Source organism: Phocaeicola sp. HCN-40430 (assembly GCF_037890285.1).
GTDB classification, from domain to species: Bacteria; Bacteroidota; Bacteroidia; order Bacteroidales; family Bacteroidaceae; genus Phocaeicola; species Phocaeicola acetigenes.
Map to the genome: position 1 here is coordinate 1 of NZ_JBBKBS010000004.1, position 57,671 is coordinate 57,671.

The following is a 57,671-nucleotide window of genomic DNA, read 5'->3' on the forward strand; positions in this document are numbered from 1 at the left end:
GCCTTCTGGCGATGCCTTTGCCGCTGCCCCGTAGCAGGCCTTTCTCCGGCCCGGTGCTCCCCGTTCTTCTTCCTCATTTGTTATGTCTGACAGCTGAAGGATAATCCTCCCCTTTATGTAAAGAGGAAAATCCTGACTACGTCCTGCTTTATTCTTAAATCCCGTCTGATGCATGGTTCCCGGCAGCTGTATTGGCGGAATCGTGTAAGACCTGTGGAAATCTTCTGTGTGTTAGAATCATGACGTGTCTGGACGTGGTGGCTATGTATATGCATCCTCTGCTTCTGAAGACTTATTCCCTGCTTGACACGATTCTTTTTTGGAGCTTTTATTTCTGTCCCTGATCTTTTGGATATGTTGCATTGTGGATGTACTGTTTTTATTCCTGTATCGAATGGCTGCTTCTGTACCCTTATCTGTAAACGTTATGCGGTAATGGAGGAACGTTTGATAAAGAGAATTGCTCTGTCAATAGAAGAAAAGACTTGACAACAGAGAATGATTACATGTGATAGGGAATATATATTTTTTTGTTTGTGAACTATTTTTGTTTTCCTTGTGATAAGTAATATTCTCTTATTATTAGGCCTACCTTACATAATTATGTTTCAAATTGAAATAAGAAAGAAATATGCTATAGATATAGTTCGTTTTTTCTGCTGTATAACATGAAATATAGCATATTGTTTATATCGTGATAAATTTTAAAAATAAAATAGGATTTATTTTTCTCGAATTTATTATATTTGGCTTCCGTAATAATAGAGTTATGGTAGTAAGGTAATTATAATTCTTAAAATATAGTAATCATGGAAAATAAAATTCAGGAGCTTACTGATAAGATTTATCGCGAAGGTGTGGAAAAAGGAAATGAAGAAGCACGGCGTCTTATTAGTAATGCCCAGAAAGAAGCTCAAAAATTAATAGAAGACGCACAGAAAGAGGCTGAATCCATTATAACAGGAGCTCGTAAATCTGCTGATGAGTTATCAGAAAATACAAAAGCTGAGTTGAAACTATTTGCAGGACAAGCTGTGAATGCACTGAAAACTGAAATTGTTAATTTGCTAACCGAACAAACAATTACAGAAGCTGTTAAGGGTGCTACTTCTGATAAATCTTTTTTGAATAATTTTATTGTTGCTTTAGCTGAAAAGTGGTCTTCCAATGAGGATATTGTAATTTCAGTGAATGACGCAGAAGCTTTGAAGAAATATTTTGCTTCTAATGCAAAGCAGTTATTGGATAAAGGCGTTAAAATAGAACAAGTAAATGGTAGAAAAACTCTATTCTCTATTTCACCGGCTGATGGCTCTTATAAGGTGAATTTTGGGGAAGAGGAGTTTGAAAATTACTTTAAAGAGTTCTTACGTCCTCAGCTGGTAGAAATGTTGTTTTAACAAAAGCGTATGAGTAATTACTATTGCTTGGTAGCCGGTTTGCCAGATATTTCTTTAGAGGATGGTAAACTAAATTATAATGTTGCTAACTTTAAATCTGAATTGTATCCTGAATTATCCGATAAGGATAAGAAGTTGATAGATTTATTTTATCTGCAATACGACAATAAAGATTTATTGAAGCTGCTGAAGAATAAGGATGCAAAGGTGGAGGAAAGGGGAATTTTTCCTTCTGTAGAATTACTTCAATTGATTGACGCAGTTCGTGATGACGAGTCTCAGGATAGAAAATATCCTTTTTATTTCTATGATTTTATTTCTCAATATTTGGCATTACCAACTGAAAATTTGTATTATGCAGAAGACCTGATGGCTTCTATGTACTATGAATACGCAATGTCATGTAAGAATAAATTTATTTCTGCTTGGTTTGAATTTAATTTGAATCTGAATAATATTTTAGCTGCTTTTGCGGCCAGAAAATACAAGCAGGATGTTTCCAATGTGATTGTTGGACATACAGAAGTATGTGAACAACTTCGAACATCGAATGCCCGAGACTTTGGATTAAGCGAGAAACTGGATTATTTTGAATCGTTGTTACATATTGCAGAAATTGAAGACTTGGTAGAACGTGAAAAAAAGATAGATCAACTTAAGTGGAATTGGTTGGAAACAGAATCATTTTTCCATTATTTCACAATAGAACGTGTATTTGTCTTTTTACTACAACTGGAGATGATAGAGCGTTGGATTTCTTTAGATAAAGAGAAAGGCAATGAGCTATTCAGACAGATGATAGAAAAATTGAAGAGTGAGGTTCAGATACCGGAAGAATTTAGAAAATAGTAAAATCAATATAGAATGGCAACAAAAGGAACTGTTTTAGGCGTTATCGCCAATATGGTAACATTGACAGTTGACGGTCCGGTTGCACAGAATGAAATCTGTTATATTACAACTGGAGGAGACCGTTTAATGGCCGAAGTAATTAAGGTGGTTGGAAAGAACGTGTATGTGCAGGTTTTCGAAAGTACACGTGGCTTGAAGGTCGGTGCCGAGGCTGAGTTTACTGGTCATATGTTGGAAGTTACATTGGGTCCAGGTATGCTTTCGAAGAATTATGACGGATTGCAGAATGACTTGGATAAAATGGAAGGAGTCTTCTTGAAAAGAGGACAATATACATATCCTTTGGATAAAGAGAAAAAATGGCATTTTAAACCTATAGTAGAAGTTGGAACAGAGGTGGGACCTTCAGCTTGGTTAGGTGAAGTAGAAGAAAATCACCAACCATTGAAGATTATGGTACCTTTCCAATTATCTGATACCTATAAAGTAAAATCCATTGTGCCGGAAGGTGAATATACAATCGAAGATACGGTCGTTGTATTGACTGACAAAGATGGCAAAGATATTTCTGTAAATATGATTCAGAAATGGCCTGTCAAGAAAGCGATGACCAATTACAAGGAAAAACCGCGTCCATATAAACTTCTGGAAACAGGTGTACGTGTCATTGATACTGTTAATCCAATAGTAGAAGGAGGTACAGGTTTTATCCCTGGTCCTTTTGGTACAGGAAAAACCGTTTTGCAGCACGCTATTTCAAAACAGGCCGAGGCCGACATTGTAATTATTGCAGCTTGCGGTGAACGTGCAAACGAAGTTGTAGAAATCTTTACCGAGTTCCCTGAATTGGTCGATCCACATACAGGACGTAAGTTGATGGAGCGTACAATTATTGTAGCCAATACATCAAACATGCCTGTGGCAGCTCGTGAAGCTTCTGTGTATACAGCCATGACTATGGCAGAGTTTTACCGTGCGATGGGGTTAAAAGTTTTGTTGATGGCCGATTCAACTTCTCGTTGGGCACAGGCGTTGCGTGAAATGTCGAACCGTATGGAAGAACTTCCTGGTCCGGATGCATTCCCGATGGATATTTCAGCCATTATTTCCAACTTCTATGGCCGTGCAGGTTTCGTACATTTGAATAATGGGGCAACAGGTTCTATTACATTTATCGGTACTGTATCACCGGCAGGTGGTAACTTGAAAGAGCCTGTGACAGAAAATACAAAGAAAGTTGCTCGTTGTTTCTATGCTTTGGAGCAGGAACGTGCAGACCGTAAACGTTATCCAGCCGTAAATCCAATTGATTCTTATTCTAAGTATTTGGAATATCCGGAATTTGAAGAGTATATCACAAAACGAATCAATGATAAATGGATTGGTAAAGTAAATGAGTTAAAGACTCGTTTGTTGCGCGGTAAGGAAATTGCAGAGCAGATTAACATTTTGGGTGATGATGGTGTGCCAGTAGAATATCATGTCATCTTTTGGAAGTCAGAATTGATTGACTTTGTGATTTTACAGCAGGATGCTTTTGATGAAGTAGATGCTGTTACTCCAATGGAAAGACAAGAAGAACTGGTAAATATGATTATAGATATTTGCCACACAGAATTTGCCTTTGATAATTTCGTGGAAGTAATGGATTACTTTAAAAAGATGATTAACATCTGTAAGCAGATGAACTATGCTCGCTTCCGTTCGGAACAATATGTGGCATTCCAACAGCAATTGCAGGAATTGGTTGCCGAAAGAAGTGTGAAATAAGTGGTGATTCATTAATAAACTATTTAAAAGATGGCAACAAAAGCTTTTCAAAAGATATATACAAAGATTAGCCAGATTACAAAAGCAACTTGTTCCTTGAAAGCAACGGGAGTAGGTTATGATGAATTGGCTATGGTAAATGGAAAACTTGCACAGGTCGTAAAAATTGCAGGTGATGAAGTTACTTTGCAGGTATTTGAAGGAACAGAAGGTATTCCTACCGATGCTGAAGTAGTATTTTTAGGTAAATCTCCTACATTGAAAGTAAGTGAGCAATTGGCAGGACGTTTCTTTAATGCTTTTGGTGAACCGATTGACGGAGGACCTGAAATAGAAGGAACAGAAGTTGAAATTGGTGGTCCCTCTGTAAATCCGGTACGTAGAAAGCAGCCTTCTGAGTTGATTGCAACTGGTATTGCTGGTATCGACTTGAATAATACATTGGTATCAGGACAGAAAATTCCGTTTTTTGCTGACCCTGACCAACCTTTCAATCAAGTGATGGCCAATGTGGCTCTTCGTGCAGAAACAGATAAGATTATTCTAGGAGGTATGGGTATGACTAATGATGACTACCTGTACTTTAAGAATGTCTTTTCAAATGCCGGAGCTTTGGACCGTATTATCAGTTTTGTGAATACAACAGAAAATCCTCCGGTTGAACGTTTGCTGATTCCGGATATGGCATTGACTGCTGCAGAATATTTTGCAGTAGAGCATAACCAAAAAGTATTGGTGCTGCTGACAGATATGACTTCTTATGCGGATGCATTGGCTATCGTATCTAACCGTATGGATCAAATTCCTTCTAAGGACTCTATGCCGGGTTCATTGTATTCAGACTTAGCTAAGATTTATGAAAAGGCAGTACAGTTCCCTAGTGGAGGTTCTATTACAATTATTGCCGTTACCACATTGTCGGGAGGAGATATTACACATGCCGTACCTGATAACACCGGTTATATTACAGAAGGTCAGTTGTTCTTGCGCCGTGATAGTGATATCGGTAAGGTTATTGTGGATCCGTTCCGTTCATTGTCACGTTTGAAACAATTGGTGAGTGGTAAGAAAACTCGTAAAGATCATCCGCAGGTAATGAATGCCGCTGTTCGTTTGTACGCTGATGCGGCCAATGCGAAAACAAAAATGGAAAATGGTTTCGATTTGACCAATTATGACGAACGTGCTTTGGCCTTTGCTAAAGATTATGCTAATCAATTGTTGGCTATTGACGTAAACCTGAATACAACAGAAATGTTGGATGTAACTTGGGGATTGTTTAGCAAATACTTTAAGCCGGAGGAAGTTAACATCAAGAAAGAATTTGTCGATCAGTATTGGCAAAAGTGATCCATTAAATTAACAGAGAGATGGCTATAAAATTTCAATATAACAAGACTTCATTGCAACAGCTTGAGAAGCAGCTCAAAGTTCGTGTGCGTACACTTCCTATTATAAAGAATAAGGAAAGTGCATTGCGCCTCGAAGTAAAGCGCTGCAAAACAGAAGCTTTGGAACTGGAGAAACGTCTGGAAGCTCATATTCAGACATATGAAGCCATGTTCGCACTCTGGAATGAATTTGATGCATCATTAATTAAAGTAAAGGATGTACGTTTAGGAGTTCGTAAGATTGCCGGTGTTCGTGTCCCTTTACTGGAAGATGTTGATTTTGAAATTCGTCCGTTTAGTTTGTTTTGCAGTCCAAAATGGTATGCAGATGGAATTCATTTACTGAAAGGATTGGCACAAACAGCGGTAGAGCGCGAATTTACGCTAGCTAAATTGAGCTTGTTGGAACATGCGCGTAAAAAGACTACTCAGAAAGTGAATCTTTTTGAAAAAGTCCAGATTCCCGGTTATCAAGATGCCTTGAGAAAGATTAAGCGGTTTATGGAAGATGAGGAAAATTTGTCTAAATCTTCACAGAAGATTCTGAAGTCTATTCAAGAGAAAAGAAAGGAGGCTGAAGTATGATTGCAAAAATGAAGAAACTCACTTTCTTGGTCTACCATAAAGAATACGATGCTTTTTTGAAAAGTATTCGTGAGTTAGGAGTCGTACATATCGCAGAAAGAGCTCAGGGAGGTGCTGAAAATACTTCTTTACAAGATAGTATTCGTTTGTCTGGTCGGTATTCTGCAGCTATTAAATTGATGCAGACTCAAGGAGTAGAAGCAGAAAAGCATGTAGGTGATGCGTTGCGAGGCGAACAGGCCTTGAAGGAGATTGAATCTTTGTTGCAGGCACGCCAGCAAGTTGCTCATCGTTTGCAGACTGCAGAAAAAGAAGTTTCTGCATTAGAAGCATGGGGTAATTTTAATCCCGAGGATATACATCGTTTGCATGATGCCGGTTATCAAATTAATTTCTTTGTTTGCGCAGAGAAACAGTTCGATCCGAATTGGGTTGATTGCTATAATGCTACGGAAATTAATCGGGTTGGTTCAAAAATATATTTTGTAACCATTACATCAGTAGATCAATGTGTAGAACTTGATGTAGAAGCTATTAAATTACCGGAGCAAAGTCTGAATGTATTACAGGCACAAGTAGAAGGCTTACATAAAGAGGATGAGGAATTAGCCTCTCAATTGAAAAAAATGGCAGAGACAGTAATTCCAGATTTGCAGGCTGCACAGGCTGCTATACATTCTCAAATGGAATTCTCTAAAGTTGTTTTGAATACAGATTCCTTAGCTGATAACAAGTTGATGTTGTTGGAAGGATGGGCTCCTGCACAACGTATAGAAGAAATCAGACAATTTTTAAGTACGCAGGATGCTTATTATGAGATTGCAGATCCTACTCCGGAAGACAATGTGCCTATTTTGTTGAATAATAAAGGGTTCTTCCGCTTGTTTGAGCCTATTATGAAGCTATATATGTTGCCGAAATACAATGAGCTTGATCTGACTCCATTCTTTGCCCCATTCTTTATGCTCTTTTTTGGGCTTTGTTTGGGAGACAGTGGATACGGATTGTTCATGGTGCTTGCTGTAACAATATATAGAATCGTGGCAAAACAACTTAGCAGTTCTATGAAATCCATACTGACGTTGGTACAGTTATTGGGAGCTTCCACAATGGTTTGCGGATTATTGACTGGTACTTGTTTTGGTTTCAACTTGTATGATATCAATATTCCATTTTTCCAAAGTATGAAGGAAACCATTTCGCTGGATAATCAGCAAATGTTTAATCTTTCTTTAATCTTGGGAGGAGTGCAGATTATTTTTGGTATGATTCTGAAAGCTGTCAATCAGACGATTCAGTTTGGTGTAAAATATGCAATTGCTACTATTGGCTGGATTCTTATTCTGGTAAGTACAGCTATTGCATTTGCTGCACCGGCTGTCATGCCGATGGGAGGAACCGTACATGCAGTTATGTTAATAATTGGAGCATTGATGGCTTATTTGTATAACAGTCCGGGCAAGAATATTTTTGTCAACATAGGCTTAGGCTTATGGGATAGTTACAATATGGCTACAGGTTTGTTAGGTGATATCCTTTCATACGTTCGTCTGTTTGCTTTAGGACTATCCGGTGGTATTTTGGCAAGCGTATTTAACAGTTTGGCTGTTGGAATGAGTCCTGACAATGCAGTAGCAGGACCTATTATAATGGTCTTGATCTTTGTAATAGGACATGCCATCAATATATTTATGAATGTATTGGGAGCTATGGTACACCCTATGCGTCTTACTTTTGTAGAGTTTTTCAAAAATGCCGGTTACGAAGGAGGAGGCAAGGAGTACAAACCTTTTAAAAACTAAAGTGTTACAACTTTTAAAAGAAAGATAATAATAAAAACAAAAATTAAAATTATAGAGTTATGGAAATGAATCTTTTGATTGCCTATATTGGCATTGCTATTATGGTTGGTTTATCTGGTATCGGTAGTGCTTATGGTGTAACCATCGCCGGAAATGCTTCAATTGGAGCGTTGAAGAAAAACGATAGTGCTTTTGGTAACTTCTTGGTATTGACTGCACTTCCAGGTACACAGGGTTTGTATGGTTTTGCCGGATATTTTATGTTCCAGAGTATTTTTGGAGTATTGACTCCTGAAATTACAGGAATTCAGGCTTGTGCTGTGTTAGGCTCTGGCATTGGTCTGGGATTGGTTGCTTTGTTCTCAGCTATTCGTCAGGGACAGGTATGTGCTAATGGTATTGCTGCTATCGGTCAAGGCCACAATGTATTTGGAAATACTTTGATTTTGGCAGTATTCCCGGAATTGTATGCAATCGTTGCATTGGCTGCAACCTTCTTGATGGGATCTGCATTGGCTTAAATATAATAAAAAAGTAATATGTAGATATCCGGTATGAGTTTATCTCGTACCGGATATTTTTTTGTACATGATAAAGTATATAGACTGTGTATCTTTAGTATGGTTTGATTATTCTATAGGTTGTAATGTCATGTAATTTGTGAAATCAATACCTTTTTAGATGTCTGATATCCAGTTAAAGACCGATTATCCTCTGTTAGAATAATATTATGCGTGAATTTGTTCGTTATATTCATCCTTTTTTATAAATTCGCGCTTGACTTAGAAAATACTATAAAAGATGACAATGCAACTTTTGACTCCTGATTATATATTTGAATCAAGTTGGGAAGTATGTAATAAGGTTGGAGGAATTTACACAGTTCTTTCCACAAGAGCAAAAACTTTGCAAGATGCTTTTCCTGATAAGATTTATTTTATAGGTCCGGATGTATGGATAGGAAAAGAAAATCCTTTATTTATTGAGGATAATGAATGCCTGAAAGAATGGCGTGAACACGCAATAGAGAGTGATCATTTAAAGATTCGTATTGGAAGATGGAATATTCCAGGGAATCCTATCGCTATTTTAGTTGATTTTACTCCTTTCTTTTCGGAAAAGAATGAGATCTACACAAAAATGTGGGAAGACTTTCAAGTTGATTCTTTGCATGCTTATGGAGATTATGATGAAGCATCCATGTTTTCATATGCTGCAGGAAAGGTTGTAGAAAGTTTTTATCGTTATAATTTGACTCTGCAAGATAAGGTCGTATATCAGGCACATGAGTGGATGACAGGAATGGGAGCCCTTTATGTGCAGAAAGCAGTTCCGCAGATTGCTACTATTTTTACTACACATGCGACTTCCATTGGCCGTTCGATAGCTGGAAATAATAAGCCTCTTTATGATTATCTGTTTGCTTATAATGGAGATCAGATGGCCCAGGAACTCAATATGCAATCTAAGCATTCTATTGAAAAACAAACAGCTCATCATGTAGACTGCTTTACGACAGTGAGTGAAATTACCAATAACGAATGTAAGGAATTACTTGAAAAACCTGCTGATGTGATTCTGATGAATGGCTTTGAGGATGACTTTGTGCCCAAAGGAACAAAGTTTGCCAATAAGCGGAAAAAGGCACGGAAAACTTTGCTTACCATGGCTAATGCTTTGTTAGGCACTCAGTTGGGGGATGATACGATGATTATTGGTACCAGTGGACGCTATGAGTTCAAGAACAAAGGTATTAATGTATATCTGGAAGCATTGAACCGATTGACACGAGATAAAAATCTGAAAAAAGAAGTTCTGGCATTTATCAATGTACCAGGATGGGTAGGGGAGCCTCGTGAAGATTTGCGTAAGCGTTTGGATAGCAAGGAAACATTCAATACTCCATTGGAGTGTCCGTTTATTACACACTGGCTGCATAATATGAATCACGATCAGGTACTTGATATGTTGAAGTATCTGGATATGTCGAATGCTGCAGATTCAAGAGTAAAGGTAATTTTTGTGCCATGTTATCTGGATGGAAAGGATGGTATTTTAAATGAATTGTACTACGATTTGATAATAGGAACAGATTTGAGTGTATATCCTTCCTATTACGAGCCATGGGGATATACTCCTCTTGAAAGTATTGCATTTAAAGTTCCTACTATTACTACAGACCTCGCAGGATTTGGTCTATGGGTGAATTCGTTGAAAGGCCGTCCGGGAGTATTACAGGATGGAGTAAAGGTAATTCATCGTACCGATTATAACTATTCGGAAGTAGCTGATACTATCAAAGATACAATATCCGAGTTCTCTTCTCTGTCAGAAACAGAAATTAATAAAATACGTAATAATGCGGCTAAAATAGCCGAGAAAGCACTTTGGAAACACTTTATAGAAGCTTATTATAGAGCATATGATATTGCTTTACGTAATGCTTCCAAACGCCTTTCTTTTAAAGTTGAGAAATCCTTAAATTAAATTTAAAGATATGAAAGTTAAAACTAATTATGCTAATGCTCCGGTTTGGAGAGAGATTAATGTAAAATCTCGTATTCCGGAATCTCTGAAGATGTTGGAAGAAATGGCTCGCAATATCTGGTGGGCTTGGAATGATGAGGCAACTGAAATGTTTAAAGAGTTGGATCCAGAGCTGTGGCAGATTGTTGCTCAGAATCCGGTTGCATTATTGGAACGTCTAAGCTATGAAAAATTAGAGGCTTTGTCTGAAAATAAAGGGGTTTTGAAAAAAATCGAAGACATTTACGCTAAATTCAAAGCGTATATAGATGAAAAGCCTGATTCAAAACGTCCGTCAGTAGCATATTTCTGTATGGAATATGGTTTGACTCATGTATTGAAAATCTACTCTGGAGGTCTGGGTGTATTGGCTGGCGACTATTTGAAAGAAGCTTCAGACAGCAATGTAGATATGTGTGCTATCGGATTCTTGTACCGTTATGGTTATTTCAGCCAGAGCCTTTCTATGGACGGTCAGCAGATAGCAAATTACGAAGCACAAAACTTTGGCAGTCTGCCTCTTGAACGTGTAGACGATGAAAACGGAAATCCTTTGGTACTCGATGTTCCTTATCTGGACTACTATGTACATGCATATGTATGGAGAGTAAATGTAGGTCGTGTACCTTTGTATTTGCTTGATACTGATAATGAAATGAATAGCGAGTTCGACCGTCCGATTACACATCAGTTGTATGGTGGTGACTGGGAAAACCGCTTGAAACAGGAAATTCTGTTGGGTATCGGTGGTGTATTGCTGCTGAAGAAATTAGGTATTAAGAAAGACATTTACCATTGCAATGAGGGACATGCTGCATTGTGTAATGTACAGCGCTTGTGCGATTACGTAGAAGGTGGAATGTCATTCGATGAAGCTTTGGAAGTAGTTCGCGCTTCTTCACTTTATACAGTTCATACTCCAGTTCCGGCAGGTCACGACTACTTCGATGAAGGCTTGTTCGGTAAATACATGGGAGGATATCCTCAGCGTATGGGCATTTCATGGGATGATTTGATGAATTTGGGACGTATTAATCCAGGCGATTCTAACGAACGTTTCTGTATGTCTACTTTTGCATGCAACACATGTCAGGAAGTAAACGGTGTAAGCTGGTTACACGGAAAAGTTTCTCAGGAAATGTTTGCCGGTATTTGGAAGGGTTACTTCCCGGAAGAAAATCATGTAGGTTATGTGACTAATGGTGTGCATTTCCCTACATGGTGTGCATCTGAATGGAAGAAATTGTATAACAAATATTTCGACAAGAACTTCTTGAAAGACCAGTCTAATCCGAAAATCTGGGAAGCTATCTACAATGTACCTGATGAAGAAATCTGGAATACTCGCGTAGCATTGAAGAATAAATTGACTGATTATATCCGTAATCAGTTCCGCGATACTTGGTTGAAGAATCAGGGAGACCCTTCTCGTGTTGTTTCTTTGATGGATAAAATCAATCCGAATGCATTGCTGATTGGTTTTGCCCGTCGTTTTGCAACATACAAACGTGCACATTTGCTGTTTACCGATTTGGATCGTTTGGCAAAGATTGTAAATAATCCTGATTATCCGGTACAGTTCCTGTTTGCGGGAAAAGCACATCCACACGATGGAGCTGGACAAGGATTAATCAAGAAGATTGTAGAAATCTCTAAACGTCCGGAATTCTTGGGTAAGATTATCTTCCTTGAAAATTACGACATGAAACTGGCTCGTCGTCTTGTTTCTGGAGTAGATATCTGGATGAACACTCCGACACGTCCACTCGAAGCATCAGGTACATCTGGTGAAAAAGCGTTGATGAACGGTGTGGTAAACTTCTCTGTACTCGACGGATGGTGGTTGGAAGGCTATCGTGAAGGTGCAGGATGGGCTTTGACTGAAAAACGTACTTATCAGAATCAGGAACACCAAGACCAGCTGGATGCAGCTACTATTTATAGTATTTTGGAAACAGAAATTCTTCCGTTGTATTACGCACGTAATAAGAAGGGTTATTCTGAAGGATGGATTAAGACCATTAAGAACTCTATCGCACAGGTAGCTCCTCATTATACAATGAAGCGTCAGCTTGATGATTACTATGCTAAGTTCTATGAAAAAGAAGCTTCACACTTCCACTCTTTGGCTGCAAATGACTTTACTAAAGTAAAAGAACTGGCTAAATGGAAAGAAGAAGTTGCTGAAAAATGGGATTCAATTGAGATTGTATCAGTAAACAAGTGCGAAGAACTATATCAACATGTAGAAAGCGGAAAAGATTATACTATTACTTGTGTAATCGATGAAAAAGGCTTGAACGATGCTGTAGGAGTAGAAATTGTAGTGACTTATACAAATGCAGAAGGTAAGGAACATATCTATTCTGTAACTCCTATGGAAATGGTAAAACAGGAAGGAAACTTGTATACATTCCAAACTGTTCACAGCTTGTCCAACTCAGGAAGCTTTAAAGTAGCTTATCGTATGTTCCCGAAACATGCTGATCTGCCTCATCGTCAGGATTTCTGCTATGTACGCTGGTTCAATGCATAATATGAAGTAGAAAGCACATAATTAGATATTTATGAAACCGCATGTAGAAGCCGGATTTTCCGGTGGATACATGCGGTTTTTTATGTTTCTTTGATATATTTGCAAAAACATGATTTGCCTATGAAAATTCTGATTGTAGAAGATGATGCCGATTTGCGCGAAATCATCGTACGCTCTTTGGAAAAAGAACGCTATATAGTAGCGGAAGCTCCAGATTATAAAACTGCTTTATACAAGGTAGAAGATTACGATTACGATTGTATCTTATTGGATATCATGTTACCCGATGGAAACGGGCTTGACCTTTTGAAAGAGTTTCACGATATAGGAAAACATCCTAATGTGATTATTCTGTCGGCTAAAGATTCCATAGAAGATAAGGTGGCAGGATTAGACTTGGGAGCAGATGACTATCTTCCTAAGCCTTTCCATCTGGCTGAACTTCATGCACGTATCAAAAGTCTTTTACGACGGAATCATCGGGAAGGAAAGAAGCTGGTTCAGTATGGCAATATTGAAATAAATCCGGATGATTATAAGGTGACGGTAAATGGAAAAGAACTTGAACTGAACCGGAAGGAGTATGATATTCTCTTTTATTTTATGTCACGTCCGGGAAGACTGGTCAATAAAAATACATTGGCAGAGTCTGTATGGGGAGACCATATCGACCAGGTAGATAATTTCGATTTTATCTATGCGCAGATTAAGAATTTGCGTAAGCATCTGAAAGAAGCCGGTGCCACTCCGGAACTGAAAGCTGTATATGGATTTGGTTATAAATTTGTTGTAGAATGAAGCTGTTTCATTTGGTTTTATCCCGTATATCGCTGGCTCTGACGGTAATCCTGGCGCTTTGGGCTGCTTTCTTTTATCTGGCCATGGTAGAAGAAATTAATGATGAAGTGGATGATTCGCTGTCCGATTATGCCGAACGCCTGATTATCCGTTCATTGTCGGGGGATGAACTGCCGTCGGAGAATAGCGGAACCAACAATCAGTACTATTTGTATGAGGTGAGCAGGGAATATGCCCAGACTTACCCTCATTTGTCTTTCCATGATGAAATGGTGTATATTACCGACAAGGGAGAAACAGAGCCGGCCCGTGTGCTTACTGTGATTTTTGAAACGGACGAGGGGCAGTTTATGGAGCTGGTAGTATATACTCCTACTATTGAAAAATACGATTTGAGGCAGGCCATCTTGGGATGGATTATCTTTTTATATGTAGTGCTGCTGTTGATGATTGTATTGCTGAATGCATGGGTTTTCCACCGGAATATGAAACCTTTGTATAATCTTTTAGATTGGCTTGACCATTATCGCCTGGGGCATCAGAATAAGCCACTGGAAAATACAACACGCATTACAGAGTTTCATAAATTGAATGAAGTGGTTTTGCAGTCCTCTCAGCGCAGTGAGCAGTTGTACGAGCAACAGAAACTTTTTATAGGGAATGCTTCACATGAAATGCAGACCCCTTTAGCCATTTGCCGCAACAGACTGGAAATGCTGATGGAAGACGAAAGCCTGACAGAAAAGCAATTGGGTGAATTGATGAAAACTCATCAGACACTGGAAAATCTGACACGGATGAACAAGTCGCTTTTGCTTTTGTGCAAAATAGAAAACGGACAATTTGCAGAAAATACATCGGTTTGTTTTGATCATCTTCTGGAACGTTATCTGGACGACTACCAGGAGGTGTATGCTTATCGGCATATCACAGTTGAGGTAGAAAATAATGCTTCCTTCTGTGTGCAAATGAATGACTCGCTGGCTTCTACTTTGGTTTCTAATTTGTTGAAGAATGCATTTGTGCATAATGTGGATAACGGGGCTATTCATATAAAAGTAGATTCAGAATCGTTTACTATCAGTAATACAGGAGAAGAGCCATTGGATGAGAACCGTATTTTTGAGCGTTTCTATCAAGGGAAGAAAAAAGAAGGATCGACAGGTTTAGGATTGGCATTGGTCGATTCTATCTGTAAAGCTGCGCATTTATCGATACGATATACTTATAAAGATGGTTATCATGTATTTAAGGTAAGTAGGGAGTGAAAAGACTGTTTTATTATGTTTGGAGGGCTTTCTGATGCACGATAAAATATTTGAATATGAAAGTAGGGAAAATAGGATATTTCATATTCTTTTCAGATTTATCATTCAATTTTGTATCAGAAACTTAAACATTAATCATTTAAAACAATAAATATGAAGAAGCTATTATTTTTATTGATGTGTATTTTTTCTGTGCAAACAATGGTATGGGCAGACACAGATAAACCCATTCAGGTAGGTCAATTGCCGACGAAAGCTCAAAGTTTTATCACTACATATTTTAAAGGGCATAAGGTGGCATTTGCCAAAATGGAAAGTGACCTTTTTTATAAAAGTTATGATGTGATTTTCACCAATGGGGAGAAAGTGGAATTCGACCGCTCTGGTGACTGGACCGAACTGAATTGTCATAAGCATGGAGTTCCGGTTTCTGTGATTCCGGCCGAAATCCTGAATTATATAAAATCTACCTATCCGGATGAAAAGATTCTGAAAATAGAACGTGATAAAAAGGAGTACGAAGTCGTGCTTTCCAATCGTTGGGAAATTAAATTCGACAATAAATATCGTGTCATAGATGTAGATAATTAAGGAAAGCGGATATAATATGTAGAAGATACCGGTTGGCTGATGTGATCAGCTGACCGGTATTTTTTTATTGAATGCATTATAGGGTGATGCACACATTGTTTTATAACCAACGGTGTCGGCTGTATATTCAGCGTCGCCGGCTGTAGAATCAACGTCGGTGTCTGTGCATACAACGACGTCGGCTGAAGCTTCTTCCTGTTATCGTAGTCAATTGGCAATAATAGAAATAGCCCCAACTTTTTCAAGTTGAGGCTACTCCAAATGCCTTACGGAAGGCTATAAATAGGGTTTAAATTATTCCCATTCGATTGTTGCAGGTGGTTTTGAAGAGATATCGTAGCAAACGCGGTTTACGCCTTTTACTTTGTTGATGATATCGTTCGAAACCTTTGCCATGAATTCGTAAGGCAAGTGTGCCCAGTCGGCAGTCATGGCATCAGTACTTGTTACGGCACGCAATGCTACGGCACGTTCGTAAGTACGTTCATCGCCCATTACACCTACACTCTGTACCGGAAGCAGGATTACTCCAGCCTGCCATACCTGATCGTACAAGCCCCAGTCGCGTAAACCCTGGATGAAGATGTCGTCTGCGTCTTGCAGGATACGTACTTTTTCCGGAGTGATATCTCCTAAAATACGTACAGCCAATCCCGGACCTGGGAACGGATGACGGGTAATAAGATGTTCCGGCATACCTAATTCACGTCCTACACGACGTACTTCGTCTTTAAACAAAAGGCGGAGAGGTTCGCAAAGCTTCAGGTTCATCTTTTCCGGCAGACCACCTACATTGTGGTGACTCTTGATTACTGTACCGGTAATAGACAAAGACTCGATGCAGTCTGGGTAGATAGTACCCTGTGCCAGCCATTTTACATCTTTAATCTTATGTGCTTCTTCATCGAATACATCAATGAATCCTTTGCCGATAATCTTACGTTTACGTTCCGGTTCTGTTACACCAGCCAGTTCTGAGAAGAATTTTTTGCTGGCGTCTACACCGATTACGTTCAATCCCAGACATTCGTAATCATGCAATACATTCTTGAATTCGTTTTTACGCAACATTCCGTGGTCGACAAAGATACATGTCAGGTTCTTGCCGATAGCCTTGTTCAGCAATACGGCTGCTACTGAAGAGTCTACACCTCCACTCAAACCTAAAACAACTTTATCATTGCCTAATTGTGCTTTCAATTCAGCTACAGTTGTTTCAATGAATGAAGCAGCGCTCCAGTCTTGTTTACCGCCGCAAATGTCTACTACGAAGTTTTTCAAAAGTAATGTTCCGTCTTCGCTGTGGAATACTTCCGGATGGAACTGTACTCCCCACAGTTTTTCTCCTTTAGCCTGATAAGCAGCTACTGCAACCTTGTCTGTTGATGCGATAATTTCAAAGTTTTCCGGTATTGCAGTGATGGTGTCACCGTGGCTCATCCAAACTTGAGAGTTTTCACGAATGCCTTTCAATAACGGATTGTCGTGTTTGAAAGTAGCCAGATGTGCACGTCCGTATTCACGTGTATTAGCCGGTTCAACGTTTCCGCCATTGGTGTAAGCCATAAATTGCGCGCCATAGCAGATGCCTAAAATAGGGTACTTGCCGCGAATGTCTGTCAAGTCTACCTTAAAAGCTTTCTCGTCGTATACGGAGAAAGGGCTTCCGGAAAGAATGACACCAATTACAGAAGGGTCATTGTGTGGAAACTTGTTGTAGGGAACAATCTCGCAATACATGTTCAGTTCGCGAACACGACGCCCGATAAGCTGTGTGGTCTGCGACCCGAAATCAAGAATAATGATTTTTTCCTGCATATTGTTTTACGTATATGTGTATAATGTATTCTATGCTACAAAGGTACTTAGAATTTTTCAGATTTGCTATATGCTTGAAGTAAAAAACGAATGAGTCGGAAGAAAGCTTCTTGTAGTAGAGAAAAAAACAAGGATGAAGAAAAAAAAGTACACTTTTAATTTTGTAGTGTTTATTTAATTACTAATTTTGAGCACATGTAAAAATAACATTTTTTATAGAATAATTAACTATAACCTTAATATACAACTATGAGTTATTTACGATTCGATAAGACGCTGATGACAAATTTGGAAGAGTCTTTACCGCGTGAGATTCTTCGTACAAACCGGTCTGGAGCGTATCATTGTTCTACTATTGTAGATTGTAATACTCGCAAATATCATGGGTTGCTTGTGATTCCAATTCCTGAATTGGATGATGAGAACCATGTGCTGCTTTCTTCTTTGGATGAGACTGTTATTCAGCATGGAGCTGAATTCAATCTTGGGTTACACAAATATCATGGTGATAATTATAGTCCGCGCGGTCATAAGTACATCCGTGAGTTTGAGTGCGACAAGGTGCCTACTACTATTTATAGGGTAGGTGGGGTTGTATTGAAAAAAGAAATTATTTTCGTACACCATGAAAATCGGATTCTGATCCGGTATACTTTGATGGAAGCACATTCAAAGACAACTCTTCGTTTCCGTCCTTACTTGGCATTCCGTAGTGTACGTCAGTATACTCATGAAAATGATAAGGTGAACCGTCAGTATGAGGCCGTTGAAAACGGAATAAAGACATGTATGTATGCCGGATATCCGGATTTGTATATGCAGTTCAGTAAGTCGAATACATTCTGTTTTACTCCCGATTGGTATAGAGGAATCGAATATCCGAAAGAACAGGAACGTGGCTATGATTTCAATGAAGATCTTTATGTTCCGGGCTATTTTGAAATGGATATTGAAAAAGGGGAATCCATTGTCTTTTCAGGAGCTGTGTCTCCGATTGATCCTGCAGAACTGAACGGACTTTTTGCTTCTGAGGTGGATAGACGAACACCGAGAGACAACTTCAAGAATTGTTTGATTAATGCCGCTCATCAGTTCCTGAATAAACAGCACGGAGAGTCATATGTTTTGGCTGGTTATCCTTGGTTCAAATGTCGTGCTCGCGATATGTTTATTGCATTGCCGGGATTGATGTTGGCTATTAATGAAGTAGAAAAGTTTGAGACTGTAATGGACACTGCAGTCAAGGCCATTTATGCTTTCATGAAAGGCGAGCAGACTGACTTGAAAGTATATGAAATGGAACATCCGGATGTTTTGTTGTGGGCTGTATGGACTATTCAGCAATATGATAAAATGGTATCCCATGATGCTGCCAAGGCCAGATATGGTGCATTACTGAAAGACATCATGACGTTCTTGCTCGATGGCAAGCATCCTAATATGACGGTGTGTGAGAATGGTCTGATTTATTCCGACGGAAAGGAAAAGGCGATTACCTGGATGAATTCTTCTGTAAACGGACATCCGGTAATTCCTCGTACAGGATATATCGTAGAATTCAATGCTTTGTGGTACAATGCACTGAGATTTGTGGCAGCACTTTTGGGAGAAAATAGTGAAAATGAGTTTACTGCCCGTCTGGAAGAACTTGCAACACGTGTTGCTCATTCATTTGTAGATACTTTCCTGAATGAATATGGTTATCTGCTCGATTATGTGGATGGAACAATGATGGACTGGAGTGTTCGTCCGAATATGATATTTGCTGCAGCTTTCGATTATTCTCCTTTGGATGCGAAACAAAAGAAATCGGTGATCGATATTGTAACCAAGGAACTTCTTACTCCTAAGGGACTTCGTTCGTTGAGTCCGAAGAGTGGAGGATATAATCCAAACTATGTAGGTCCTCAGTTGCAGCGTGATTACGCATATCACCAGGGTACAGCATGGCCTTGGCTTGAGGGCTTTTATCTGGAGGCTTATTTACGTATCTATAAGCGTAGTGCGATCTCTTTCGTGGAACGTCAATTAATCAGCTATGAAGATGAAATGACTAGTCATTGCATAGGCTCTATTCCTGAATTGTTTGATGGAAACCCGCCGTTTAAAGGACGAGGAGCTGTATCGTTTGCTATGAATATAGCTGAAATTTTGCGTACATTGAATTTATTGGAAAAGTATGATAACTAATAAAAAGGGGGAGAGAGTATGAAAGTTTTAATGTTTGGTTGGGAATTTCCTCCTCATATTTTAGGAGGTTTGGGTACAGCCAGTTACGGTTTGACAAAAGGTATGTCGCAACAACCTGATATGGATATTACATTTTGTATACCGAAACCTTGGGGTGATGAAGACCAAAGCTTCTTGAAAATTATAGGAATGAATAGTGTGCCTATTGTATGGCGTGATGTACAATGGGACTATGTCAATAGCAGAGTAGGTAGTTATATGGATCCGCAGTTGTATTATGATATGCGTGATCATATATATGCCGATTTCAACTACATGCATACTAATGATTTGGGATGTATGGAGTTTTCCGGCCGATATCCGGATAATCTTCATGAGGAGATAAACAATTATTCTATTGTAGCGGGTGTTGTAGCCCGTCAGCAGGAGTTCGATATCATTCATTCGCACGACTGGTTGACTTATCCGGCAGGTATCCATGCAAAACAGATTTCCGGAAAACCATTGGTTATCCATGTGCATGCAACCGATTTTGACCGTAGTCGCGGTAATGTAAATCCTACTGTTTATTCAATAGAGAAGAATGGTATGGATCATGCAGATTGTATCATGTGTGTGAGTGAGTTGACACGTCAGACTGTGATTCATAAATATTATCAGGATCCTCGCAAGTGCTTTACTGTACACAATGCAGTATCACCTTTGTCGCAGGAAATACAGGATATTGTTCCAAAAAGAAACCCGAAAGAGAAGATTGTTACATTCTTGGGACGTATTACCATGCAGAAAGGACCGGAATATTTCGTAGAAGCAGCAGCGCTTGTATTGAAGCGTAGCCGTAATATCCGTTTCGTAATGGCAGGTAGTGGTGATATGATGAATGCGATGATCAGACTGGCTGCAGAAAGAGGTATTGCAGATCGTTTCCATTTCCCGGGATTTATGAAAGGTAAGCAGGTATATGAAGTGTTGAAGGCTAGTGATGTATATATTATGCCTTCTGTATCTGAACCTTTTGGTATATCTCCGTTGGAAGCCATGCAGTGTAGTGTACCTACTATCATATCTAAACAATCGGGTTGTGCTGAAATCCTTGAGAAATGTATTAAAACAGATTATTGGGATATTCATGCTATGGCCGATGCTATTCACTCTATTTGTACCAATCCGGCGTTGTACGAATATTTGCGTGACGAAGGAAAGAAAGAGGTAGATGGAATCGTTTGGGAAAAAGTAGGTCTGAAAGTCCGTAACCTGTATGAGCAGGTCTTGAAAAACTATGGTAAATAATAAAAATCTGAATCATTATGAAAACAATCTGTCTTTACTTTGAAATACATCAAATCATACATTTGAAACGTTATCGTTTCTTCGAAATAGGTACCGATCATTATTATTATGATGATTATGCCAATGAACAGGGAATTAATGAAGTAGCTGAACGTTCTTATATTCCGGCGTTGAAAACGCTGATTGAAATGGCCAAGGAAAATGGCGGAGCGTTTAAGGTTGCTTTGTCTATTTCTGGAGTTGCCTTGGAACAGTTGGAAATTCATGCTCCGGCAGTAATTGAACTGTTGCATGAACTGAATAATACAGGATGTTGTGAATTCTTGTGTGAACCTTATTCTCACGGTCTTTCTTCATTGGCAAATGAAGATTGTTTCCGCGAAGAAGTAGGACGCATGAGCCGTAAGATTAAAGATTATTTCGGAAAGGAACCGAAGGTATTCCGTAACTCCAGTTTGATTTATACCAACGAAATTGGTGGTATCGTAGCTGACATGGGATTCAAGGGTATGTTGGTAGAAGGTGCAAAACATGTGTTGGGATGGAAGAGTCCGCACTATCTGTATCATTGTGCTGAAAATCCGAATCTGAAACTTTTGATGCGTGATTTTAAATTATCGGACGATATTAGTTTACGTTTCTCTAATACTGAATGGAATGAATATCCGCTGTTTGCCGATAAGTATATTGGATGGATTGCTTCTATGCCTGAAAATGAACAGGTAATCAATCTGTTTATGGAACTCTCTGCTTTGGGTATGGCTCAACCGCTGTCTTCTAACATCCTGGAGTTCTTGAAGGCATTGCCTGTATGTGCAAAACAGAAAGGTATAACTTTCTCTACTCCGAGCGAAATTGTATCGAAACTGAAATCTGTAGACATGGTGGATGTTCCTTATCCGATGTCTTGGACAGACGAAGAAAGAGATATCAGCCCATGGTTGGGTAACGTAATGCAGCGTGAGGCTTTCAATAAATTGTATGGTGTAGCTGAACGTGTTTATTTGTGTAATGACCGTCGAATCAAGCAGGATTGGGATTATCTGCAGGCTAGTAACAACTTCCGTTTCATGACTACAAAGGATACAGGAGTGGGCTTGAATCGTGGAATTTATGATTCTCCTTATGATGCATTTACAAACTATATGAATATATTGGGCGACTTTATAGCTCGCGTAAATGCATTGTATCCTGTTGATATGGATAATGAAGAGTTGGGCTCATTGCTGACAACAATCAAGAATCAGGGTGAAGAACTGACTCAGTTGACAGAAGAGGTGACTAAACTTCAGGCTGCCTTGAAGAAGGCTGAAGCTGCTGCAGGAAAGAAGGAAACAGCTGCAAAGAAAGCTGCTTCTACAAAAGCTGCGGGAGAAAAGGCTACTGCAACTAAAAAAGCATCTGCTAAGAAAGCCGCAAAATAAGGAATAAAAACCTATCTAGAAAGATAAAAGCTTGTGTTGAAGGGAAAGATTCTGTTGTTTAGAATCTTTCCCTTTATGTTTAAAAGCGATAAGTGGTTTCTTTTATCTGATGAAATAATTGATAGAAATAAAAAAGGCTACTCGTTTGTGAGTAGCCTTTTTATCTTTGTAATATGTAGTTTAATGAAGTTTAGGACGCGTATAAATAATATTCATCTTAATATCTTCTGTATCCCCTGTTCCTCTTACGAGTCGTGCAGAGCTTACACTTAAATCATGTTCTACACCAATGATATTGTTCTGAGAATCCAAACTGATATTAACCGGTATCAGCAATACTTTATGTTGTTCTTCCAGTTCCTCCCAGTTATTGGTGTTTTTATCTGGCTTGATTTCGCTGAATATCCGGCTGATGAGTCGGTTCAACTTAGTGAATGAATAAGAGTTGGTTTTGCTGTCATAAGAAGCAATAAAAGAACTCTTGTTGTCAATCGTTTTGTTTTGCTCGAAGAAATCGATCATTTCAGACTCCTGTATCAGCATCAGATAAGATGGAGTTCCCATTTTATATTTACTTTCACTTTCGTTCTTGTATTTCGGAAGTGAAATAGATACCGCATTTAATGTATCCTGATAATGTTCGCTTTCGAAGATTTTCTGCAAAGGTAAAGTCATTTCCGTACACAAGCCAGCAGGAGTTTTCAGATAAGTACCCTTTTCATCTTGCATTTGACTGTCGAAATTCGCATTGTGGAAGTTAGTTGACATAAAGACTTCCTTTGATGCAGCAAATGGAATATAAGTGGTAGCCAAAGAATCTTTATCTCCGGCACTGTTCTTAATCCAATATTTAGCCTGCATACGCAACCATATATCTTCTATATATACAATAGAGCCATCACCATTGGTTATTTCAGCATAAAATCCGGGGAAGACGTGATTAATGAATGTTTGTGCATCCTTAAAGTAATCTTCACCACCTTCTCTTTGCTGTTCTTTGGCTGCTTCAGACAATCTGTTTACAAAGTCTTCGTTTACCCGTACAGAGATGCTTGGATAGTAATCGCTGGTATTGTGTATAGAATCGCTTACCGTTTTGTCGTAGGCAGAATAATCTTTTAAACCCAAAGGTTCGCTTTTATAAGTCCAGTCGTTGCTATTGCTGAAGTCGTAGTCTGTATAATACCACTCTTTGTGTGTACCGTCGTCTTCGAAAGGAGTTTCAAGCTCTTTTACCTTTACACGAAGTGAAGCCAATGAGTCTCCAAAATAATTGTTGTAATAAAACTCCAGTGTTACAGAGTCTATTTTTTCCAGTCGTTCTGGAAACTTATAACCTTCCGGACAATTGATTTGCGCCAGAAATCCTGCTTTCAGTTCACCAAATTCTTTGTCTGTAAATTTACCCAAATAAGCAGTGCTGGAACGTGAATAGACACGGTCGAGTGTACGTGTAGCCGTTTTTACCGGATAGGTTTCTGCAAATGCTTCTATCTGGTCTCCATCGGCTACAAACTGACCTATTCCGGTAGTTTGGTCATCACAACTATAGAGGGCAGCAGCCAATCCCATGGCTGCCAAGAACTTCACTTTCATGGTTTAATTTTTTACATTAATTTTTATTCGGCATCTTCTGTTACTTTGTCGTACAATGCATCGCATGCATCTGCAAACGCAGTTTCGTCAGCTTCGTAACCGATGACTGGAATATTCAGACTCTTTGCATAGTCTATGATATTCTGGTTGACGTGTTCACTGTTTTGTACTACTCCATCAGAATAAGCGACGGCTAATTTACATAATTCTTCGTAATTAACGGGAGAATTAATCATTTTAACATCTTCAGGAGTAATGCCTTTTAATAATAATTGTTCGGTAAAGTTGGGTGCTAAATTAGATTTGAATCCATCACTATACACCGAAAATACAACTTTTGAGTCTCTGAATGAAGGTTCGTCACAGTATGCTTTCTTTATATACAATGGAACCATAGCACTCATCCATCCGTGACAGTGAATTACATCCGGACACCAGCGCAGTTTTTTTACTGTTTCAAGAACACCTCTGGCATAAAATATGGCGCGTTCGCCATTGTCTTCATATTCATTGCCATCTTCGTCGGTAGTCATCAATCGGTGCTGGAAATAATCATCATTGTCAATGAAATAAACCTGTCGGCGAGCAGCCTGGATAGAAGCTACTTTGATGATCAGCGGATGGTCTGTTTCATCAATGATCAGATTCATCCCTGACAAACGAATCACTTCATGTAATTGATTTCTGCGTTCATTTACATAGCCCCACTTAGGCATAAATGTTCGGATTTCACGGCCTTTGTCTTGAATGGCCTGTGGCAGGTTTTGACCTATTAACGATAATTCACTTTCGGGTACGTAAGGAGTAATTTCTTGTGTGATGAATAATACTTTTTTCGCGCTCATTGTTTTATTGTTGCTCATAATCTGCTGCAAAGATATAAAAAAATAACAAAAGGGGGGGTATGAGAATCAATTAATTATTCCTTATAGTATGTTAATGGGCTGATAATAAGTATTGTGTACAATCTGATGTGAACAGGTGACTTGGAATAAGTTGATAATTTTATGTGTTCTTTTTCGCAATCTTCTTTGATTATGTGGTAAATAAGGTCTAACTTTGCCGCGGTTTTAGAATTTCATAAGTTTAAAAGCTGGTATAAATGAAATTAATTCAAACAATTCACGAACTTCGTGTAGCACTGGATGTGCTTCGGAAAGAAGGTAAAACGATTGGCTTGGTTCCTACAATGGGAGCTTTGCACGATGGACACGCTTCGCTGGTTAAGCGGGCAGTGGCCGAAAATGATGTAGTAGTGGTCAGTGATTTTGTAAACCCTACTCAGTTTAATGATAAGAATGATTTGCTGAAATATCCGCGTACGCTGGATGCCGACTGCGCGTTGCTGGAGGCATGTGGAGCTGATTTTGTATTTGCTCCTTCTGTTGAAGAAATCTATCCCGAACCGGATACACGTCAGTTCAGCTATGCTCCGCTGGATACCGTGATGGAAGGTAAATACCGTCCGGGACACTTCAATGGGGTTTGTCAGATTGTGAGCAAATTGTTCTTGATTGTGGAGCCTACCCGTGCGTATTTTGGCGAGAAAGACTTCCAGCAGTTGGCTATTATCCGGGAAATGGTGCGCAAGTATCCTTTCGACTTGGAAATTGTAGGTTGTCCGATTGTCCGCGAAGCAGACGGATTGGCTTTGAGCAGTCGTAATGCACGTTTGTCTGCAGAACAGCGTGTGCAGGCATTGAAGATTTCAAAAACTCTGTTTGATAGTGTGGAGTATGGAAAAACTCATACATTGGCAGAAACAAAGCAATTTGTAGAAGCAGCGATTGCCGAAGCAGAAGGATTGGAACTGGAGTATTTTGAAGTGGTAGATGGAAATACTTTGCAGACAGTGACAAATTGGGAAGACAGCCATTATATTGTGGGATGTATTACTGTGTTCTGCGGTGAAGTACGTTTAATTGATAATATAAAATATAAGGAGTAATTAAAGCGATGATGATAGAAGTCTTGAAATCGAAAATTCATTGCGTAACTGTCACCGAAGCCAACTTAAATTACATGGGTAGTATTACTATCGATGAAGATTTGATGGATGCAGCCAATATGATTGCAGGAGAAAAGGTGCAAATCGTAGATAATAATAACGGCGAACGTTTCGAAACCTATATTATAAAAGGTGAGCGTGGTTCCGGATGCATCTGTTTGAATGGTGCTGCAGCACGTAAGGTGCAGGTAGGCGATGTGGTTATTATCATGTCGTACGCTTTGATGGATTTCGAGGAAGCCAAGTCGTTTAAACCGACTGTGGTTTTTCCGGATAGAGTGACCAATAAGATTGTGTAAGAGCAGTGTTCCTTGTGGACCAATAAACTCATCTGAAATAAAAATGTCCGGTTGTTCCTTCTATGGGAGCAGCCGGACATTTTTTATGTCATCAAGACGACATTTTACTTCTTATAATATTGTGCTAAAGCAAGTGTGCGTCGTAAAGCCATACGGGTACAGAGGAAAGAACATACCGAACCCACCAGAAATACAATACCGGTAGATGTCATGATATTTCCCAGTCCTACAATAGGCGAAACGATACCCCCGAATGCAAATCCTAAGGCTCCCAGCAGTGCAGATGCCATACCCGCATGGTTACGTTCGCTGTCCATGGCCAATGTGTTTGAAGCCGTAAAGGTCAGTCCTAACATGGAGAGCAGGCCTATCAGAAGGACTTCATAAATCCAAAAGCTGCATTCAGAACCAAGGGCTATGCAAAGCAGTGCTGAGACGACAACCATTCCCATACTACCCCGATACAGCGCTTGTTCTGGATGGGGAAATTTGACTGCACAAGCAGCCGAAATCACGATGGAAATGGCATTGATACCAAAGCAAATGCTGAACATCATGGGAGAGAATCCATAATGCTCCTGCATGATAAAAGGTGCAGAAGCAATGTTGGCAAACAATACTCCTTGTCCGAAACCAAACTGGAGAATGTAGTACATGTAACGGCGGTTATGGATTACCTTGATGAAATTAATATATACATCTTTCCATTCTGTATGAGGTCGTCGGGTACGTGGAAGTGATTCCTGAAAATGCATACAGCCTGCCAACAGGATAATGCCTAATACGAATAAGGTCCAGAATATTCCTTGCCATCCCGTACTGTCGGCCATACTTCCTCCTGCAATGGGAGCTGCTACGGGAGCTACTCCGTTGATGGCTCCAATGATTGCCAGCATTTTTGCCAGTTCTTTTCCAGAGTATTTGTCTGCAGCAATGGAGCGGGAAATCACAATGCCACCTGCTCCAGCTATACCCTGTACAAGGCGCCATCCTACAAATTGCATAATCCGTTCCGAACAGAGGCAACCTATGGTAGACAATAAAAACAGAATCAAAGCTGCAAGTAGAGGAGGGCGTCGCCCGTATTTATCGCTCAGTGGTCCGAAAAACAATTGTCCCACAGCCAGACCTATCATACTTGCTGTAAGTCCCAGCTGCACCTGCGAAGAAGTGGTGTGGAAATAACCGGTCATTGCAGGTAAGGTGGGAAGATACATGTCGGTTACAAAGGGACCAAATGCTGTAAGCATTCCTAAAAATACCAGAATAAATAGTTGAGAGTTGTTTTGTGTCATAAAAATAGGATGTTTGAAAAACGATGCAAAAATAGATAATGTATAGGGGATGTCGGATACCATTTTCTGCGCAGTTTTTTTCATAAACGGAACAATTAAGGTATAATATTGGCTTGAAATAGCTACTTTTGTTTCATAAAAGTCAGTTTGCGATGGATACTTCTTTATTGTCTTCTCTTTCCGGAATCTATTACGAGGAAAGTAATTTGGATTTTCTGTTGCCGTCTCCGCTTTATTTTAATTGTGGGGTGCAAATACTGTGTGTGCATGGCAACGGAGTTATTTCTACAGGTGCCCAATGCTTTCATTTGCAGGAGATGTCCGAGATTATTTTCTGGGATGGAAGTATCATGCAATTGCTTCATTCCTCCGATGATTTTCAGGTAAGGATGGTACTTTATCCCAAGCGGGTGTTTCTGCAGGCTGCCGTTTCTTTGGATACAACCTTTTTCAATTACATGCGAGAATTTCCTTTGTACAATCACGGACAGGAGAAAGATGCTCAGAGTTGGGAGAAAGTCAATCTGTGGCTGGATATGGCCAAAATGCTTTTCACTCAGCCGGCCGGTCTTTTCAAGGAACGGCTGGAATTGAATTTCCTGCAGAGTATGCTGATGTGGATTTTCAGTACAATACCGGATACATATGTATCAGTAGCTCGTTCGTATACTCGCAAGCAATTATTGTTTCACCGCTTTATGCATCTGATTCACGAACATGCTCTGCGAGAACATCAGATCGGGTTTTATGCAGACAGGCTCTGTATTTCCTCCCGTTATTTGAATGAGATAACCGTGGAGTATTCGAAAGGAAAAACGCCGAAGGAGTTGATTGATGAACAGCTGACCGTTGAGATCAAAGTCCAGCTGAATAAACTGGATTTGTCGGTAGAAGAGGTTGCAGGAATTTGTTGTTTCCCGGATTCTTCGTATCTGAGTCGCTTCTTTAAGAAGCATACAGGAATTACCCCCAAAGAGTTTCGTAATAGAGAGAAGGGAAAGCGTTTGGATTGAGAGAAATACATGAAGGAGAGGCATATGTATATGCCTGATGGAATTGCCTGGAAAAAGAAATGATGCAGGGAGTTTGTTAATTGGAAATATAGTCTTACATTTATGGACTGATGAGATATATCTGTCTGATCCCTACTGTATTGATTGTCTGCAGTCGGGCTTGGACTGGAAAAAAATATAGGTAGAAACAGACTGTTCAAAAGTATAATTATGAATTTCCGATTTGTCAAACTGTGTGTAGGAGGCTTGATGTTCGTAACGACTCCTCTATATGCTCAAGAGAAAAGCGCAAATGTGCAGAAACTGGAAGCCTTGCGTTATCAGCGGCAACTTCATCTGAGTACAACGTTTGTGGGAAGTATCGACTTGGCTCATCATTCCGATAATCCGGCTGCAAGGATTTTTGGGGAACCTCCTTCTGTAGCTCCTGCAGAAGATATCCGGCTTACTCATCTGTGTGGGGCACGCTGGGGATGGTATGCCGATTTCCGCGTGAAATACTATGTAAGCAAACTGGAGCATAGTGACTTTTTGGAGGGTTTTGTTTCGGCTATCTCTCCTTTAAGCTACTTCCATATAGGTTATAGCGTAGGGGGAGTGTACCGTTTGGAGGGAACGCGCTGGCAATGTTATCCCCGCGTAGGGATAGGACAGAATTTTTACGGATATAATCGTAAGAAAGAGTCGGATGGTGAGCTGCGTCTGGAAAGTGACGGAAAAACATTCTGTATGGACGTAGGCATCATGACACAGTATCGTCTGACTCCTCTTTTTGCAATTACTTTTGATGTCTTGTACAGACAGCCTTTGACTTCCGCCGAGAGTTATTTGTTACTGGAAACAGAAACGGGTATGCAACCTTATTCTTATCGTAGCAGCACACTGGGCCGTGAACTGAATGTGGGCATCGGTATTAATTTCTGTTTTAGTCTGAAGAAGAAATAGCAGGCATCTTTCGTTTTATCTTGTTATAAGAGGCTGGGGAAGAACAAAGGTCTGATTTCCTGAAAGGAGGGGAGAGAATACGGAAGGAGAACTGTAGTTGAAAATGAAAGTGACAAAATGTAACTTTCTCGGATGAGGCTGGTGGGCACAGAAGGAAGTTGACAAAATGTCAAATCAGACCGCTCTACACGGCTTTATTTGGACTCGGATACGAGGACGCTTGCAAATTTGCCCGTTTTTGGAGGTTCTCTGAAATCCGAATGAAACCTTAATTGACTGTTTTGCTTATTCTATCTTTTTAAAGGTGTTAAAGTGTAGCTTTTTGTAGTGTAATGGCTGGAAGCGGATACTTTTTGTCTTTTTGAAATAGATGAGTTTTAAAGTCGGTAAATGTATACAATAAGGTGAAAAAGAGATTTTACCTATGAATTGGAGGGCGAAAATCCCATTTTTTGTCGTGTTGATATACGCGACTGATAGCGTAAGTGTACGTGACTTGTCGCGTAAGCAATCGGTACAGGTATCGTAAGCCTTCGATACAAGTCGTATTTGATGGTGAAATAAGCTTGAAAAAGCTGTTGTACAGCATGGTTTAACCCTCTTTTAAAGGGTCATAAAGTAGCGTGAAGCTGTGTTTTGTGCAGAATGTGTGTTAGCTGAAAAGTGGAATTTTCTTGTTTTGGATAGCAAAATCGTTATTCAGGTGTCATATTGATTATTTGCCGGTTGTGTGGTGGCTTAAAAGAAATCGGGATTCACTGTTCAGTGAATCCCGGTTTTCTGTATGTGTATGAAACGGATTGCTCCGATTGTCATTAAAGTGCTTTTTCCTTTATGATGCCGGTGTTATAGGCAACCAGCAGCTTTTTCAGGTCTTCTATCTGAATACTCAATTCTTTTCCCTTGTCGGTGTCTTTTACCATCATGCGTTTGCTGCTCATTTCTACCAACTGGGTAGTCGACTTGATGTCCTGGCCTTCTTCAATGGCTTTCTGCGTAGAGGTGAAGGGTTCATGCTGTACCAGCTGGAAACCGCGTGAGTGGTAAACCAGTGTATAGCCGGCTATACCTGTTTCCGGTTGGTAGGCTTTCGAGAATCCTCCGTCAATCACCATCAGTTTACCATTGGCCTTGATCGGCTTTTCTCCTTTGACAGCCTTTACAGGTACGTGTCCGTTAATGATGTGACGATGCTCGCCTTCTACCTGGAACTCATCCATAATCATGTCGCATACATCCTCACGGTTGCGCAGTTCGTAGTAATAACCTTTTACTTCCTTATGTGTTTCTTTATCGCTTAAGAAGTAACGTTCAAAAGTCGCCATTTTGCTTTTATCGAAGGCTGGAGAATCTTTTCCGCACCACAGGTACCATACGTAGTCTAAAGCAAATGCCTTTTCTTTACTTTCGTTGTCGTCGAAATAAGCCTGTCGGATGAGTTGTCCTACCCGTTCCAGAAGTGCTTTTCCTTTGTACCGTTTACCTGCAATATCTACTTCTTTCAGACTGCCGTCTTCGTTTAGAGGCATGGAGGCATGATACAGCAGATTGGAGTTGCATACATTGTACATGCAGCCATAGCGGAACAGGCATTTCATGTGCTTGCGCAATTTTTCACTGCTGGTGAAAGAATGGTGCAGTTTGGTTACAATTTCCTGTTCTTCTTCGGTCAGTTTATATGGATTGGCCGGATCGACTGTAGGGAAGTAACAGTCTCTCATTTCATATTCTTTTCCGTTCAGTATCAATGTCTTTCGTTCGAAATTGATACAGTGTAACAACATACGGTCTTCCATTCGGAATTCCGGACGGCGCTGTATGATTTCGGCTTCCAGTTTGAACTGAATCACACTGATGGCTTTGTGCATCTGTGCGATGAGGCGGATTGTCTTTTCGTTGTAAGGGCTGGCTTCCTTGTCTATTTTGGGGAAGAAACTGGTACATGGGTCATTGGCATAGGCTTCCATTGCAAAAGTGGCAAGCGGCAACAGGTTGATACCGTATCCGTCTTCCAGTGCAGAAAGGTTGCCGTAGCGCATAGCCAGACGCAGTACGTTGGCTATGTTGCAGTCGTTGCCTGCTGCAGCACCCATCCATAAAATATCGTGGTTCCCCCATTGGATGTCAAAGTTATGGTAGTTGCACAAGATATCCATGATGATATGCGGTCCGGGACCACGGTCGAAGATATCGCCCAAGATGTGCAGTGAGTCGATTGTCAGACGCTGAATCAGGTTGCACATTGCAATAATGAATTCATCGGCACGGTGTGTATCGATGATGGTGCGTATAATGACATTGATATAAGCCTGCTTGTTGGGTTCGATACTGCTTTCGTGAAGCAACTCCTGAATAATGTACGAGAATTCTTCGGGCAAAGCTTTACGTACTTTTGAACGTGTATATTTGGATGACACATTCTGGCATACCTTTACCAGCTGGTTCAGGGTGATGACATACCAGTCTACAATATCTGTTTCTGTTTCCTTTACCAGCTGAAGCTTTTGTTCCGGATAGTAAATCAGTGTGCAGATTTCTTTCTTTTCTGTCTCGCGCAGGGTATTGCCGAAGATTTCGTTTACCTTGCGTTTGATGGCACCCGAAGCATTTCGCAGTACATGCTGGAAAGCTTCATACTCGCCGTGCAGGTCGGCCAGAAAATGTTCCGTACCTTTAGGAAGGTTCATGATTGCTTCCAGATTGATGATTTCCGTACTTGCAGCAGCAATGGTAGGGAAATTATGTGACAGCAACTCCAGATAACGGAGGTCCTGCTTGATGATTTCGGGAGTAATTTGCTTGTATATGTTCATGGGTCAGATTAAGTTATAGAAAGAACATTAAAATAAGTTGTGCGATAATGACTCTGGTAAACATGCCGAGAGGGTAGACAGTAGCATAGCTTACAGAAGGATTATCGTTGGGAATAATATCGTTGGCATAATTCAGTGCCATCGGATTGGCCATACTTCCGCAGAGCATTCCGCAGGTATTGCCAAAATCGAGACCGCAAAAGCGTAATGCGACCAAGGCCATGATGACAACCGGAATAAAGGTGATAAGGAAGCCGATGCCTACCCATAAAGCACCCTCCGGGCGCATGACAGTTTCGAAGAACTGTGCTCCGGCATCAAGTCCCAGACAGGCCAAATAGAGCGACAGACCTATACCGCGCAGCATCAGGTTGGCACTGCGTGTGGTGTAAGTAAGCAGATGGAAGCGTGGACCATAGGCACCAATCAAGATACCGATAATGATAGGTCCTCCCGCCAGTCCTAACTTCACCGGAGAACTGATGCCCGGAATGGCAATAGGTATGGACCCTACAATCAGTCCTAATACAATACCGATAAAGATGGAAGCAAGGTTCGGGTCTTTTAAGGTCTTGACTCTATTTCCCAACACTTTTTCTACATTCTGAATGGCAGCTGCTTCGCCTACTACGGTCAGACGGTCTCCCAACTGCAAGATAAGTCCCGGAGTGGCCAGTAGTTGTACACCGCTGCGCAGTACACGGCTGATGTTGATACCGTATGTGTTACGCAGGCGCAAAGCTCCCAGTTTCTTTCCGTTTATTTCCGGTCGCGATATGATAATATGCTTTGAAATAAGTTGGCTGTCTATGGCATTCCAGTCGATGTCTTCCTTGTTCCAGTCGCGGTTTTCCTGTTCTCCGAATAGAATAGTCAGAGCCGGAGCATCTTTCTCGGTTGTGATGACTAACAGACGGTCGTTTTCTTTCAGGATTTTGTCAGAAGTAGGAATACTTACCATACCTTCTCTCCAGATTCGTGAGATGACGAATTTGGGATAACTCATCTTGGCTATGTCCTGAATACTTTTGTTGAAGATAGCCGGATTGTGTACCTGAAAGGTAGCAATGTAAGTATGATTGGGGTCATCGTGTTCCTGTTCTTCCAGATCTTTCGGACGGACAAAGAGTTTTCGTACCACAATGATGGCCAGAATGACACCGACTACTCCTAACGGATAGGTGACTGCACAACTTAGTGCAGCTCCGCTGGTAGGTTCACCCAACTGCTTGAGAGTTTGCTGGGCGGCACCGAGTGCCGGAGTATTGGTTGTGGCACCGCATAGGATTCCCACCATGTCGGGCAGGGAAATGGAGGTGGTCTTGCTTAAGGTTACAGCCATAATGGTGCCTAACAGGATAACTCCTAATCCCAGTAAATTAAGTCTATATCCTCCTTTCTGAAAGGAACTGAAAAAACCGGGGCCAACTTGTAGCCCAAGTTCGTATACGAAAAGTACTAATCCAAAACTTTCTGCATAGGTGAGCATCTGAGGATCAATGGAGAATCCGAGATGACCAGCCAGAATACCCATGAAAAAAACAAAGGTAACTCCCAGTGAAATTCCACAAATATGAATTTTACCGAGGCCTAATCCGCATGCTATAATTACTGACAGAATGACAACTGCCTGCAAAGCGGAGTGATTGAAAAATAAATCATATAACCATTCCATGGCGCAAAGATACGTACTTTTGTTTATTGCAAGGGTTAGTTTATGCGTTTTTTATACGACAATAAAGAAAATACACCCGCAAGCCTTACTTATGTGAAGGCCGGCGGGTGTATGTGGCTTATAATACGTTGATTTGTATCTTATCGGATGAACAACAATTCGCGGTATTTGGGCAATGTCCACATCTGGTCGTCAACAATCAGTTCCAGCTTGTCGATGTGGTAACGTATCTGTTCCAGCATGGGGGCAATGTTGTCGTGGTAAGCAATCGCTTTGGCACGTTCTTCTGTGATGCGGTTGGCAACTTTACGTGCTTCTACCATTGCATCTACCTGTTCTTTGATGAAAGCAGTGTGTTCTGCAATCTCCTTGATGATAGCCAGATTTTCTGCCGACAGGCTTGCTGCTTCTTCTGCAGAGAAGAGAGATTTCATTTTGTAAGCGTTGTCTATCAGTTTGGTCTGGTATTCGATAGCAACCGGTACTACGTGGTTCATAACCAAATCGCCCAACACGCGTGCTTCAATCTGGATTTTCTTGGTATACATTTCCCATTTTACTTCGTTGCGTGCTTCGAGCTCTTTACGGTTCATTACTCCTGTAGATTCGAACATACGTATTGTTTCCGGTTTCAGGTAGTTGTCGAAGATAATCGGGCAACTTGTTTCACAATCCAAACCTCTGCGTGCTGCTTCTTCTTTCCATTCGTCGCTGTATCCGTTGCCATCGAAGCGGATAGGCTTACATTCCTTGATGTATTTACGGATTACCTGAATGATAGCAGAAATCTTAGGCTCGCCTTTTTCAATCAGTTCGTTTACATCTTCTTTGAAACGTATCAACTGTTCAGCCATGGCTGTGTTCAAGGCTATCATGGCACTTGCACAGTTGGCTTCCGAACCCGGTGCACGGAATTCGAAACGGTTTCCTGTAAATGCAAACGGTGAAGTACGGTTGCGGTCGGTATTATCGATAAGCAATTCCGGAATCTGTGGAATATCCAGTTTCATTCCTTGCTTGCCTCCCAAAGATACCAGGTCGTTGCTGGTGCTTTCTTCCAAATGATCCAGCACTTTACTAAGCTGTGTACCCAAGAAAGAAGAAATAATTGCAGGAGGCGCTTCGTGTGCTCCCAGACGGTGCGCGTTGGTTGCACTCATGATGGAAGCTTTCAGCAATCCGTTATGATGGTATACTGCCATCAGGGTATTTACAACGAAGGTAATGAAGCGCAAGTTTTCTTCAGATGTTTTACCTGGTGCCATCAGCAACACTCCATTGTCTGTACCCAATGACCAGTTGTTGTGTTTACCTGAACCGTTTACTCCCTTGAATGGTTTTTCGTGGAGCAGTACGCGGAAACCATGATTGCGGGCGATTTTACGCATCAACGACATCACCAGCATGTTATGGTCTACTGCCAAGTTACATTCTTCGTAAATTGGAGCCAACTCAAACTGATTGGGGGCAACTTCATTATGGCGTGTCTTTACCGGAATACCTAATTCCAATGATTGGATTTCCAGTTCTTTCATGAAAGCTGCTACACGGCTTGGAATTGCACCGAAATAATGGTCTTCCAACTGCTGGTTCTTAGATGCTTCGTGTCCCATCAAGGTACGTCCGGTGAGCAATAAGTCCGGGCGTGCTGCATAAAGACCTTCGTCTACAAGGAAATATTCTTGTTCCCATCCCAAGTAAGAAATGATTTTCTTTACAGAAGGATCGAAATAGTGTACTACGTCCAGCGCTGCCTTTGTGACCGCTCTGATAGATTTCAGCAATGGAGTCTTGTAGTCCAGAGATTCACCTGTATATGAAATAAAAATAGTAGGAATACACAATGTATCATCTACAATGAATACTGGAGATGAAGGATCCCATGCACTGTATCCACGTGCTTCGAATGTGTTTCTGATACCTCCATTGGGGAAAGATGAACCGTCTGATTCTTGCTGTACGAGCAGTTTTCCTGAAAACTCTTCCAACATGCCACCTTTTCCATCGTGCTCCACAAATGCATCGTGCTTCTCTGCAGTACCCTCGGTCAGTGGTTGGAACCAGTGAGTATAATGAGTAACTCCCATCTCAATGGCCCATCTTTTCATACCATTGGCTACTTCGTCGGCAATATTGCGATCAAGTGTTGCTCCGTTGTCTATTACGTCGATTAGTTTATTATAGACTTTGCTTGGCAGATATTTGAACATCTTTTCGCGGTTGAACACGTACTTGCCGAAGTATTCACTGGGGCGTTCTGCTGGTGAAGGTACTTCAACCGGTTTTTTGTGAAAAGCCTGTTCTACTACTCTGAATCTTAATTTTGACATAATACCTAAAGTTGTTTTTATTGTTGTTTTTATTTTAGTTGCTTATTGTTTAGCCCATTGTTGTATACGCTGCATGGCTTCTTTACACTGTTCGGTAGTATTGAAAGCCGTTAAGCGGAGATATTCATTCCCGTTTTGTCCAAATCCAATTCCAGGAGTTCCTACAATATTGGTTTCATAGAGTAAAGTCTCGAAGAATTGCCAGGAGTTAAGATGGCCGGGAGCTTTTATCCAGAAGAAAGGTGCATGATTTCCACCGAAGAAAGACAGGCTTGTTTGTGAAAGCATATCTTTCATCAGTTGTGTATTGTGCATGTAATAAGATACAAATTCTTTTACTTGTTTCTTTCCTTCGGATGTGTATAGTGCTTCTGCGCTACGCTGACTGATGTAAGATGCACCATTGAATTTGATGGAGCGATGCCGGTTCCATAATTTGTTGAGCATAATGCGTGCTCCTTGCAGTGTGGTAGCCGTGACTTCTTTTGGGATAACTGTATATCCACATCTTACTCCGGTAAAACCAGCTGTTTTGGAGAAACTTCTAAACTCTATTGCTACTTTTTTAGCTCCTTTTATTTCGTAGATGGAGTGAGGAATATCCGGATCTTGTATGTAAGCCTCATAGGTTGAGTCGTACATTATCAAGGCATCATTTTCAATGGCATAATTTACCCATTTCTTCAGCTCTGTCTTGTTCATGGCAACTCCTGTCGGATCATTGGGATAGCATAAATAGATTATGTCAATCCGCTGAGAGGGAATATGAGGCATGAACTGGCTCTCGGGTGTACAAGGCAGATAAACGACATTACTCCATAAACCTTCTTCTTCAAAACATCCGGCTCGTCCACACATCACATTCGATTCAATATAGCATGGATGAATCGGGTCGGTAACTCCGATACTGTTATCATGTCTCAAAATATCCCCGATATTACCAATGTCGGTCTTTGCTCCGTCATTGATGAATATTTCACTGGGTTCGAGTGATACACCTCTGGACAGATAATCATTCTTGAGAATAGCTTCGATAAGGAATGGATAGCCTTGTCTGGGGGCATATCCGTGAAAGCTGTGTGAACTGGTAAATTCTTCGGCTGCTTTGTGCATGGCATTGACAACTGCTTGAGGAAGAGGAAGGGAGACATCTCCTGAGCCTAAGTCGATGATGTGTGCCTTAGGGTGAGTTACCTTGAAGGAATTGACCTTTTTTGTCACTTCAGAAAAAAAGTATTGGTCAGGTAGCTTGAGGAAATGTTCGTTTACTAATGCCATAATTTAATAGTAAAAACTATTTTGCTGCAAAAATACGAATTTTATGTCATTTGCAAAAGATTTTGTTTTATGGATTTTTACATAAAGATTGTTTTAACGTATTCTTTGTGTCTTTCTGGAAAAATATAAAATGTTCTGCCTTTATATTTAGGTTTTTTTCTATTTTTGTACTGAATTTTAAATAGAACAACGACAATGAATCAGGCTTTATCTGCTACTCGTAAACAGAAAATTTTGAGAGAAACCAAAGATTATTTAATGATAGCTTTGGGTATGGTGATGTATGGTATTGGCTGGACTGCATTCCTTCTGCCTAGTGATATTCCATCGGGTGCGGTACCGGGTATTGCATCTATAGTCTATTGGGCTACAGGTTTTCCTGTTCAATATACCTATTTGATTATTAATTTTCTGCTATTATTACTGGCTTTGAAAATACTGGGCTTGAAGTTTTGTTTGAAAACGATATTTGCCGTGTTTGTATTGACTGCAATCTTAGGGGTTATTCAGAGCTTTTTTAAAGAAGGCTTGATTCACGATCAGCCGTTTATGGCATGTGTGTTGGGAGCTTCGTTTTGTGGGGGTGGTATTGGTGTAGCATTTTCTGCCAATGGAAGTACGGGTGGTACAGATATCATTGCCGCAATAGTCAATAAGTATCGTGATATCACACTAGGTCGAGTGATATTAATATGTGATGTGATTATCATTTCATCCAGTTATCTGGTGCTGCATGATTGGGAAAAGGTAGTATACGGATATACAGTATTGTTTATTTCCAGTTTTGTCTTGGATCAAGTTGTAAACAGTGCCCGCCAGTCTGTGCAGTTTTTCATTATATCTTCTAAGTATGAAGAAATAGGACGCCGTATTAATAAAGACCTGCATCGTGGAGTTACTTTCATTGATGGCGTAGGTTGTTATACTCAAAATAATGTGAAGATGATGTTTGTGCTGGCTAAGAAACGTGAGTCTAGTACTATTTTTCGCTTAATTAAAGATATAGATCCTCATGCTTTTGTCTCTCAAAGTGCTGTAATTGGTGTTTTCGGAGAAGGATTTGATAAGATAAAAGTAAAATAAACTTTAGAAACTTATGACAACCAGTGTTGAAATAGTACGGAGCATTGCTGCTCAGTACCATGTTTTGTTGAAAAAGGAAAGTATACATGCCTTGGCAGATATTCTTGTATGCAGAAAATATAAAAAAGGCGAGCGTGTTCTGAACGAAGGTGAGTATTGCAAATGCATGCGTTATATAGAAAAAGGTATGACGCGACAGTTTTATTTTAAATATGATAAAGATTTAACCGAGCATATTGCATATGAGGGGGGGATGGTGATTTGTCTGGAGAGCTATTTGAAAGAAGAGCCGACCCGTCTGATGATTGAAACGTTGGAACCTACAATCGTATGGGAAATTTATAAAAGCGAAGTAGAGGCATTGGCAGAGCAACATGCGGATATAGGTAAATTATACCGTAAGTTCTTCGAGTATTCGCTGATAGAATCGCAAATAAAGGCCGATACATTACGTTTTGAACCGGCCTATGAGCGATATATCCGTCTTTTACAACTTCATCCTGAAATATTGAAGCGTGCTCCGTTGGTTTATATAGCTTCTTTGCTGCAGATGACTCCAGAGACATTAAGTCGTGTAAGATCTGCCAGCTTGAATGCCTGATATATATTCTTTCGAAGTAGGTATTAAAATAAAATAATACCTACTTCGAATGTAGCTTTATCGTCGAAGTTTCCACTGTGACCATATGTCTTTGTCCAGCTGTATCCACCGGATGCAAAGACACCTATCTTCTTGCTTATATTATATTCAATGTTGACGCGTGGCTGGAGTGCATACAACCGTGCTGGATATCCATTGTCTTTGTTTTTCAGGCTTTCGATATGATAATATCCCATATCGGCACTGATTTCTAACTGGGGGAGGATAGGATAATATACTCCTGCACGATAGAACGCGCTGAAAGAAAACTTGGCATCCGTATCAAAATAATAGGCACCTGTACCGATTTGGGTATATGTGTGTTGGTTTTTAAAGCGCACTGCTACATTTACCTTGTTCAGATTGCCTCCGGAGATAATCAATTGGGGACGTGTACGTGGATTCCAGTTGACCAGTCCGATCTGCCGTGCAGAAATACTGTCTTGGCTGATGTTGATAAGTCCCAATTGCCAGCCCCTGTTTCTTTTGGTTTCTACATTGCTTACTCCTATTTGTAATCCTCTGTTCTGTTCGCTGTAGTTTGCCAGTCCAAGCTGTAATCCTTTATTGTTGACAGTCACATTGCCTAATCCGGCCAACTGTACCCCTTTATTGCTTTCTCCCGCTACATTGAGCAAAGCCGACAGTTGAACTCCTTTGATACTGTTGCCATTTACATTCATTAATCCACCGATTGACATACCCGAATAATCCTGACCGTTGATATTGGCCAGTCCGGCTATATGTACACCACCGGAAGATTTTCCACTCAGATTAATCAATCCTCCAAGAAAGAATCCTCTGGTGCTTCCATTGACTACGTTACCAATGCCGGAGAGTTGAAACCCATTGGCTTCTTTGCCGCTTACGTTCATCAATCCAGATAATACCATTCCATTGGATGTTTTTCCTGTTACGTTGGCAATGCCGGCAATTTGCAGACCGGACATATTTAATCCTGTTACGTTAGTAATACCGGCAACTTGTATTCCTTTAACGTATTGGTGAGTAATACTTGAAATGGCGTTGAGGCCAAAGCCTTGCAAATTGGCATAATTACTAAGCAAGCCAATATTTACATAAGTCTGAGGAGGATCCTTTTTCTTGTTGGTAATATTGAGAGCCATATTAGGCCCTTTTTTGAGACCTTTTGGCTTGGCCGAGTAGGAACTATTTGTTCCTGTCAGGACAAAGCCTAACAGGAACAATGCTATGAGTTGTTTGTTTGATATCATTTGAACTTACTTTATATCCTGATATAAGAAGCGTTTGATACTCTTTTTAGGAGTTTTTTCAAACTCTTCTGGTTGTATAGTGATACGAGTGATCTGTGAGTATCCCGGAAGTTCTTGATTCAAAGCTATACGGTTGTTTTCCATTACCTGCGCAATGTCGGCATCAGTCATTCCCTGTGCATATGCTTCTTCAAAGTCGGGATATACAAGTGCTGTCAGTTTGTGGTCGGCCTGTTGGATGACAATGTTTTCAGCTACCAAAGGCATATTAGCCAATTTATCCTCGATTTCTTCCGGATAAATATTTTGTCCCGATGGTCCTAACAACATATTCTTGCTACGGCCTTTGATAGTAATGTTTCCTGCTGCATCCATTACTCCTAAATCGCCAGTATGCAGCCATCCGTCTTTGTCGATGACCTGAGCTGTTGCTTCGGGGTTCTTGTAGTAGCCCAACATTACGTTATCACCTCGTGTCAGAATTTCTCCTACTATATTTTCCGGGTCCGGACTGTCGATACGCACTTCCATACGTGGAGCTGATTTTCCGCAAGATCCCGGCTTGAAGCGTTTCCAGTCTTCATAACTGATAATAGGGGCACATTCTGTCATTCCGTACCCTACCGTATAAGGGAAGTCAATACTTTTCAGTAATTGCTCTACTTCCTGATTGAAGGCTGCTCCACCTATGATAATTTCGTGGAAATTACCTCCGAATCCCTGTATCATGTGTTCGCGTACGGTAGCCTTGATCTTATCGTTGATAATAGGTACCTTAAGCAGGATTTTCATTTTCAGTGTTTCCAACTTAGGCAATACGTTTTTCTTGATAATCTTTTCAATAATAAGAGGTACTGCGATGACAATATGTGGTTTTACTTCTGCAAAGGCCTGGAAGATAATCTTCGGACTTGGCATACGGGTGAGGAAGTAAACATGACATCCGCACGCAACTTCGTATAAAAATTCGAAAGCCAAACCATACATGTGTGCCATGGGAAGCATGGATACCACTCTGTCTCCCGGTTTGAGTGGCAGAACCTCGAAAGCGAACTGTGTGTTAGACCATAAAGCACGGTAAGGTATCATTACTCCCTTGGACGCACTGGTTGTGCCAGAGGTATAATTGATGACTGCCAGTTCTTCTGTTTCATCACGGCGGTAACTTACGTGTTCACGACGGAAATTACGAGGGAATTTACGTCCGAACAATTCGTTGAGGTGCTCGCGTGCGTATTCCAACTGCTTGCTGCGGCATACCAGTAATGTGAAATCTGTCATTAGGATAATACCTTCCAGTTGCGGCATTTCCTTTTCGTCGAGCGACTCCCATATTACATCTCCTGCAAAGAGAAGGCGGGCGCCCGAGTGATTGACAATGTTATGTATATTGTCTGCTTTAAATTCGTGAAGAATGGGGACTGCTACAGCTCCATAAGTCAGGATGGCCAGAAAAGCCACTCCCCAATGTGAACTGTTCCGTCCGCAAATGGCTACCTTGTCGCCTGGTTGTATTCCGCTCTCGGCAAGCAGAATATGCAATTTCTCTATTTTACGAGCTACGTCCTTATACTGCAAGGTTGCACCTTTATAGTCGGTCAGAGCATCCAAATCCCAATTTTTTTTGATGCTTTCTTCTATAAAAGCTAAAAAACTTTTTTCCATAATTTAAAATTTAAACTGCACATATGGGCAGTAGTTTGTGCAAATATAGCTTTTTATTCTTTGTCGGGCAATTTATTTCTATGCAAAATCGTATCGGAATACGATGGAATAAATTTCTTGAATGTAAATGAATCTTTTGCCGGACGGATATTTTTTGCATTTGTAATGTGCGATTCTTCTTCTTTTTTTATAACTTTGAGAAAGAGGCTTTTCCGTATATTGATGAAGAAAGTTGATGAAAGGGAAAATCAGTCGGTCATTGAATTATTCACTTAAATAAAAATGCCTATGAAAAAGTATGTAGCTGAATTAATCGGAACTTTGGTTCTGGTATTGATGGGATGCGGCAGTGCCGTGTTTGCTGGAAATATAGCCGGAACGGTAGGTGATGGAGTTGGGACCTTGGGTGTGGCTTTCGCTTTCGGACTTGCGGTGGTCGCTATGGCTTATACCATAGGAAATATTTCGGGTTGCCACATAAATCCGGCTATTACCTTGGGTGTATGGCTTTCGGGAAGAATGAGAACGAAGCGTGCCATGATGTATATGCTGTTTCAGGTGGTAGGCGGTATTTTAGGGGCACTGTTGCTTTCCTTGCTGGTAGCAACCGGTGCACATGAAGGGCCAACATTCACGGGTGCCAATAGCTTTGCGCCCGAACATATGTGGCAGGCATTTCTTGCCGAAACGGTGTTTACGGCATTATTTGTATGGGTTGTATTGGGTACTACCGACGAGAAGAAAGGAGCCGGCAATATGGCCGGTCTGGTGATTGGTCTTACTCTGGTATTGGTACATATTGTTTGTATCCCTATCACCGGTACTTCTGTGAATCCGGCCCGTAGTATTGGACCAGCTTTGATGGAAGGTGGTCAGGCTATGGGACAATTGTGGCTGTTTATTGTTGCTCCTATGCTTGGAGGAGCAATTGCCGCTGGAGTATGGAGGTTTATTAAGTCGGAAGCTTAGAATAAAAACAAAGGCTGGTTCAATTTGATGATGCATCAAGTGAACCAGCCTTTATGATGTGTATGCAATGTATTCCGGAAATGGATTGGTATTTTAGCCGACGTCGTCGGCTGTACAATCGGCGTAGTCGATTATGGAATCGGCGTCGTTGATTATACAGCCGACGGCGTCGGCTAAAGCATATTATCAGTATCGTATCTGAATTTATCGTTCATCGGGCCATGCACAAACCTTTTGAGTGGCTTTGATTACAGGCCGTTGAGCATTGGCTTGGCGGAGGTAGTTACCCAATTCTTTCGAAAGTTCATTTACTATTTCAGGATAGACTTTGGAGAGATCGTTTTGCTCACCGATATCTTCTCTGACATTGTATAGTCTTTTTTGTCCTGTCTCCCAAGTGTAAATCAGGTGATAGTCTCCTTTCAAAATAGCGGAATATGCTCCGTAGCCTTCTTCTGTATTTTGGGTTTCTCCCCAAAGGTTAGGGAAATGCCAGTAGATGGGACGTTCGTATCGATAAGCAGGCTGTTTCAAGGCTTTTACGAAACTGACTCCGTCGATAGTCTGTACAGGAGAATATTGTGTAACACCTGCCATCTCGAGTATGGTGGGGTAGAAATCTTCTACCATCACACGCTGGTCGTTGAGCGAGTTTCCTTCGGTTACTCCCGGCCAGTATACCATCATCGGTTCGCGTACGCCTCCCATGAAAGCAGAGCCTTTTCCTGCTCTTGCCGGGAAGTTCTGGTCTCGGTTTTCACGTCCCTGTCGTACGTTGTTCAATCCTTGTCCTCCGTTGTCCGACATAAACAGTATGATGGTGTTCTGTTTTACTTCCGGATTCTTTTCCAGGAAGTCCAAGATATCTCCCAAACTCTTGTCCATACCTTCTACAAGGGCTGCATACCGGGCTTCGTTTTCATTGAGACCTGCTTGGAGCTGTTCATCGAACTTGCCGCGATATTTGCCTGAAAAACGTTTGTCATTATTGTAGGGCGAATGTATTGCATAGTGCGACATGTACAGATAAAACGGCTTGTTCTCTGCAATAGGCTTTTTCAGTGCTTCGAGTGCTTCTATCGTGAGTGCTTCGGTAAGGAAAATATCCTGTCCGTAATATTTCTCCATTCCTTTTACTTCTTGTGGAGTTCCTTTCCCAAACAGTTCTGTTCCCAGATAACTTCCCGGTGCACCATTTGCTCCTCCGGCAATGTTGACATCGAACCCCATTGTCTCAGGATTGGCTCCCGGAGTAGTTTTTGCACCAAAATGGGCTTTCCCGCAATGGATGGTGTAATATCCGTTATCGTGTAAGATTTTTGGGAGTGAAGTAATAGGTGTGGTATTTTTACGATTGTATGCAGTGGTTACCGTATCCGGTTGGATGCCGTTGTAGTTCCAGTCTGGAATATCGAGGGTTGCACTGGGAGCATCTGTCTTTTCATCATAGTTCAGGGTCCAGTTGGTTACCCGATGGCGTGCTGCATTCATTCCCGACATAATACTGCAACGGGTAGGGGATGATACGGCACAGGCATATGCTTCTGTAAAACGGACTCCCATTTGAGCCATACGCTCCATGTTGGGAGTATGGTATCGTTTGTTCAGGTTGGTTTTCTCGTTGTTGTAAAAAGGAACAGATGTATCTTGCCATCCCATATCGTCTACTAAAAACAGGATGATATTAGGTGTGTTACTGTTCGGTGTATTGGTTGCGGCAGAGACAATCGGACTGATTGCCAGTGAGATTAACAAAGATTTGTTCATGAGTTTGTATGGTTTTATGGGAAATTTGGTTAGTACCACCAGGGGGTATTCCCTTGTCTGCTTTCTACTCCTATACTGAAGGATGCACTTTCTCCAATTTTAAAATTGAACATGCCGCCAAATCTGTCAGGATTGTAGTTGGGTAGGGGGTAGTAGTATTGGGGACGTTGAGGTGTCAGTGATTTGACTCCATAAGCCGTAAAACTGATCCGGTCTGTCAGCTGGAAAGCGGCTACCCCTGCAATTCCTACTTGCTGATAGTTTACGAATCCCCAGTTCATGTTGCTTGCATAAAGTCCGCCTGCAATGCTGATGCGGTTGCTTACCGGAACGGCATACATGAATGCTGCATCTTGTCCGAATCCGACGCCTGAAGGGGCATAACGGCTGGGACTGAATGTAAGGTTTAGTCCGATGGAAGCATTGAAGCCTTTGTGCAACTCCCATGTCGGGAAGCCATATCCAAAAGGAGTAATACCGTATAAGCCAAAGGGTCTGTATATTCCGGATTCTACGACTGGTGACTGTAATGGTACATAAAGACTGTCGTTAGAAGCAGATATGGGTGAACATACTAAACTGTCCGGTTGGACTTCCGTTTGTGCCAGTCCGGCAACAGGCAGCAGTAATCCTATGAGGCTGAATAGACTTTTCATGGTTGCAACAATATAAGGGAGACTGATTGGTTTATACAGAACAGGGGAAATATTTCCCCTGTTCTGTTCACTTATACTTATTCTTCGTGATTGCTGTAATATTTCATAAACTGGGTACGTTCGAACGGGTTTACGTCTCCACATGCCGAAGCGTTCATTTTGCCCTGGAATTGAGAAATAGTATTGTATCCCTGTTCGTTCATCCATTCTGCCAGTTCTTTCTCCATTTTTGCAATTTCTTTTGCACCATATTGATAAATAACGCTGCAAATTTCTACAGCCGATGCACCTGCTAAAATGGATTTGATAACACCTTTGCCGCAATGTACACCACCAGATACAGCATAGTCTATCTGTGGAACTTCCGCAGAAGCAATTGCTGTCCAGCGCAGACGGCTTGCCAGTTCTTGAGGAGTACTCATTACGTTGGTGTTTGTAAAGCTTAGTGTGTCAATGTTGAAGTCGGGCTGGTAGAAACGGTTGAATAAAACAACGGCAGCTGCTCCGTTGGCATAAAGCTGGTTGATAAGAGCTATAGGATTGGTAAAGTTCATTCCTAATTTGATAATTATAGGAATGTTGACAACCTTCTTTACATGGCAGAGAATATCGATATGGCGCTGCTCAAAGCTACCGAATTTATAATCTTTGTCGGTCTGCAATGACAAGATGTTCAGCTCCAAAGCATCAGCTCCTGCGTTCTGCATCATTGCTGCAAAGTCAGTCCATTCACTGTCGCTGTAGCAGTTGATGCTGGCGATGATAGGAATAGAGCATTCTTTTTTTGCCTGTTCGATGAGGCTGATGTGTTCGCTCAATGCATGTGAGCGTACATAAGCTCCCAAATAGTCGTCTGCTTCAGGAGAACCATAGCCTTGCATAGAACCTGCCTGCATGTTGATTTGTTCTTCGAAAACAGATTTAAGTACAACGGCTGCTGCACCGGCTTCTTCCAGTTTTTTTATTTTCTCTACACTGTTAGTCAATCCCGAACTACTGATAATAATGGGATTTTTCAGTGATAATCCTGCAAATGTAGTTTTCAATTGTTCCATATTGCTTGTTTTTTTAATAAATTCTTTCTCCGAATATTTTACTGCCTACTCGTACCAGGGTACTTCCTGCTTCTATCGCGAGTGGATAATCGTGCGACATTCCCATCGAAATTTCCCGGAATGTTTCTCTGTCAGCAAAATAATTCTGTTTGATTTCGTTGAAGAACTGTTTCAGTGAATCAAATTCTCTTTTTATTTCTGTTTCATCTTCTGTGAAAGTAGCCATTCCCATCAATCCGGCAATGCAGATATGTGTGAGGTTTTTCCATTCTCCGGCTTCAAGCATTTCTCTGCATTCCTGAAAGGTAAAACCGTATTTGCTTTCTTCTTGTGCGATGTGTATTTCGAGAAGGCAAGGTATTACTCTGCCGTTTTTGGCTGCTTGTTTGTCGATTTCGGCTAACAGCTTGTAAGAATCGACGGCATGTATCATGGCGATATAGGGAGCAATATACTTGACCTTGTTGGTTTGTAAATGTCCAATGAAGTGCCATTCTATATCTTTGGGTAACGTTTCATATTTGCCGGTAAGCTCTTGTACCTTACTTTCTCCAAATATACGTTGCCCTGCCCGATAAGCCTGTTCTATCGATTCATTAGGGTGAAACTTCGATACCGCTACCAGTTTTACCTGTGCAGGTAAACTGGTAAGTACTTCCTTTAAATTTGCTTGGATGTCCATAGGCGGTTGGATATTATTTATCTTTTGTCTGCGTCAGGGAACTCTGGCTTTACATCAGGTTCGGCAGAATAAGGGTATACATCCATGATAGCTGTTTCGGCTACGGATGCAATGGAATAGTCTGCCATTGTTCCTTTCATTCCTTCATCCAGTTTCTTGACAGCATCCCGTAAGTCAGCTGCCTGTACCAGTACGTTGGTTGCAGTCTTTTTTTCTGCTCCGCTTTTTTCATCGAGTGTGATGAAGTACAATTTGCATTTAAACCAACGGTCTGCACTGTCTTCCTCACAGGGGAAAAGTTCGCTGTAGTTGGCTCTTTTGATATCGGAAACTGTAAATTCTCCGCTGATAAAAGGAGTTATTTCTTCAATAATACGTGATTCTGCTTCTGTAAAACTGAGTGCATCTACCAAGTAAGGTTCTGTTACTTTCTTGTTCATTCCATTTTCCATGACTTTTTCGTAACGAATCTTACATTCAAACCAATTATGCATCATAATGACTGTTTTTTCTTTTAAGGGTTAGTATCTTTTATGCAAAGATAAATTAAAAAATACAGACTATCGACTTCTTCATGGCAGAAAGTAATTTACTTTTCTATCCTTTATTCTCTCAGTTTGCACCGGTTTTGTTGCATGAACTCCTGTATGGCTTGTGCGTGTTTCCCAAGTAGCATCACATGATGATTGCCTAACGGATTTTTTAAGAAATAAGAAACAGGCTTGTCCAGTTTTATTCTTAACTGTGTACGGCAGGCTGTAAGAAGATTCATGTTTTCCGTCAAGTATCCCTCTGTGACAAAATATTCATCCAGACATTCTCCTCCACAACGGAAAATGGTCACATCGCCAGGGTGTACGATACCTTGTATACCAATACCTGTAGCTGCTTCGAAATGATCACGGATGATGTAGCTGTCTGTCATGCTGGTAGGTATTGAACAATGTGCTAATAGCAGTTCGTTGTTCTGGGTATCGATAAAAGCCGGATTGCCCATAAAACAAGTTTGTCCTGTCAGAGCCTTTGCCATCAGAAGTGTCATGATTGCCTGTAAATCACCTTCGCATCCGGAAGGTATTCCTTCGTCATTGAGCAAAGAACTGGCAAGGCAACCGGTCAGTTGTAATTCTTCTGTCAATAATGCGCCGGACAGAGTGACCGCATCCAGTTTCTCTTCTTTGCAAATGGTTTTGACAGCCTTGTATAAACGCATTTCTTGAAGTAAAATCTCGGGGGTCGTGTCTTGACAAGCTTGTGCCCGGGTTGCAAAAAGAGAAGCTTCTACTCCCACTTCATCATCTGTAATTTGATTGTATAATTTATAGACTTCTTCTATTGGAATATCTACATATGTCACTCCCCATCTTTTGCTGGCAAGCAGATAGTCTACATGGCAAGCCACTAGCCAGGATGATGGAGTGCCCACGACACCGATTCTCTTGCCTTTTAGGTAATGACGTGCCTGGAAAGCTTGATGATGTTGCAGTACTTGACTGGCCATTTCCTGTGTACGGCCATGGATTATCTGTACTTTCATGTCCTTGCTTCGAATCCATGCAGCAATTTCCATTGCCGCTGCCAATGAATTGTTCAGTCCGTCGGTCAGTAAAGTAATGGGATAGGGGAAGATGCTGAAATTACTGATTACTTTATCTTCTACCTGTCCGCTTGCTATGAAAGCCATCTTGTAAGAATTGCTTGGAATTGTATCTGCATCTTTATAGTTTATAAGATGAAGCGTGAAATGGTTTTCCAAAGCAACAAATAAATCTTTGTGGCTTTCATAAACTTGCTCTTTTCTGTAATTACCGGAAGTGAATATAATAAGGTATAAATCCATGATTCTGAATATTTGTGTTAACTGCTAATTCAAATATATGTTTTTATTTTGAGCTGACCTTATAAAATGAGTTTTGATAACATACATTGACTTTATGTAAGAATCTTAATGGTAGTTTGCTGGGATTTATTCTCTCATATTAGTTGCGTGTTTTCTCCTTTACCGTTATCTTTGCAATAATGTTTTAAAATTATTGTATATGCCAGAAATATCCATCAGAGGTCAGGAAATGCCAGAGTCACCTATCAGAAAGTTGGCTCCTTTGGCAGAGAATGCAAAAAAGAGAGGAATCCATGTCCATCATTTGAATATCGGTCAGCCGGATTTGCCTACTCCTCGAGCCGCCCTTGATGCGATTCGACATATCGACCGCACAGTACTTGAGTATAGTCCCAGTCAAGGCTATCGTAGTTATCGGGAAAAGCTCGTTGGGTATTATGAGAAATATGCCATTCATTTGGATCCGGATGATATCATTATTACAACAGGAGGTTCGGAAGCTGTATTGTTTGCTTTTTTGAGCTGTTTGAATCCGGGTGATGAAATCATTGTACCAGAACCGGCGTATGCCAATTATATGGCGTTTGCTATTTCGGCAGGAGCAATTATTCGTACCGTAACGACTACAATCGAAGAAGGTTTCTCCCTTCCTAAGGTTGAGAAGTTTGAAGAGCTGATAAACGAACGGACCAAAGGTATTTTGATATGTAATCCGAATAACCCTACCGGTTATTTGTATACGCGAAGAGAAATGAATCAGATTCGTGACTTGGTAAAGAAGTACGATTTGTTCTTGTTCTCGGATGAGGTTTACCGTGAATTCATTTATACAGGTTCTCCTTATATCTCGGCTTGTCATTTGGAGGGAATAGAGCAGAACGTCGTCTTGATTGATTCAGTATCTAAGCGTTATTCGGAGTGTGGTATTCGTATTGGTGCTTTGATTACAAAGAATCCCAAGGTACGTAAAGCGGTTATGAAGTTTTGTCAGGCACGCTTGAGTCCTCCTTTGATTGGACAGATTGCAGCGGAAGCTTCATTGGATGAGCCGGAAGAATATACTCGCGAAATGTATGACGAATACGTAGAGCGTCGTAAATGTTTGATTGACGGATTGAATCGTATACCAGGGGTTTATTCTCCTATTCCTATGGGCGCTTTTTACACGGTAGCCAAACTTCCTGTCGATGACAGTGAAAAATTCTGTGCATGGTGTTTGGAGGAGTTCGACTATGAAGGGGAAACCGTCATGATGGCTCCGGCCAGCGGATTCTATACCACACCGGGTAAAGGAAAGAATGAGGTACGTGTAGCTTACGTTTTGAAAAAGGAAGATTTGGTTCGTGCTCTCTATGTGCTACGTAAAGCTCTGGACGCTTATCCGGGAAGAGTAGACGATTAAGCAATTTTCGTGCTGATATGAACTGGAAACTATTTGTAGCTCGTCGTATTTACAAAAATAATAAAGACGGAAAAGAAGTCTCTAAGCCTGCCATACATATTGCTGTGGCAGGCATTGCCATTGGTTTGGCTGTCATGATTGTAGTGGTAGCTGTTGTAATCGGTTTCAAGCATCAGGTACGCGATAAGGTTGTAGGCTTGGGAGCCGATATCTTAGTGACCAGCTTGGACGATGCTCAGTCTTATCAGGCTACACCGATAGTGGGGAATGACAGCTTGATGCAGGTGTTGCAGTCTGTACCGGAAGTGAGCCACGTACAGCGGTACTCTACAAAACCGGGTATGATTATGACATCAGATAATTTCCAGGGAATGGTACTCAAAGGAATAGGACAGGAATATGATCTGACTTTCCTTAAGAAACATCTGCAAGAAGGAGAGATTCCTCTTTTTGCAGATTCGGCATCGAGTGGTAAGGTACTGGTATCACGGACTATCGCTAATAAATTATCTTTGAAAGTAGGCGATAAGCTGTATACATATTATTTGGAAAGCAAGATACGGGCTCGCCGTTTGACAGTTGCAGGGATTTATCAGACTAATTTTTCGGCTTACGACGATCTGTTTCTGGTGACCGACTTGTATACAGTGAATCGTTTGAATAACTGGAAGTCCGAACAGGTAAGCGGACTGGAAGCAGCCGTTTCTGATTATAGTAAACTGGATTGGGTAAACGATAGATTCCGTGAACATCTCGATACGAAAGAAGATCGTTATGGAAACATATATTATTCCCGTACGGTAGAAGAAGCGTATCCTCAGATTTTTGCATGGCTCGATTTGCTGGACATCAATGTATGGGTAATCTTGATTCTAATGATAGGAATCGCAGGCTTTACCATGATATCCGGTCTGTTGATTATTATATTGGAACGTACCAATATGATTGGAGTGCTTAAGGCATTGGGAGCAGACAATACAGCTATCCGCAAAGTCTTTCTATCTTTCTCGGTCTTTCTTATTACCAAGGGGATGATATGGGGAAATGCAATCGGACTGTCCATTTGTGTCATACAGTATTTCTTCCATCCCGTAAAACTCGATCCTGCTACTTATTATGTAGACTTTGTTCCGGTTGAATTCAATTGGGGAATTTATCTGTTGCTCAATATCTGTACACTCATTGTGTCTGTTCTGATGCTTGTCGGTCCGTCTTATCTCATAAGCCGCATTCATCCGGCCAAGTCCATTCGTTTTGAATAATACCCTAAGAGTTTATTCTTTGAATAACTGCACCTTTGCTCCGAAAGAGAATCTTAAGATGTCTTTCATTGTAAGAGCATGGTTAGTAGCCTTACTGATAATGTATAACTCACAAGTACCGACTTCGTAGAACAGTGAGATGTTTCGTAATGTTTTATGATGAGGGTTGAAACCTATTCGTTGTCCTATAAAAATATAAGGGCGGAGTTTTGTACTGAAGTTGTAATACTTGTTAGGATAACGGCCCGGTTCTTTTTTCCAGAATTCTTCACCTGCAATGGTTGTTACATAAAGACCACAGTAAAAAGGTTCTATAGCCCAATGATCATTCAGTGAAATGCTGAAAGGAATATAGTTCTGTTTGACAGTAAAGGTAAGCCTGAACTGGTTTGCATATTTTTTAGGAAGATATCCTACAAAGAAATCCGTTTCCCATTGCGCACGCTTTCCGTAATCCCACCCTATACCCAAAGAAGAAACTCCCATGCCTCCTGCATATTGGTATTTAACATGAGTCGGCTTTAAACGTTGCCATCCTTTATATCTTAAATGAACTCTTTTATCCCATTTTCGTACTGTTGTGACAGAGTCGGAAGGCGATTCCGCAAAAAGCAAAGCAGGAAAGGAAATAAGTATAAAGAGAAAATGAATTTTAAAAATCAATGACTTCATAGGTATACTGATCTTGAGTGATGGTAAAATGTAAATAGGAACGTTTTTCTATATTGGCACATTGGTAATAAAAGATTCCGTCCTCAAATAAATCTTTTGCACTGAGGGTATGGCCATGTCCATGAATACAGAACTGAAGACTGGGAAACAGTTTGATGTACTCGTGGAAGATAAAAGCCGTATTGTTGTTAAACTGTTCGGAATAGGGGGATGCATGCATTGCTACTACAGTTTTTTTGATGGAAGGAGAAAGATTCTCAAGCTCGTTGCCAAGAAATGTAAAATCGGGTACAGCTTCTGTGTAGTCAAATTCCAAGGCGTTGGTGTTAAGACAGATGAAACGTACATCTCCTGCTGTAAAAGCATAATTCTCTTTCCCGAAAACTAGATTGAACACCTCTTTCCCGGTGGCCAGGCAGTCGTGATTTCCTAAAAGGCATACATAAGGAACTGTCAGACGGTTTAGGATGTCTCTTTGTTTCTCGAATTCCAGTTTCATTCCGAAATCAGAAATATCTCCAGTATGTATAACAAAGTCAATGTCATTGCGTGCATTGATATTCTCTACTGCATCTTCCGTTTCATCGTACCAGCGTTGGGTGTCGCTGATGACTGCAAAAGAGATTGTTTCTTTTGTTTGCAGGCTTTGTTCTATTTCCCGGATGTTTTTATCGTTTATTCCGGTCTCTCCGTCTATATCTAAATCGTACGGGTGATACTCTATCATGTCGCATCCGGATAGGAAGCAAAGCGTAATCAGAGTGTATAACTGAAATAAATATTTAGTCTGATACATGGTTTGTTTGTAATTGGTTATGGGCAAAAGTAGATATTAAATTTAGAAAGAAGAAGATTGTTTACTCCGGAAAAGTGTTCTATTTCACCGTATTTTGGTCAATTTGAAAAATGGTGAAGTCTGTTTTGTAAAAACGGAGTGTAATGAGAGAAGTGGCAAATGGATTTAGTAAGAGAGATAGGACAAAAAACAAAATATCCTTTTAATCGTTGTATCTTTGCACACTGTCTAAGTTTTATTGCGGAAAATAATTATGAATAAAGGTAATCTTGTATTTTGTAACCGGGAAGAAGCTGTTTCGCGTATGAACCTGTGGGGGAGCGAACGGCGCAGTTTCTTTTTTCTGATAGATTTCGACGGAGAAAAGTGTCTGGTGGAAGAAACATCGAAACTTTCTTCGGAAGACCTCTTGTTTGTATTTCCCGATGTAGCGAATGTAAAAGACAAAGTTACACCTCTCCCTGATTCATTCGACTGGCAGGCTTTTCCTCAGTCGTTTGAAGAATATGCCCGTTCGTTCGATGTAGTTTACCGTAATTTATACGGAGGCAATTCTTTTCTGACCAATTTGACCTGTGCGACTCCTGTCCGCACCAACCTGACGCTCCGGCAAGTGTTCGATCATGCACGGGCAAAGTATAAACTTTGGGTAAAAGATTCCTTTACTGTTTTTTCTCCCGAGACCTTTGTCCGCATAAAAGACGGGTTTATATATTCATACCCCATGAAAGGCACTATCGATGCCACTTTGCCTCATGCCCGTGAGCAGTTGCTGGGCGACGAGAAAGAAACAGCCGAGCATGCTACTATTACCGATTTAATCCGTAATGATTTGAGCCAGGTGGCTACAGAAGTAACCGTAACACGCTACCGGTATCTGGAGAAACTCACTACCCACCGGAGTACGCTGCTTCAGATGAGTTCGGAGATACGCGGCAGACTGCCCGAAGACTATCGCAGTCGTTTGGGCGAACTGTTCTTTTGTATGCTTCCGGCCGGCTCCATTACTGGTGCCCCCAAAAAGAAAACCGTAGAAATTATCCGTGAGGCAGAGACTTATCACCGTGGCTTTTATACCGGTGTAATGGGATATTTTGATGGTGATAATCTGGATAGTGCAGTCTTGATTCGTTTCTTGGAGCAGACAGAACAAGGCATGGTATACAAAAGCGGTGGAGGCATTACTTTTAAGAGTGATGCACGGAGTGAATATGAAGAAATGAAACAAAAAGTATATGTACCGATTTATTGAAACGCTCTGTATAGAAAAAGGAGAACTGAAGAATGTAGAATATCACAATCGTCGTATGAATGAAACACGGCGTTTCTTTTGGGGTGATTCCCCCTTGCTGGATGTGCGGAACTTTGTCAATCCGGAGGAGTACGAAGAGCGTACCCGTTGCAGGCTGGTGTATGGTTACGGGATAGAGTCGGTAGAATATTTTCCTTACACGGTCCGCCCGGTTTCCTCGCTGAAACTTATTCACGACGAAACGATAGACTACCGTTTCAAATGGGCAGACCGTTCGGTACTCGACCGCCTGTTTGCACAACGGGAACAGGCCGACGATGTACTGATTGTGCGGCACGGCTTCCTTACCGATACCTCCATTGCCAATATTGCTTTGTGGAATGGACGGGAATGGCATACTCCTTCTTTCCCTCTGCTGAACGGAACGCACCGGCAGCGCCTTCTCAACGAAGGGGTTATAGCGGAACGCCCGATAACGGTCGGGTGGTTGGGTAATTATTCTCGCATCCGCCTGTTCAATGCAATGATTGGGTTTGGAGAACTGGAATTGTCTGTTGAAAATGTTCTAGAGTAATTGTTGCCATAAAATAAAAGGTGAAAGGACAAAGGTAATATAACCTTTTGTGAACGTTTGTGTACTGTATCCGACGACGTCGGCTGCATAATCGGCGATGTCGTTTCTGCAGTCAGCGCTGTCGGCTGTATAGCCGGTGCCGTCGGATATACGTCTGGAATTGATTCGCTGAAATATGTCGGCAACAGGGTGAAACAACCCTTATGTGAAGGGTGAGGAGAGGAGTTTCTCCCTATTGTATAAACAGACTTTGCAATAAAATGAAGCCAGCCTCCTTTTTTTCTTAAAAAAGCTATATATTTGCATCGCAAAACAGGAAATTAAGATATTAAAACATAAAGATATGCTTACTATTAAACAAATTACAGAAGATACCGAGAAGGTAATTCGCGGATTGGAGAAGAAGCATTTTGCAAATGCAAAAGAAACCATTGCACAAGTGCTTGAGCTGAATGACAGAAGACGCAATGCGCAAAATCAGTTGGACAGAAACCTTGCAGAAGTAAACTCCATCTCGAAGAGCATCGGTATGCTGATGAAAGAAGGCAAAAAAGAAGAAGCCGAAGCTGCCAAAGCTCGTGTAGCTGAAATCAAGGAAGTAAGCAAAGGTTTGCAGGCAGAAATGGATAAGGCTGCAGAAGACATGCAGAATGTATTGTATACCATTCCTAATGTGCCTTACGACAGTGTACCCGAAGGAACATGTGCCGAAGACAATGTGGTAGAAAAGATGGGTGGAATGGAAACTGAACTTCCGAAAGATGCCCTGCCACACTGGGAACTGGCAAAGAAATACGATTTGATAGATTTCGATTTGGGTGTGAAGATTACCGGTGCAGGTTTCCCTGTATACAAAGGTAAAGGTGCCCGCTTGCAGCGTGCGCTGATTAATTTCTTCCTCGATGAGGCTCGTGCTTCTGGTTACGAAGAAATTATGCCTCCTACAGTAGTGAATGCAGCTTCTGGTTACGGAACAGGTCAGTTGCCCGACAAAGAAGGCCAGATGTATCACTGCAATCTGGACGATTTGTATCTTATCCCTACTGCAGAAGTACCTGTAACAAACATCTACCGTGATGTGATTCTGGACGAAAAGCAGTTGCCTGTCAAGAATTGTGCGTATACACAGTGTTTCCGTCGTGAAGCCGGTTCTTATGGTAAAGATGTGCGTGGCTTGAACCGTCTGCACGAATTCTCTAAAGTAGAGTTGGTTCGTATCGATAAGCCGGAACATTCTAAACAGTCTCATCAGGAAATGTTGGATCATGTAGAAGGTTTGCTGAAGAAACTGGAATTGCCGTATCGTATTCTCCGTCTGTGCGGTGGTGATATGAGCTTTACAGCTGCGTTGTGCTTCGACTTCGAAGTATATTCGGAAGCACAGAAACGCTGGTTGGAAGTAAGTTCTGTTTCCAACTTCGATACTTATCAGGCTAACCGCTTGAAATGCCGTTACCGTAATGCCGACAAGAAAACTGAACTTTGTCATACATTGAACGGCTCTGCATTGGCATTGCCTCGTATTGTAGCAGCTCTGCTTGAAAACAACCAGACTCCGGAAGGCATCCGCATACCGAAAGCACTGGTTCCGTACTGCGGCTTTGATATAATTGATTAAGATAGAATTCTGATATTTTGAAGTCGGAATAAGTCCGGTTGTTTCTTTTGGGAAATGCTTGTGCATGGCCAGAGGAAACAATCGGATTTTTTCTTTTTCTTTTCTGTCCGATTATAATTTTTTTGTTAAAATAATCATGGTTTCATGTACGCTTTTCAAAAGAAATGCTTACTTTTGCAGTGCGTTATAAGGAGGGGTGCAAAAGAGTTTTATATTCTTCCTTTATTTTATGCGAGCGTTTATAAAGTTTATTATAAAACCTTTAAAATTTAACTAAGATGATTAAAGTAGGTATTAACGGTTTCGGTCGTATCGGCCGTTTCGTATTCCGTGCAGCTCAGAAAAGAAACGATATCCAGATCGTAGGTATTAACGACTTGTGCCCAGTAGATTACTTGGCTTACATGTTGAAATATGATACAATGCACGGTCAGTTCGACGGTACTATCGAAGCAGACGTTGAAAACAGCAAATTGATCGTTAACGGTAAAGAAATCCGTGTAACAGCTTGCAAAGATCCTAAAGAATTGGCTTGGGATGCAGTAGGTGCTGAATACGTAGTAGAATCTACTGGTTTGTTCTTGACTAAAGAAAAAGCTCAGGCTCACATCGAAGCTGGTGCTAAATATGTTGTAATGTCAGCTCCTTCTAAGGACGACACTCCGATGTTCGTATGCGGTGTAAACGAAAAGACTTACGTTAAAGGTACTCAGTTCGTTTCTAACGCTTCTTGTACTACTAACTGCTTGGCTCCTATCGCTAAGGTTTTGAACGACAAATGGGGTATCACTGACGGTTTGATGACTACTGTTCACTCTACAACTGCTACTCAGAAAACAGTTGACGGTCCTTCTATGAAAGACTGGAGAGGTGGTCGTGCTGCTGCTGGTAACATCATCCCTTCTTCTACTGGTGCTGCTAAAGCTGTAGGTAAAGTTATCCCTGAATTGAACGGTAAATTGACTGGTATGTCAATGCGTGTTCCGACTTTGGACGTTTCAGTTGTTGAC

Annotated in this window: 46 protein-coding genes (1 of these 46 running past the window's edge); 28 read left to right on the plus strand and 18 right to left on the minus strand. The window is 40.9% G+C overall.

The genetic code is table 11. The features are described from left to right. Positions 1-809: 809 nt before the first annotated feature. The 12 genes from WKU26_RS02490 to WKU26_RS02545 all read left to right on the plus strand — a co-directional run bounded on the left by WKU26_RS02490 (position 810) and on the right by WKU26_RS02545 (position 15,519). Positions 810-1,400 (plus strand): hypothetical protein, encoded by a 591-nt coding sequence (locus WKU26_RS02490; protein ID WP_340320783.1) that lies wholly within the window; start codon positions 810-812, stop codon positions 1,398-1,400. 9 nt (positions 1,401-1,409) lie between these two features. Next, the gene (locus tag WKU26_RS02495; protein WP_340320784.1) at positions 1,410-2,249 is read left to right on the plus strand and encodes a DUF2764 family protein; all 840 of its coding nucleotides are present in this window, start codon (positions 1,410-1,412) and stop codon (positions 2,247-2,249) included. Positions 2,250-2,264: 15 nt separating this feature from the next. Further along, entirely contained in the window at positions 2,265-4,022 is a 1,758-nt protein-coding gene (locus WKU26_RS02500) for a V-type ATP synthase subunit A (protein ID WP_269876611.1), read from the plus strand. Positions 4,023-4,052: 30 nt separating this feature from the next. Then, complete coding sequence (locus tag WKU26_RS02505) at positions 4,053-5,372, plus strand: V-type ATP synthase subunit B (RefSeq protein ID WP_178267147.1); 1,320 nt, start codon at positions 4,053-4,055, stop codon at positions 5,370-5,372. 20 nt (positions 5,373-5,392) lie between these two features. Beyond that, positions 5,393-5,998, plus strand: coding sequence for a V-type ATP synthase subunit D (locus tag WKU26_RS02510; protein WP_340320785.1), 606 nt, complete (start codon positions 5,393-5,395; stop codon positions 5,996-5,998). After that, positions 5,995-7,800: a V-type ATP synthase subunit I gene (locus WKU26_RS02515; protein ID WP_340320786.1), complete on the plus strand. Its 1,806-nt coding sequence runs from the start codon at positions 5,995-5,997 to the stop codon at positions 7,798-7,800. The genes WKU26_RS02510 and WKU26_RS02515 overlap by 4 nt, the downstream gene beginning before the upstream one ends. Positions 7,801-7,859: 59 nt before the next feature. Next, complete coding sequence (locus tag WKU26_RS02520; RefSeq protein ID WP_022053121.1) at positions 7,860-8,321, plus strand: hypothetical protein; 462 nt, start codon at positions 7,860-7,862, stop codon at positions 8,319-8,321. Between the two features lie 280 nt (positions 8,322-8,601). After that, positions 8,602-10,287 carry a glycosyltransferase gene (locus WKU26_RS02525; protein ID WP_340320787.1) on the plus strand — a complete coding sequence of 562 codons (1,686 nt, stop codon included), beginning with the start codon at positions 8,602-8,604 and terminating at the stop codon, positions 10,285-10,287. Between the two features lie 10 nt (positions 10,288-10,297). Continuing rightward, positions 10,298-12,862 carry an alpha-glucan family phosphorylase gene (gene glgP, locus WKU26_RS02530; protein WP_340320788.1) on the plus strand — a complete coding sequence of 855 codons (2,565 nt, stop codon included), beginning with the start codon at positions 10,298-10,300 and terminating at the stop codon, positions 12,860-12,862. Positions 12,863-12,982: 120 nt separating this feature from the next. Continuing rightward, a complete protein-coding gene (locus tag WKU26_RS02535) occupies positions 12,983-13,660 on the plus strand; it encodes a response regulator transcription factor (protein ID WP_269876600.1) in 678 nt (225 codons plus the stop codon). Next, positions 13,657-14,928 carry a sensor histidine kinase gene (locus tag WKU26_RS02540; protein WP_340320789.1) on the plus strand — a complete coding sequence of 424 codons (1,272 nt, stop codon included), beginning with the start codon at positions 13,657-13,659 and terminating at the stop codon, positions 14,926-14,928. The genes WKU26_RS02535 and WKU26_RS02540 overlap by 4 nt, the downstream gene beginning before the upstream one ends. A 153-nt stretch (positions 14,929-15,081) precedes the next feature. Beyond that, on the plus strand, positions 15,082-15,519 hold the full coding sequence (locus WKU26_RS02545; protein WP_340320790.1) for a PepSY-like domain-containing protein: 438 nt from the start codon (positions 15,082-15,084) through the stop codon (positions 15,517-15,519). A gap of 294 nt (positions 15,520-15,813) precedes the next feature. Here WKU26_RS02545 and guaA read toward each other — a convergent pair whose 3' ends face one another. Next, on the minus strand, positions 15,814-17,337 hold the full coding sequence (gene guaA / locus WKU26_RS02550; RefSeq protein ID WP_269876592.1) for a glutamine-hydrolyzing GMP synthase: 1,524 nt from the start codon (positions 17,335-17,337) through the stop codon (positions 15,814-15,816). 249 nt (positions 17,338-17,586) lie between these two features. Here guaA and WKU26_RS02555 point away from each other — a divergent pair, with 249 nt between their 5' ends. The 3 genes from WKU26_RS02555 to WKU26_RS02565 are packed head-to-tail and all read left to right on the plus strand — an operon-like array spanning position 17,587 to position 22,241. After that, positions 17,587-19,527 carry a glycogen debranching enzyme N-terminal domain-containing protein gene (locus tag WKU26_RS02555; protein ID WP_340320791.1) on the plus strand — a complete coding sequence of 647 codons (1,941 nt, stop codon included), beginning with the start codon at positions 17,587-17,589 and terminating at the stop codon, positions 19,525-19,527. An 18-nt stretch (positions 19,528-19,545) separates the two neighbouring features. Then, a complete protein-coding gene (locus WKU26_RS02560) occupies positions 19,546-20,817 on the plus strand; it encodes a glycosyltransferase family 4 protein (protein ID WP_269876590.1) in 1,272 nt (423 codons plus the stop codon). Between the two features lie 17 nt (positions 20,818-20,834). Then, the gene (locus WKU26_RS02565; protein WP_340320792.1) at positions 20,835-22,241 is read left to right on the plus strand and encodes a glycoside hydrolase family 57 protein; all 1,407 of its coding nucleotides are present in this window, start codon (positions 20,835-20,837) and stop codon (positions 22,239-22,241) included. A gap of 180 nt (positions 22,242-22,421) precedes the next feature. Here WKU26_RS02565 and WKU26_RS02570 read toward each other — a convergent pair whose 3' ends face one another. Then, the gene (locus WKU26_RS02570; RefSeq protein WP_178267429.1) at positions 22,422-23,837 is read right to left on the minus strand and encodes a DUF4270 domain-containing protein; all 1,416 of its coding nucleotides are present in this window, start codon (positions 23,835-23,837) and stop codon (positions 22,422-22,424) included. Between the two features lie 23 nt (positions 23,838-23,860). Then, a complete protein-coding gene (locus tag WKU26_RS02575; protein WP_269876587.1) occupies positions 23,861-24,682 on the minus strand; it encodes a glycogen/starch synthase in 822 nt (273 codons plus the stop codon). A 257-nt stretch (positions 24,683-24,939) separates the two neighbouring features. Here WKU26_RS02575 and panC point away from each other — a divergent pair, with 257 nt between their 5' ends. Both panC and panD read left to right on the plus strand, forming a co-directional pair. Then, on the plus strand, positions 24,940-25,785 hold the full coding sequence (gene panC / locus WKU26_RS02580) for a pantoate--beta-alanine ligase (RefSeq protein WP_338159039.1): 846 nt from the start codon (positions 24,940-24,942) through the stop codon (positions 25,783-25,785). Between the two features lie 8 nt (positions 25,786-25,793). Continuing rightward, positions 25,794-26,144 carry an aspartate 1-decarboxylase gene (gene panD, locus WKU26_RS02585; protein WP_178267426.1) on the plus strand — a complete coding sequence of 117 codons (351 nt, stop codon included), beginning with the start codon at positions 25,794-25,796 and terminating at the stop codon, positions 26,142-26,144. Between the two features lie 104 nt (positions 26,145-26,248). Here the strand turns inward: panD and WKU26_RS02590 are convergent, their stop codons facing one another. Further along, positions 26,249-27,439, minus strand: coding sequence for a multidrug effflux MFS transporter (locus tag WKU26_RS02590; RefSeq protein ID WP_340320877.1), 1,191 nt, complete (start codon positions 27,437-27,439; stop codon positions 26,249-26,251). A gap of 152 nt (positions 27,440-27,591) precedes the next feature. On the opposite strand from WKU26_RS02590, the gene WKU26_RS02595 reads away from it, so the two are divergent. Further along, complete coding sequence (locus tag WKU26_RS02595; protein WP_340320793.1) at positions 27,592-28,452, plus strand: helix-turn-helix domain-containing protein; 861 nt, start codon at positions 27,592-27,594, stop codon at positions 28,450-28,452. Between the two features lie 210 nt (positions 28,453-28,662). Beyond that, positions 28,663-29,397: a hypothetical protein gene (locus WKU26_RS02600; RefSeq protein WP_340320794.1), complete on the plus strand. Its 735-nt coding sequence runs from the start codon at positions 28,663-28,665 to the stop codon at positions 29,395-29,397. Positions 29,398-30,212: 815 nt separating this feature from the next. Here the strand turns inward: WKU26_RS02600 and WKU26_RS02605 are convergent. From WKU26_RS02605 to WKU26_RS02620, 4 genes are all read right to left on the minus strand, one after another. After that, entirely contained in the window at positions 30,213-32,210 is a 1,998-nt protein-coding gene (locus WKU26_RS02605) for a fructose-1,6-bisphosphatase (RefSeq protein ID WP_340320795.1), read from the minus strand. A gap of 13 nt (positions 32,211-32,223) precedes the next feature. Continuing rightward, a complete protein-coding gene (locus WKU26_RS02610) occupies positions 32,224-33,885 on the minus strand; it encodes a putative transporter (RefSeq protein WP_340320796.1) in 1,662 nt (553 codons plus the stop codon). A 140-nt stretch (positions 33,886-34,025) separates the two neighbouring features. Beyond that, positions 34,026-36,215, minus strand: coding sequence for a glutamine synthetase III family protein (locus WKU26_RS02615; RefSeq protein ID WP_340320797.1), 2,190 nt, complete (start codon positions 36,213-36,215; stop codon positions 34,026-34,028). 42 nt (positions 36,216-36,257) lie between these two features. After that, entirely contained in the window at positions 36,258-37,493 is a 1,236-nt protein-coding gene (locus tag WKU26_RS02620) for an LL-diaminopimelate aminotransferase (RefSeq protein ID WP_340320798.1), read from the minus strand. 195 nt (positions 37,494-37,688) lie between these two features. On the opposite strand from WKU26_RS02620, the gene WKU26_RS02625 reads away from it, so the two are divergent. Together WKU26_RS02625 and WKU26_RS02630 are read left to right on the plus strand one after the other, a co-directional pair. Beyond that, a complete protein-coding gene (locus WKU26_RS02625; protein ID WP_178267418.1) occupies positions 37,689-38,576 on the plus strand; it encodes a YitT family protein in 888 nt (295 codons plus the stop codon). Positions 38,577-38,589: 13 nt separating this feature from the next. Continuing rightward, positions 38,590-39,177 (plus strand): Crp/Fnr family transcriptional regulator, encoded by a 588-nt coding sequence (locus WKU26_RS02630; protein ID WP_269876580.1) that lies wholly within the window; start codon positions 38,590-38,592, stop codon positions 39,175-39,177. 23 nt (positions 39,178-39,200) lie between these two features. On the opposite strand, the gene WKU26_RS02635 is transcribed toward WKU26_RS02630, so the two are convergent. Together WKU26_RS02635 and WKU26_RS02640 are read right to left on the minus strand one after the other, a co-directional pair. Beyond that, complete coding sequence (locus WKU26_RS02635; RefSeq protein WP_340320799.1) at positions 39,201-40,343, minus strand: hypothetical protein; 1,143 nt, start codon at positions 40,341-40,343, stop codon at positions 39,201-39,203. A gap of 114 nt (positions 40,344-40,457) precedes the next feature. Next, positions 40,458-42,116 (minus strand): AMP-binding protein, encoded by a 1,659-nt coding sequence (locus tag WKU26_RS02640; protein ID WP_338158861.1) that lies wholly within the window; start codon positions 42,114-42,116, stop codon positions 40,458-40,460. Positions 42,117-42,404: 288 nt separating this feature from the next. On the opposite strand from WKU26_RS02640, the gene WKU26_RS02645 reads away from it, so the two are divergent. After that, a complete protein-coding gene (locus WKU26_RS02645; protein ID WP_178267414.1) occupies positions 42,405-43,085 on the plus strand; it encodes an MIP family channel protein in 681 nt (226 codons plus the stop codon). Positions 43,086-43,289: 204 nt separating this feature from the next. On the opposite strand, the gene WKU26_RS02650 is transcribed toward WKU26_RS02645, so the two are convergent. The 6 genes from WKU26_RS02650 to WKU26_RS02675 form a co-directional block, all read right to left on the minus strand. Next, the gene (locus tag WKU26_RS02650) at positions 43,290-44,852 is read right to left on the minus strand and encodes a sulfatase (protein WP_340320800.1); all 1,563 of its coding nucleotides are present in this window, start codon (positions 44,850-44,852) and stop codon (positions 43,290-43,292) included. A gap of 29 nt (positions 44,853-44,881) precedes the next feature. After that, positions 44,882-45,508 carry a hypothetical protein gene (locus WKU26_RS02655; protein ID WP_340320801.1) on the minus strand — a complete coding sequence of 209 codons (627 nt, stop codon included), beginning with the start codon at positions 45,506-45,508 and terminating at the stop codon, positions 44,882-44,884. Between the two features lie 77 nt (positions 45,509-45,585). Further along, positions 45,586-46,563, minus strand: coding sequence for a dihydroorotate dehydrogenase-like protein (locus WKU26_RS02660; protein WP_178267412.1), 978 nt, complete (start codon positions 46,561-46,563; stop codon positions 45,586-45,588). A gap of 13 nt (positions 46,564-46,576) precedes the next feature. Beyond that, on the minus strand, positions 46,577-47,245 hold the full coding sequence (locus tag WKU26_RS02665) for a YggS family pyridoxal phosphate-dependent enzyme (protein ID WP_340320802.1): 669 nt from the start codon (positions 47,243-47,245) through the stop codon (positions 46,577-46,579). A 17-nt stretch (positions 47,246-47,262) separates the two neighbouring features. Then, positions 47,263-47,745, minus strand: a complete 483-nt coding sequence (locus WKU26_RS02670) for a DUF4494 domain-containing protein (RefSeq protein ID WP_178267434.1) — start codon at positions 47,743-47,745, stop codon at positions 47,263-47,265. Between the two features lie 104 nt (positions 47,746-47,849). Next, a complete protein-coding gene (locus WKU26_RS02675) occupies positions 47,850-49,085 on the minus strand; it encodes a fucose isomerase (RefSeq protein ID WP_340320803.1) in 1,236 nt (411 codons plus the stop codon). Positions 49,086-49,284: 199 nt separating this feature from the next. Between WKU26_RS02675 and WKU26_RS02680 the strand changes: the two genes are divergently transcribed. Together WKU26_RS02680 and WKU26_RS02685 are read left to right on the plus strand one after the other, a co-directional pair. Beyond that, a complete protein-coding gene (locus WKU26_RS02680) occupies positions 49,285-50,487 on the plus strand; it encodes a pyridoxal phosphate-dependent aminotransferase (protein ID WP_340320804.1) in 1,203 nt (400 codons plus the stop codon). Positions 50,488-50,504: 17 nt separating this feature from the next. After that, entirely contained in the window at positions 50,505-51,749 is a 1,245-nt protein-coding gene (locus WKU26_RS02685) for an ABC transporter permease (RefSeq protein ID WP_340320805.1), read from the plus strand. A 12-nt stretch (positions 51,750-51,761) separates the two neighbouring features. On the opposite strand, the gene WKU26_RS02690 is transcribed toward WKU26_RS02685, so the two are convergent. Both WKU26_RS02690 and WKU26_RS02695 read right to left on the minus strand, forming a co-directional pair. Continuing rightward, the gene (locus WKU26_RS02690) at positions 51,762-52,421 is read right to left on the minus strand and encodes a hypothetical protein (protein WP_178265868.1); all 660 of its coding nucleotides are present in this window, start codon (positions 52,419-52,421) and stop codon (positions 51,762-51,764) included. After that, entirely contained in the window at positions 52,402-53,217 is an 816-nt protein-coding gene (locus WKU26_RS02695) for a metallophosphoesterase family protein (protein ID WP_340320806.1), read from the minus strand. Before WKU26_RS02695 ends, WKU26_RS02690 begins: the two co-directional genes overlap by 20 nt. 253 nt (positions 53,218-53,470) lie before the next feature. Between WKU26_RS02695 and WKU26_RS02700 the strand changes: the two genes are divergently transcribed. From WKU26_RS02700 to gap, 4 genes are all read left to right on the plus strand, one after another. Continuing rightward, complete coding sequence (locus WKU26_RS02700) at positions 53,471-54,469, plus strand: aminodeoxychorismate synthase component I (RefSeq protein WP_340320807.1); 999 nt, start codon at positions 53,471-53,473, stop codon at positions 54,467-54,469. Further along, the gene (locus WKU26_RS02705; RefSeq protein ID WP_340320808.1) at positions 54,453-55,043 is read left to right on the plus strand and encodes an aminotransferase class IV family protein; all 591 of its coding nucleotides are present in this window, start codon (positions 54,453-54,455) and stop codon (positions 55,041-55,043) included. Before WKU26_RS02700 ends, WKU26_RS02705 begins: the two co-directional genes overlap by 17 nt. 343 nt (positions 55,044-55,386) lie before the next feature. After that, on the plus strand, positions 55,387-56,661 hold the full coding sequence (gene serS / locus WKU26_RS02710; RefSeq protein WP_340320809.1) for a serine--tRNA ligase: 1,275 nt from the start codon (positions 55,387-55,389) through the stop codon (positions 56,659-56,661). Positions 56,662-56,939: 278 nt separating this feature from the next. Further along, positions 56,940-57,671: the 5' portion of a type I glyceraldehyde-3-phosphate dehydrogenase gene (gene gap, locus WKU26_RS02715; RefSeq protein WP_340320810.1), read on the plus strand. 279 nt of this gene lie beyond the right edge of the window; 732 of the gene's 1,011 nt are visible here — the first part of the coding sequence; it begins with the start codon at positions 56,940-56,942; the stop codon falls past the right edge of the window.

What these genes read in the sequence shown, in the direction of transcription:
- WKU26_RS02490 (WP_340320783.1), top strand. Translation starts at nt 810, where the DNA reads ATGGAAAATAAAATTCAGGAGCTTACTGATAAGATTTATCGCGAAGGT.
- WKU26_RS02495 (WP_340320784.1), top strand. Translation starts at nt 1,410, where the DNA reads ATGAGTAATTACTATTGCTTGGTAGCCGGTTTGCCAGATATTTCTTTA.
- WKU26_RS02500 (WP_269876611.1), top strand. Translation starts at nt 2,265, where the DNA reads ATGGCAACAAAAGGAACTGTTTTAGGCGTTATCGCCAATATGGTAACA.
- WKU26_RS02505 (WP_178267147.1), top strand. Translation starts at nt 4,053, where the DNA reads ATGGCAACAAAAGCTTTTCAAAAGATATATACAAAGATTAGCCAGATT.
- WKU26_RS02510 (WP_340320785.1), top strand. Translation starts at nt 5,393, where the DNA reads ATGGCTATAAAATTTCAATATAACAAGACTTCATTGCAACAGCTTGAG.
- WKU26_RS02515 (WP_340320786.1), top strand. Translation starts at nt 5,995, where the DNA reads ATGATTGCAAAAATGAAGAAACTCACTTTCTTGGTCTACCATAAAGAA.
- WKU26_RS02520 (WP_022053121.1), top strand. Translation starts at nt 7,860, where the DNA reads ATGGAAATGAATCTTTTGATTGCCTATATTGGCATTGCTATTATGGTT.
- WKU26_RS02525 (WP_340320787.1), top strand. Translation starts at nt 8,602, where the DNA reads ATGACAATGCAACTTTTGACTCCTGATTATATATTTGAATCAAGTTGG.
- glgP (WP_340320788.1), top strand. Translation starts at nt 10,298, where the DNA reads ATGAAAGTTAAAACTAATTATGCTAATGCTCCGGTTTGGAGAGAGATT.
- WKU26_RS02535 (WP_269876600.1), top strand. Translation starts at nt 12,983, where the DNA reads ATGAAAATTCTGATTGTAGAAGATGATGCCGATTTGCGCGAAATCATC.
- WKU26_RS02540 (WP_340320789.1), top strand. Translation starts at nt 13,657, where the DNA reads ATGAAGCTGTTTCATTTGGTTTTATCCCGTATATCGCTGGCTCTGACG.
- WKU26_RS02545 (WP_340320790.1), top strand. Translation starts at nt 15,082, where the DNA reads ATGAAGAAGCTATTATTTTTATTGATGTGTATTTTTTCTGTGCAAACA.
- guaA (WP_269876592.1), bottom strand. Translation starts at nt 17,337, where the DNA reads ATGCAGGAAAAAATCATTATTCTTGATTTCGGGTCGCAGACCACACAG.
- WKU26_RS02555 (WP_340320791.1), top strand. Translation starts at nt 17,587, where the DNA reads ATGAGTTATTTACGATTCGATAAGACGCTGATGACAAATTTGGAAGAG.
- WKU26_RS02560 (WP_269876590.1), top strand. Translation starts at nt 19,546, where the DNA reads ATGAAAGTTTTAATGTTTGGTTGGGAATTTCCTCCTCATATTTTAGGA.
- WKU26_RS02565 (WP_340320792.1), top strand. Translation starts at nt 20,835, where the DNA reads ATGAAAACAATCTGTCTTTACTTTGAAATACATCAAATCATACATTTG.
- WKU26_RS02570 (WP_178267429.1), bottom strand. Translation starts at nt 23,837, where the DNA reads ATGAAAGTGAAGTTCTTGGCAGCCATGGGATTGGCTGCTGCCCTCTAT.
- WKU26_RS02575 (WP_269876587.1), bottom strand. Translation starts at nt 24,682, where the DNA reads ATGAGCGCGAAAAAAGTATTATTCATCACACAAGAAATTACTCCTTAC.
- panC (WP_338159039.1), top strand. Translation starts at nt 24,940, where the DNA reads ATGAAATTAATTCAAACAATTCACGAACTTCGTGTAGCACTGGATGTG.
- panD (WP_178267426.1), top strand. Translation starts at nt 25,794, where the DNA reads ATGATGATAGAAGTCTTGAAATCGAAAATTCATTGCGTAACTGTCACC.
- WKU26_RS02590 (WP_340320877.1), bottom strand. Translation starts at nt 27,439, where the DNA reads ATGACACAAAACAACTCTCAACTATTTATTCTGGTATTTTTAGGAATG.
- WKU26_RS02595 (WP_340320793.1), top strand. Translation starts at nt 27,592, where the DNA reads ATGGATACTTCTTTATTGTCTTCTCTTTCCGGAATCTATTACGAGGAA.
- WKU26_RS02600 (WP_340320794.1), top strand. Translation starts at nt 28,663, where the DNA reads ATGAATTTCCGATTTGTCAAACTGTGTGTAGGAGGCTTGATGTTCGTA.
- WKU26_RS02605 (WP_340320795.1), bottom strand. Translation starts at nt 32,210, where the DNA reads ATGAACATATACAAGCAAATTACTCCCGAAATCATCAAGCAGGACCTC.
- WKU26_RS02610 (WP_340320796.1), bottom strand. Translation starts at nt 33,885, where the DNA reads ATGGAATGGTTATATGATTTATTTTTCAATCACTCCGCTTTGCAGGCA.
- WKU26_RS02615 (WP_340320797.1), bottom strand. Translation starts at nt 36,215, where the DNA reads ATGTCAAAATTAAGATTCAGAGTAGTAGAACAGGCTTTTCACAAAAAA.
- WKU26_RS02620 (WP_340320798.1), bottom strand. Translation starts at nt 37,493, where the DNA reads ATGGCATTAGTAAACGAACATTTCCTCAAGCTACCTGACCAATACTTT.
- WKU26_RS02625 (WP_178267418.1), top strand. Translation starts at nt 37,689, where the DNA reads ATGAATCAGGCTTTATCTGCTACTCGTAAACAGAAAATTTTGAGAGAA.
- WKU26_RS02630 (WP_269876580.1), top strand. Translation starts at nt 38,590, where the DNA reads ATGACAACCAGTGTTGAAATAGTACGGAGCATTGCTGCTCAGTACCAT.
- WKU26_RS02635 (WP_340320799.1), bottom strand. Translation starts at nt 40,343, where the DNA reads ATGGCTCTCAATATTACCAACAAGAAAAAGGATCCTCCTCAGACTTAT.
- WKU26_RS02640 (WP_338158861.1), bottom strand. Translation starts at nt 42,116, where the DNA reads ATGGAAAAAAGTTTTTTAGCTTTTATAGAAGAAAGCATCAAAAAAAAT.
- WKU26_RS02645 (WP_178267414.1), top strand. Translation starts at nt 42,405, where the DNA reads ATGAAAAAGTATGTAGCTGAATTAATCGGAACTTTGGTTCTGGTATTG.
- WKU26_RS02650 (WP_340320800.1), bottom strand. Translation starts at nt 44,852, where the DNA reads ATGAACAAATCTTTGTTAATCTCACTGGCAATCAGTCCGATTGTCTCT.
- WKU26_RS02655 (WP_340320801.1), bottom strand. Translation starts at nt 45,508, where the DNA reads ATGAAAAGTCTATTCAGCCTCATAGGATTACTGCTGCCTGTTGCCGGA.
- WKU26_RS02660 (WP_178267412.1), bottom strand. Translation starts at nt 46,563, where the DNA reads ATGGAACAATTGAAAACTACATTTGCAGGATTATCACTGAAAAATCCC.
- WKU26_RS02665 (WP_340320802.1), bottom strand. Translation starts at nt 47,245, where the DNA reads ATGGACATCCAAGCAAATTTAAAGGAAGTACTTACCAGTTTACCTGCA.
- WKU26_RS02675 (WP_340320803.1), bottom strand. Translation starts at nt 49,085, where the DNA reads ATGGATTTATACCTTATTATATTCACTTCCGGTAATTACAGAAAAGAG.
- WKU26_RS02680 (WP_340320804.1), top strand. Translation starts at nt 49,285, where the DNA reads ATGCCAGAAATATCCATCAGAGGTCAGGAAATGCCAGAGTCACCTATC.
- WKU26_RS02685 (WP_340320805.1), top strand. Translation starts at nt 50,505, where the DNA reads ATGAACTGGAAACTATTTGTAGCTCGTCGTATTTACAAAAATAATAAA.
- WKU26_RS02690 (WP_178265868.1), bottom strand. Translation starts at nt 52,421, where the DNA reads ATGAAGTCATTGATTTTTAAAATTCATTTTCTCTTTATACTTATTTCC.
- WKU26_RS02695 (WP_340320806.1), bottom strand. Translation starts at nt 53,217, where the DNA reads ATGTATCAGACTAAATATTTATTTCAGTTATACACTCTGATTACGCTT.
- WKU26_RS02700 (WP_340320807.1), top strand. Translation starts at nt 53,471, where the DNA reads ATGAATAAAGGTAATCTTGTATTTTGTAACCGGGAAGAAGCTGTTTCG.
- WKU26_RS02705 (WP_340320808.1), top strand. Translation starts at nt 54,453, where the DNA reads ATGTACCGATTTATTGAAACGCTCTGTATAGAAAAAGGAGAACTGAAG.
- serS (WP_340320809.1), top strand. Translation starts at nt 55,387, where the DNA reads ATGCTTACTATTAAACAAATTACAGAAGATACCGAGAAGGTAATTCGC.